General features: G+C 31.9%; 52 protein-coding genes and 2 pseudogenes (1 of these 54 running past the window's edge). 13 read left to right on the forward strand and 41 right to left on the reverse strand.

The window, feature by feature from the left end:
• Positions 1–29: 29 nt before the first annotated feature.
• Positions 30–1667, reverse strand: a complete 1638-nt coding sequence (locus KQI38_RS13070) for a DEAD/DEAH box helicase (RefSeq protein ID WP_216560078.1) — start codon at positions 1665–1667, stop codon at positions 30–32.
• Between the two features lie 229 nt (positions 1668–1896).
• On the opposite strand from KQI38_RS13070, the gene KQI38_RS13075 reads away from it, so the two are divergent.
• The 4 genes from KQI38_RS13075 (at position 1897) to KQI38_RS13090 (ending at position 7645) form a co-directional block, all read left to right on the forward strand.
• A complete protein-coding gene (locus tag KQI38_RS13075) occupies positions 1897–3660 on the forward strand; it encodes a diguanylate cyclase (protein ID WP_216560080.1) in 1764 nt (587 codons plus the stop codon).
• 49 nt (positions 3661–3709) lie between these two features.
• Positions 3710–4105, forward strand: coding sequence for a C-GCAxxG-C-C family (seleno)protein (locus tag KQI38_RS13080; RefSeq protein ID WP_216560082.1), 396 nt, complete (start codon positions 3710–3712; stop codon positions 4103–4105).
• A gap of 70 nt (positions 4106–4175) precedes the next feature.
• A complete protein-coding gene (locus KQI38_RS13085) occupies positions 4176–5732 on the forward strand; it encodes an ABC-F family ATP-binding cassette domain-containing protein (protein WP_216560084.1) in 1557 nt (518 codons plus the stop codon).
• 143 nt (positions 5733–5875) lie between these two features.
• Positions 5876–7645, forward strand: a complete 1770-nt coding sequence (locus KQI38_RS13090) for a M3 family oligoendopeptidase (RefSeq protein WP_216560085.1) — start codon at positions 5876–5878, stop codon at positions 7643–7645.
• 52 nt (positions 7646–7697) lie between these two features.
• Here KQI38_RS13090 and KQI38_RS13095 read toward each other — a convergent pair whose 3' ends face one another.
• From KQI38_RS13095 to KQI38_RS13125, 7 genes are all read right to left on the reverse strand, one after another.
• Positions 7698–8660 (reverse strand): LCP family protein, encoded by a 963-nt coding sequence (locus KQI38_RS13095; RefSeq protein ID WP_216560086.1) that lies wholly within the window; start codon positions 8658–8660, stop codon positions 7698–7700.
• Positions 8661–8749: 89 nt separating this feature from the next.
• Positions 8750–9898: a double-cubane-cluster-containing anaerobic reductase gene (locus KQI38_RS13100; RefSeq protein ID WP_216560088.1), complete on the reverse strand. Its 1149-nt coding sequence runs from the start codon at positions 9896–9898 to the stop codon at positions 8750–8752.
• A 192-nt stretch (positions 9899–10090) separates the two neighbouring features.
• Positions 10091–11491: a dihydropyrimidinase gene (gene hydA, locus KQI38_RS13105; RefSeq protein ID WP_216560089.1), complete on the reverse strand. Its 1401-nt coding sequence runs from the start codon at positions 11489–11491 to the stop codon at positions 10091–10093.
• Between the two features lie 86 nt (positions 11492–11577).
• A complete protein-coding gene (locus KQI38_RS13110; RefSeq protein WP_216560090.1) occupies positions 11578–12063 on the reverse strand; it encodes a DUF1097 domain-containing protein in 486 nt (161 codons plus the stop codon).
• 77 nt (positions 12064–12140) lie between these two features.
• Complete coding sequence (locus KQI38_RS13115) at positions 12141–13379, reverse strand: M20 family metallo-hydrolase (protein ID WP_216560091.1); 1239 nt, start codon at positions 13377–13379, stop codon at positions 12141–12143.
• 309 nt (positions 13380–13688) lie between these two features.
• Complete coding sequence (locus KQI38_RS13120; protein ID WP_216560092.1) at positions 13689–15767, reverse strand: methyl-accepting chemotaxis protein; 2079 nt, start codon at positions 15765–15767, stop codon at positions 13689–13691.
• Positions 15768–15959: 192 nt separating this feature from the next.
• Complete coding sequence (locus KQI38_RS13125; RefSeq protein ID WP_246565821.1) at positions 15960–17369, reverse strand: sigma-54 interaction domain-containing protein; 1410 nt, start codon at positions 17367–17369, stop codon at positions 15960–15962.
• A 260-nt stretch (positions 17370–17629) separates the two neighbouring features.
• On the opposite strand from KQI38_RS13125, the gene KQI38_RS13130 reads away from it, so the two are divergent.
• Both KQI38_RS13130 and KQI38_RS13135 read left to right on the forward strand, forming a co-directional pair.
• Entirely contained in the window at positions 17630–18703 is a 1074-nt protein-coding gene (locus tag KQI38_RS13130; protein WP_216560094.1) for a D-alanine--D-alanine ligase, read from the forward strand.
• The gene (locus KQI38_RS13135; protein ID WP_338114470.1) at positions 18700–20085 is read left to right on the forward strand and encodes a UDP-N-acetylmuramoyl-tripeptide--D-alanyl-D-alanine ligase; all 1386 of its coding nucleotides are present in this window, start codon (positions 18700–18702) and stop codon (positions 20083–20085) included. Before KQI38_RS13130 ends, KQI38_RS13135 begins: the two co-directional genes overlap by 4 nt.
• 90 nt (positions 20086–20175) lie before the next feature.
• On the opposite strand, the gene KQI38_RS13140 is transcribed toward KQI38_RS13135, so the two are convergent.
• The 5 genes and pseudogenes from KQI38_RS13140 to moaA (KQI38_RS13155) all read right to left on the reverse strand — a co-directional run bounded on the left by KQI38_RS13140 (position 20176) and on the right by moaA (KQI38_RS13155) (position 22981).
• Positions 20176–20562 (reverse strand): hypothetical protein, encoded by a 387-nt coding sequence (locus tag KQI38_RS13140; protein ID WP_216560096.1) that lies wholly within the window; start codon positions 20560–20562, stop codon positions 20176–20178.
• A 55-nt stretch (positions 20563–20617) separates the two neighbouring features.
• A complete protein-coding gene (locus KQI38_RS13145; protein ID WP_216560098.1) occupies positions 20618–20803 on the reverse strand; it encodes a hypothetical protein in 186 nt (61 codons plus the stop codon).
• Positions 20804–21119: 316 nt separating this feature from the next.
• Positions 21120–21566, reverse strand: coding sequence for an MOSC domain-containing protein (locus tag KQI38_RS21995; protein ID WP_246565839.1), 447 nt, complete (start codon positions 21564–21566; stop codon positions 21120–21122).
• Between the two features lie 6 nt (positions 21567–21572).
• Positions 21573–22022 (reverse strand): annotated as a pseudogene (gene moaC / locus KQI38_RS22000) (cyclic pyranopterin monophosphate synthase MoaC); the annotation flags it as partial.
• 2 nt (positions 22023–22024) lie between these two features.
• A complete protein-coding gene (moaA, locus tag KQI38_RS13155) occupies positions 22025–22981 on the reverse strand; it encodes a GTP 3',8-cyclase MoaA (protein WP_216560102.1) in 957 nt (318 codons plus the stop codon).
• Positions 22982–23334: 353 nt separating this feature from the next.
• Between moaA (KQI38_RS13155) and KQI38_RS13160 the strand changes: the two genes are divergently transcribed.
• Complete coding sequence (locus KQI38_RS13160; RefSeq protein WP_216560104.1) at positions 23335–24906, forward strand: hypothetical protein; 1572 nt, start codon at positions 23335–23337, stop codon at positions 24904–24906.
• 2 nt (positions 24907–24908) lie between these two features.
• Positions 24909–25745 (forward strand): beta/alpha barrel domain-containing protein, encoded by an 837-nt coding sequence (locus KQI38_RS13165; protein WP_216560106.1) that lies wholly within the window; start codon positions 24909–24911, stop codon positions 25743–25745.
• Positions 25746–25869: 124 nt separating this feature from the next.
• Here the strand turns inward: KQI38_RS13165 and KQI38_RS13170 are convergent, their stop codons facing one another.
• Positions 25870–26592 carry a GntR family transcriptional regulator gene (locus KQI38_RS13170; RefSeq protein ID WP_216560108.1) on the reverse strand — a complete coding sequence of 241 codons (723 nt, stop codon included), beginning with the start codon at positions 26590–26592 and terminating at the stop codon, positions 25870–25872.
• A 347-nt stretch (positions 26593–26939) separates the two neighbouring features.
• On the opposite strand from KQI38_RS13170, the gene mnmA reads away from it, so the two are divergent.
• Complete coding sequence (gene mnmA, locus KQI38_RS13175) at positions 26940–28067, forward strand: tRNA 2-thiouridine(34) synthase MnmA (protein WP_216560110.1); 1128 nt, start codon at positions 26940–26942, stop codon at positions 28065–28067.
• Positions 28068–28167: 100 nt separating this feature from the next.
• On the opposite strand, the gene KQI38_RS22005 is transcribed toward mnmA, so the two are convergent.
• The 22 genes and pseudogenes from KQI38_RS22005 to KQI38_RS22385 form a co-directional block, all read right to left on the reverse strand.
• A complete protein-coding gene (locus tag KQI38_RS22005) occupies positions 28168–28614 on the reverse strand; it encodes an MOSC domain-containing protein (RefSeq protein ID WP_246565840.1) in 447 nt (148 codons plus the stop codon).
• A gap of 6 nt (positions 28615–28620) precedes the next feature.
• A pseudogene (gene moaC, locus KQI38_RS22010) lies at positions 28621–28929 on the reverse strand (cyclic pyranopterin monophosphate synthase MoaC); the annotation flags it as partial.
• Positions 28930–28932: 3 nt separating this feature from the next.
• Positions 28933–29070, reverse strand: coding sequence for a hypothetical protein (locus tag KQI38_RS22650; RefSeq protein ID WP_338114471.1), 138 nt, complete (start codon positions 29068–29070; stop codon positions 28933–28935).
• A gap of 2 nt (positions 29071–29072) precedes the next feature.
• The gene (gene moaA / locus KQI38_RS13185) at positions 29073–30029 is read right to left on the reverse strand and encodes a GTP 3',8-cyclase MoaA (RefSeq protein ID WP_216560102.1); all 957 of its coding nucleotides are present in this window, start codon (positions 30027–30029) and stop codon (positions 29073–29075) included.
• Positions 30030–30197: 168 nt separating this feature from the next.
• Positions 30198–30920 carry a twin-arginine translocase subunit TatC gene (gene tatC / locus KQI38_RS13190; RefSeq protein ID WP_216560112.1) on the reverse strand — a complete coding sequence of 241 codons (723 nt, stop codon included), beginning with the start codon at positions 30918–30920 and terminating at the stop codon, positions 30198–30200.
• A 54-nt stretch (positions 30921–30974) separates the two neighbouring features.
• Positions 30975–31163: a twin-arginine translocase TatA/TatE family subunit gene (locus KQI38_RS13195; RefSeq protein ID WP_094902966.1), complete on the reverse strand. Its 189-nt coding sequence runs from the start codon at positions 31161–31163 to the stop codon at positions 30975–30977.
• Positions 31164–31187: 24 nt separating this feature from the next.
• Positions 31188–31679, reverse strand: coding sequence for a molybdopterin-guanine dinucleotide biosynthesis protein B (gene mobB, locus KQI38_RS13200; protein WP_216560113.1), 492 nt, complete (start codon positions 31677–31679; stop codon positions 31188–31190).
• Positions 31679–32911: a molybdopterin molybdotransferase MoeA gene (locus KQI38_RS13205; RefSeq protein ID WP_216560114.1), complete on the reverse strand. Its 1233-nt coding sequence runs from the start codon at positions 32909–32911 to the stop codon at positions 31679–31681. The genes mobB and KQI38_RS13205 overlap by 1 nt, the downstream gene beginning before the upstream one ends.
• Positions 32912–32922: 11 nt before the next feature.
• Positions 32923–33945, reverse strand: coding sequence for a molybdopterin-binding protein (locus KQI38_RS13210; protein WP_216560116.1), 1023 nt, complete (start codon positions 33943–33945; stop codon positions 32923–32925).
• Positions 33946–34200: 255 nt separating this feature from the next.
• Entirely contained in the window at positions 34201–34776 is a 576-nt protein-coding gene (locus tag KQI38_RS13215) for a 4Fe-4S dicluster domain-containing protein (protein WP_216560117.1), read from the reverse strand.
• Positions 34777–34794: 18 nt separating this feature from the next.
• Positions 34795–35529, reverse strand: a complete 735-nt coding sequence (locus tag KQI38_RS13220; protein WP_216560119.1) for a TorD/DmsD family molecular chaperone — start codon at positions 35527–35529, stop codon at positions 34795–34797.
• A 13-nt stretch (positions 35530–35542) separates the two neighbouring features.
• Positions 35543–37828 carry a molybdopterin dinucleotide binding domain-containing protein gene (locus KQI38_RS13225; protein ID WP_216560120.1) on the reverse strand — a complete coding sequence of 762 codons (2286 nt, stop codon included), beginning with the start codon at positions 37826–37828 and terminating at the stop codon, positions 35543–35545.
• Between the two features lie 12 nt (positions 37829–37840).
• Complete coding sequence (locus KQI38_RS13230; protein WP_216560122.1) at positions 37841–38617, reverse strand: molybdopterin-binding domain-containing protein; 777 nt, start codon at positions 38615–38617, stop codon at positions 37841–37843.
• A gap of 247 nt (positions 38618–38864) precedes the next feature.
• Complete coding sequence (locus tag KQI38_RS13235; RefSeq protein WP_216560124.1) at positions 38865–40193, reverse strand: sigma-54-dependent transcriptional regulator; 1329 nt, start codon at positions 40191–40193, stop codon at positions 38865–38867.
• Positions 40180–42048 carry a sensor histidine kinase gene (locus KQI38_RS13240; protein ID WP_216560126.1) on the reverse strand — a complete coding sequence of 623 codons (1869 nt, stop codon included), beginning with the start codon at positions 42046–42048 and terminating at the stop codon, positions 40180–40182. The genes KQI38_RS13235 and KQI38_RS13240 overlap by 14 nt, the downstream gene beginning before the upstream one ends.
• Before the next feature lie 6 nt (positions 42049–42054).
• The gene (locus KQI38_RS13245; protein WP_216560128.1) at positions 42055–43065 is read right to left on the reverse strand and encodes an ABC transporter substrate-binding protein; all 1011 of its coding nucleotides are present in this window, start codon (positions 43063–43065) and stop codon (positions 42055–42057) included.
• 2 nt (positions 43066–43067) lie between these two features.
• Entirely contained in the window at positions 43068–44210 is a 1143-nt protein-coding gene (locus tag KQI38_RS13250; RefSeq protein ID WP_216560129.1) for a 4Fe-4S binding protein, read from the reverse strand.
• 155 nt (positions 44211–44365) lie between these two features.
• Complete coding sequence (locus tag KQI38_RS13255; RefSeq protein ID WP_094902990.1) at positions 44366–44548, reverse strand: twin-arginine translocase TatA/TatE family subunit; 183 nt, start codon at positions 44546–44548, stop codon at positions 44366–44368.
• Between the two features lie 42 nt (positions 44549–44590).
• Positions 44591–45184: a 4Fe-4S dicluster domain-containing protein gene (locus KQI38_RS13260; RefSeq protein ID WP_216560181.1), complete on the reverse strand. Its 594-nt coding sequence runs from the start codon at positions 45182–45184 to the stop codon at positions 44591–44593.
• 20 nt (positions 45185–45204) lie between these two features.
• Complete coding sequence (locus KQI38_RS13265; protein WP_216560131.1) at positions 45205–45867, reverse strand: TorD/DmsD family molecular chaperone; 663 nt, start codon at positions 45865–45867, stop codon at positions 45205–45207.
• 14 nt (positions 45868–45881) lie between these two features.
• Positions 45882–48152: a molybdopterin-dependent oxidoreductase gene (locus KQI38_RS22655; protein WP_338114474.1), complete on the reverse strand. Its 2271-nt coding sequence runs from the start codon at positions 48150–48152 to the stop codon at positions 45882–45884.
• A gap of 30 nt (positions 48153–48182) precedes the next feature.
• On the reverse strand, positions 48183–48956 hold the full coding sequence (locus tag KQI38_RS22385; RefSeq protein ID WP_256313052.1) for a molybdopterin-binding domain-containing protein: 774 nt from the start codon (positions 48954–48956) through the stop codon (positions 48183–48185).
• Positions 48957–49314: 358 nt separating this feature from the next.
• Here KQI38_RS22385 and KQI38_RS13280 point away from each other — a divergent pair, with 358 nt between their 5' ends.
• The 4 genes from KQI38_RS13280 (at position 49315) to KQI38_RS13295 (ending at position 52482) form a co-directional block, all read left to right on the forward strand.
• Positions 49315–49665, forward strand: coding sequence for a winged helix-turn-helix domain-containing protein (locus tag KQI38_RS13280; RefSeq protein ID WP_216560134.1), 351 nt, complete (start codon positions 49315–49317; stop codon positions 49663–49665).
• A gap of 199 nt (positions 49666–49864) precedes the next feature.
• The gene (gene modA, locus KQI38_RS13285) at positions 49865–50722 is read left to right on the forward strand and encodes a molybdate ABC transporter substrate-binding protein (RefSeq protein WP_216560136.1); all 858 of its coding nucleotides are present in this window, start codon (positions 49865–49867) and stop codon (positions 50720–50722) included.
• Between the two features lie 18 nt (positions 50723–50740).
• On the forward strand, positions 50741–51415 hold the full coding sequence (gene modB, locus KQI38_RS13290; protein ID WP_216560137.1) for a molybdate ABC transporter permease subunit: 675 nt from the start codon (positions 50741–50743) through the stop codon (positions 51413–51415).
• A 17-nt stretch (positions 51416–51432) separates the two neighbouring features.
• Positions 51433–52482, forward strand: coding sequence for a sulfate/molybdate ABC transporter ATP-binding protein (locus tag KQI38_RS13295; RefSeq protein WP_256313065.1), 1050 nt, complete (start codon positions 51433–51435; stop codon positions 52480–52482).
• A 43-nt stretch (positions 52483–52525) separates the two neighbouring features.
• On the opposite strand, the gene mobA is transcribed toward KQI38_RS13295, so the two are convergent.
• The 5 genes from mobA to KQI38_RS13320 form a co-directional block, all read right to left on the reverse strand.
• Positions 52526–53119, reverse strand: a complete 594-nt coding sequence (gene mobA / locus KQI38_RS13300) for a molybdenum cofactor guanylyltransferase (RefSeq protein ID WP_216560139.1) — start codon at positions 53117–53119, stop codon at positions 52526–52528.
• 11 nt (positions 53120–53130) lie between these two features.
• Positions 53131–53619, reverse strand: a complete 489-nt coding sequence (locus KQI38_RS13305; RefSeq protein ID WP_094903008.1) for a MogA/MoaB family molybdenum cofactor biosynthesis protein — start codon at positions 53617–53619, stop codon at positions 53131–53133.
• A 21-nt stretch (positions 53620–53640) separates the two neighbouring features.
• Positions 53641–56322 carry a formate dehydrogenase subunit alpha gene (gene fdhF / locus KQI38_RS13310; protein WP_216560141.1) on the reverse strand — a complete coding sequence of 894 codons (2682 nt, stop codon included), beginning with the start codon at positions 56320–56322 and terminating at the stop codon, positions 53641–53643.
• Between the two features lie 97 nt (positions 56323–56419).
• Positions 56420–56875, reverse strand: coding sequence for a ferritin-like domain-containing protein (locus tag KQI38_RS13315; RefSeq protein ID WP_216560143.1), 456 nt, complete (start codon positions 56873–56875; stop codon positions 56420–56422).
• 74 nt (positions 56876–56949) lie between these two features.
• Positions 56950–57671 carry the 3' portion of an NADH-quinone oxidoreductase subunit G gene (locus KQI38_RS13320; protein ID WP_216560145.1) on the reverse strand. The gene runs 214 nt beyond the window's last position, so only the last 722 of its 936 coding nucleotides appear in the window; its start codon lies beyond the right edge, outside the window; the stop codon is at positions 56950–56952.

The following is a 57671-nucleotide window of genomic DNA, read 5'->3' on the forward strand; positions in this document are numbered from 1 at the left end:
TTTGTTCTATAATTTATTCTCTATTAATACTATTTTCTCTTAGGATTCGCTATTTCAGCTTTAACCTTTGTTCCTTTTATTCTTACTCCATTTAATATTTCTAAGACATCCTCCGTATAATCTCCTGGTATCTCTACAAATGTAAATTTATCATATACATCTATATTTCCTACTAAGTTTTTAGTTATACCTGTCTCCTGAACTATAGCCGCTAATATATGCCTTGGACTTATGCCTTTTTTCTTCCCTATATTTATGTGAATTCTTGTTGAAGAACCTGATGATTTAAATCCTGTAGGTTTACCTCCTGTAGGTTTGCCTCCTTTAAGCTTCCCTCCAAAATCCACCATATCTAACTCTTCGTGACCATCTAGTCTGTTTTCAGCCATGTAGAATTTCAATAGTGCAGCTGCTATATCAAAAGAGGTATAATCTTCTTCAAGTAAGGTCTCGATAATCTTTTCATATTTACTTAAATCTTCTTTGTCAATCTCTTCTTTTATTTTTCCAAGCATTATTGTAGTATAGTTTGCTTCTATATCCTTAAGAGTTGGTAAATCCATTCTTGTAATTTTTGTTTTAGTATATCTTTGTATATCTCTTAATTTATAGATATCTCTTCCTGCTACAAAGCTAAAGGCCTTTCCTTCTCTTCCTGCTCTGGCAGTTCTACCTATTCTATGGACATAATATTCCTCATCCTGCGGCATGTCATAGTTAATAACTAAGTCCACGTCATCTACATCTATTCCTCTTGCTGCTACATCTGTAGCTATTAAAATATCTATGGTGCCTTTTCTAAACTTACCCATTACAGTATCCCTTTGGTTTTGCTTCAAATCTCCATGAAGTCCATCTGCAAAATATCCTCTTCCTTGCAATTCTTCAGTTAATTCATCTACCTTTTTCTTTGTATTGCAAAATACTACAGTTAACTTTGGATTGTACATATCAACAAGTCTAGATAAAATCTCAGTTTTCATATGCTGTTTTAGCTCAAAATAAACTTGCTCTACCTTTGGTACTGTAAGTTCTTTATGAACCACCTTAATGATCTCAGGATTTGCCTGATAACTTGCAGCAAACTTCATAATTTCTGGGGGCATAGTTGCTGAGAAAAATATGGTTTGTCTTTCTTCCTTTAAATCATTCATTACAAGGGCAATATCATCTCTAAAACCCATATCAAACATCTCATCCGCTTCATCTAGTACCATCATGCTTACATTATCTATTTTTAGAGTTCTTCTTCTTATATGATCTAGAACTCTTCCCGGTGTACCAATTACAATATTAACACCCTTTTTTAAAGCTTTAATCTGCCTATCTATTGGTTGCCCACCATATATAGGAACTACAGATATACCTTTTTTATATTTTGCAAGTTTTCCGATCTCTTCAGCTACCTGTATTGAAAGTTCTCTAGTTGGACATAGAACTAATGCTTGAACATAATTTCCATTTGGATCACATTTTTCAATAATAGGGATACCAAATGCAGCTGTTTTACCTGTTCCTGTCTGCGCTTGCCCAATAATATCTCTGCCCTCTAATATTACTGGTATAGCTTGAGATTGAATAGGAGACATTTCCTCAAATCCCATATCACAAATTCCCTTTTGTACTTCTTTCGATAAATTCATATCCTCAAATCTTAATTTTTCCATGTATATAAAATCGTCCTCCTTAATCTATAACCTATTAAGTATACATATAATGTTAACTAATTGCAAGAAAAATATTAGTTTATATCTGATTAGTTAATATAATTGTTTCCTTTATAGTATACCCATAATTATGAAACTTCTCTTATTATCTTTATTAAGTTTCTACTAATATTTAATAGGGTATATATGGAAAAATTAGGTCTTATGACCCATTCTAGGAGATGATTTTATGTTTACCATAGAAGATTTTCAAATTATGCTTGATAGTACTCCTGTAGGATATGTATATCATGAGCTAATTTATGATGATAAGTATATACCTATAGATTTGAAAATATTAGATTTCAATCCCTCTTATCTAGAAATTATTGGAGTCAAAAATATAGAAATACAAGATAAATGTATATTGGAATTGTTCCCAAGCCTTAGAAATGAAATTCCACAGCTATTTGAATTAGTGACTGACGCTATTCTACACAATAAACATACTTTGAATTCTGTATATATACCTAGTTTTAACAAATGGCTAAAAATACATCTATTTTCTCCTAAGAAAAACTTCTTTATTGCTCAATTCATTGACCTAACTAAAGAAAAAAAACTTGAAGCTAGTCTAATACAAAAATCGAATGAACTGGAGGAATTAATAAATTCCATTTCTGATTTAGTCATAGCAATTAACTTTAATGGAAGTATTATCAAAGTAAATCAAGCTTGGGAAAGAGTCTTAGGCTATAATATTACTGAATTAATATCACATCAATTTATGTCCTTTCTTCATCCAGAAGATCTAGAGTTTATATATAAGTCATTTAATACTGGTATAATTTTTGATCCTAATTATATTTTGAGAACTAGAGTATTAAAGAAAAGTGGAGAATGGTTATATTTTGAATGGAAACTAAGTTTTTATGAGGATATTGCTTATGCTGTTGGAAGAAATGTTACAGAGATTATTGAAAAAGAGGAACAGATTATATATCTATCTTACCATGATAAATTAACTGGTCTTTACAATAGAGCTTTCTTTGAAGAAGAGTTAAAAAGGTTAGATAATAATCGTCACTTACCCCTGTCAATTATTATGGGTGATGTAAATGGTCTTAAAATAATTAATGATGTATTTGGGCATTTAGCTGGAGATGAAATGCTACAATCCATTGCTGAAATACTTAAAGTTTCCTGTAGAAAAGGAGATATTATAGCTAGATGGGGTGGAGATGAATTTATCATTTTACTCCCTAACACTTCCAGTTCAATAACTGAAGAAATAATTGATAGAATATACAGCAATTGCAAGGATAGAGAATTAGATATGCAATATGCCAATATTTCTTTAGGATATGCTGTTAAAGACCACAATGATATGGATATAATGAAGGTTTTAGTTGAAGCTGAAAATAATATGTACAAAAATAAGATAATAGATGGAAAAAAAGTCAGAGATATAATAATCTCATCTATGATACAATACCTTTTTGATGGGAATTATGAAATCAAATATCATATTGATAGAGTCAAAAATTATTCTCTTGCATTAGCTAATAGATTAAATCTATCAAATAGTGATAGAAATAAACTAATTCTTCTTGCAGAAGTCCATGATATTGGTAAGATTTCTATTTCTAAAGAAATATTAGAAAAGCCTAGAGAACTAGATGAATTAGAATGGAATGAAATAAGAAAGCATCCTGAAATAGGATATAGGATTGCTAAGTCAATACCAGAATTAGCCGATATTGCAGAACTAATCTTATATCATCATGAACGTTGGGATGGTAAGGGCTATCCCCATGAACTAAAAGAAGAAGAAATTCCATTACTATCTAGAATATTTTCTGTTGTAGATGTTTATGATGCTATAACTCAAAATAAGCCCCATAGAAAGGCAATGTGTTTAGATGAAGCTATAGATTTCCTATTAAAAAACAAAGGCATTCAATTTGATCCTTATATAGTAGATTCCTTTGTAAAGATTTTACTTCAATATTAAAATTTCTAATGTTATACTAATTTATAGTAAAAACTTATGGAGGTCTATGATGTTAAAGAATTTAATTGAAAGCGGTTTCGGAAAAAAAGAGGATTATAACTGTGCTGAAAAAATATTATATGGTGCAAATACTATATATAATTTAGGTTTAAATACTGAGACATTAAAGCTATCTGCTGGGTTTGGGGGAGGTATGGGAATTGAGTCCGTATGTGGCGCACTTACTGCTGGAGTTATGGTATTATCATATAAATATGTGAATAATGTTGCCCATGAAAGCGATAAAATTAAAGAAGTAAATCAAAAACTCTTTAGGGCATTTATGGAAGAAATGAATAGTATACAATGCGGATATCTCAAAAAAATATATAGAAAAGAGGATATAGGCTGTTCTAATATTATTATAAAAGCTGCTGAAATATTGGATAGATTAATGATAGAATAAAAAACTAGACTCTAGTCTAGTTTTTTTGTATAATCTTTAGAGATAATCTTATCAATGAGAGGAGATACTAATGAGTATTTTAACTGTAACAAATCTAAGTCATGGCTTTGGTGATAGAGAAATTTTAAAGAATGTATCCTTTAGGCTACTGAAGGGCGAGCACGTAGGTCTAATAGGCGCTAATGGAGAAGGTAAATCTTCTTTTATGAATATAATTACTGGAAAACTAGAACCTGATGAAGGTCAAATAGAATGGGCTAAAAGAGTTAGAGTTGGATATTTAGATCAGCACACATCACTAGAAAAGGGTCAAAGTATCCGTGATGTGCTAAAATCAGCATTTAAGTATCTATTCGATTTAGAGCAGGAAATGCAGGATATGTATTTAAAAATGGGTGATGTATCTGAAGATGAACTTACTGCTCTACTTGAAGAGGTAGGCACTATACAGGATATATTAGATCATAATGATTTTTATATAATAGATGCAAAGGTAGAAGACATTGCAAGGGGCCTTGGTCTTGACGATATTGGCCTTGATAAGGATGTAAATGATTTATCCGGAGGGCAGAGAACCAAGATACTTCTCGCTAAATTATTATTAGAAAAACCAGATATTCTATTACTTGATGAGCCTACTAACTATTTAGATGAACCACATATAATATGGCTAAAAAGATATCTTCAAGAATATGAAAATGCTTTTATCCTTATATCCCATGATATTCCTTTCCTAAATTCTGTCATAAACTTAATCTATCATATGGAAGATAAGGAATTGACCAGATATGTAGGAGATTATGATAATTTTATAAAAGTATATGAAGCTAAAAAGGCTCAATTAGAAGCAGCGTATAAAAAGCAACAACAAGAGATTGCAGAGCTGGAAGACTTCGTAGCTAGGAATAAGGCCAGAGTTGCAACTAGAAATATGGCAATGTCCAGACAGAAAAAACTAGATAAAATGGAAATAATAGAGTTGACTCGTGAAAAACCAAAGCCAGAATTCAATTTTAAGGAAGGCAGAACTGCCGGAAGACTTATATTTGAAACTAAGGATTTAGTCATAGGCTATGATGACCCTTTATCTAAGCCATTAAATCTAACAATGGAAAGAGGTCAGAAAATAGCATTAATCGGAGCTAATGGTCTAGGTAAAACTACTTTATTGAAAAGTATCCTTGGTGAGATTAAATCTGTATCTGGTGGAGTAGAGCTTGGTGATAATCTTCAAATAGGATATTTTGAGCAGGAAATCAAGGATAAAAATAATAATTCCTGTATTGATGAAATCTGGCAAGAGTTTCCAGGATATACTCAATACGAAGTTAGAGCGGCCTTAGCAAAATGTGGATTAACTACTAAGCATATTGAATCTAAAGTAATGGTTCTAAGCGGTGGAGAGCAGGCTAAAGTAAGGCTTTGTAAACTTATAAATAAGGAAACCAATGTACTCATACTAGATGAGCCTACTAACCATTTGGATATAGATGCTAAAGAAGAGTTAAAAAGAGCCTTAAAAGCTTATAAAGGAAGTATTCTTCTTATATCCCACGAACCTGACTTTTATAAGGATGTAGCTACTGACATTTGGAATTGTGAAAGTTGGACAACAAAGATATTTTAATGTAAAAAGGAATCTTCTTAGAAAAGGTTCCTTTTATATTTAAAGTCGAGAAACACTTTATTTAGAGCCTCAAAATAGTTCTTTTTCATTTGCCAATATATGCTATAATAGAATTAACTAAATATTTTGAAAGGCGGGATAATATGCGTTGGAGTTTAAATGAATTATATACTTCTTTCGATTCTAAGGAATACATCTCTGATCTAGAAAAACTTGACAGCTTAATAGCAGAATTTAGTAAATGGGCTAATGATAATTTGAATTCTACTGACAATGCCATAGTAAAAATGGAAGTATATGTACAATATTCTAGTACCATAAACACGTTATTTTCAAAACTTTTCTCCTTTGCGTCTCTTACAAATGCAGTAGAGGCCAAAAATGAGAAAGCTCTTCAATATCTTGATAAATTGAGGGTAAAAAGTTCAGATCTAACTAAACCTGATGTTCAGTTTCAAAGCTTTATGAAAAATATAGATAACTTAGATGAAATAGCAAATTCATCAGAAGTATTAAAGGAGCATAAATTCTATTTAGAGCAAATTAAAGAACGAACTAAATATATGCTTAGTGAGAAAGAAGAAGTACTTATATCAAAAATGTCAAATACTGGCTCTTCTGCATGGTCAAATCTTCAAAATATGGTATCATCTACCTTATTGGTAGATATAAATATAGATGGAGAAGATAAACAGCTTCCACTTCCAGCAGCTAGAAACCTTGCATATGATAAAGATCCAGTAAAGAGAAAATTAGGTTATGAAGCTGAACTAAAAGCATATAAGAAGATAGAGGAATCTTCAGCTGCTGCATTAAACGGCATCAAAGGTGAAGTAATCACTACTTCTGAGTTAAGAGGATATCATTCTCCCTTAGATGAAACCTTAGTAAAATCTAGAATGGATGAAAAAACTCTATATGCAATGATTATAGCTATGAGAGAGTTCTTACCAGTATTCCATAAATATTATAGAAAAAAAGCAGAATTATTAGGATATGAAAATGGACTTCCATTCTATGAAATGTTTGCGCCTATGGGAGAAGTAAATAGAACCTTTACTTATGATGAAGCAATGAAATATATAATAGATAATTTTAGGACCTTCTCTAATAGACTAGCTGATTTCGTACAAAATGCCTACGATAATAATTGGCTAGATGTAGAACCTAGAGAGGGTAAAAGAGGAGGAGCATTCTGCTCAAATTTGCATCCTATAAAGGAAAGTAGAATATTATCTAATTTCAATGGAAGTTTTTCAAATATGACTACATTAGCTCATGAATTAGGACATGCATATCATGGACTTAATTTAAGAAATGAATCTATATTAAATAGTAGATATCCTATGCCAATAGCAGAAACAGCTTCTATCTTCTGTGAAACAATAGTGGTTAATGCAGCTCTAAGAGAAGCCAGTGATGATGAAGCTCTAAGCATACTAGAAGCTTCCATATCTGATGCAGGTCAAGTTATAGTAGATATCTATAGCAGATTTTTATTTGAATCAGAGTTATTTGAGAGAAGAAAGACACATGCTCTTTCAGTAAATGAACTGAAAGAAATAATGATGGATGCTCAAAAACAAGCTTATGGAGATGGATTAGACCATAATGTCCTTCATCCATATATGTGGTTAAATAAACCGCATTATTACTCTGCAGGACTTAACTTCTATAACTTCCCATATGCCTTTGGATTATTATTCTCTAAGGGATTATATGCAGAATATCTAAAACGAGGAGAAGAGTTTGTAAAAGAGTATGATGAACTATTAAACGCTACAGGTAAAAACAATATAAGAGACGTGGCTCTAAGAATGGGCATAGATGTTCACGACCCAGAATTCTTCAGAAATTCATTAAGACTCATAGAAAAAGATATAGAGAAATTTATAGAATTAGCAAGTAAATAGTTTCTAAAAACAAATTCCCCTTTTGGGTTTCTATACCAAAAGGGGAATTTCATTATTCATTAAGTAAATAATCATTAAATATGTCTTTAATCAACTTTTCAGTTTCTATTTCATCATAAAGGTAGTAGGATGTTGAGCCAATATATTCTCCTTCTCCTGGAATTATATCTGTCTTAATATTTTCCATATCAATTTTTTTTGCATTTGTTGCAGCCTTTAATATAATATTAAGAGGAATATTAGTCTCTACATTCTTATAATATGTTTTTATTAAATTCTGTAGCTTAAATAAATTTTTAAACTTTAAAGTTTGCTTTATTAGCTCCTTCATAAACATCTGCTGAGCTTTAATTCTTCCAACATCTCCTTCGGGATATTCTACTTTACTGCCATCATTATTTTTTCTCCACCTTAAAAAATCATGGGCATTCTTTCCATCTAATGTTTGTAACCCCTTCTTTATATTTATATTAAGGGGAGTAATCTCGGGGTTAGTATCCTTATATTTCATATCAAAGGGTACATCTATTTCCACCCCACCTATAGCATCCACTACTTCCATTACAACGTTATAATCTACCTTCACATAGTAATCTACATCAATACCCAGAAAATCTCTTACAGTTCGCATCGTAAGCTCTGGTCCTCCATAGGAATGGGCATGATTAATTTTATCCTTCTTCCCTTTTACTAAAACCCTCGTATCCCTTGGGATGGATAATATATTTGTTTCCCCAGTATCAAAATTAACTTTAAATAGCATCATGGTGTCTGTACGGATACCTTTATAATTCTTAACTCCATTAGCATCTACACCCATCATTAAAAAGAGAATTTCATTTTTTATCTTTTGTTCTATTTTATTGTCCTCACCTAAATCAATCTCTGGTTTATCATTATCTTCTATAGTTGGTACATATCCATTATCTAAAAAAACATCTTTCCCAAAAACCATAAATACTAACCCAAAACATATAAATGATAAAATAAATGATAACAAAAATTTCTTTTTCATTTAAACACCCCAATTTTAGTTGGAATTTTGAAACAATATATTATATATTATCAATATATGATATTTCTGTCAATATTTTGGTGATGTAATTACAGTATCTCCAAGAAAGCATTTATCCTAGTATCTATTTGTCCCATATCCAGTTTTGAGTAATCTGTTTCAATATATAAATATGGCTTATTCTTTTTCTCTGTGATAAATCTCTTTACATTGTAAGATTCCACACTAAATGTATGACAAGCTTGAAGAACCACTTCTATTACTCCGTCTATTTCATATTCATCTATCATCTCATCTAATGCCTGAAATCTTCTTGGATTTGGCGTCATAACAGAACAGCTAACGTTTAAATATTTTTCTGTTAAGGCATCTATTGGATCTATTGTTTCATTTACTAATACCATCTTTTCCCTAACTCCACTACAATTTTCAAAAGCCACTATATCCGCTCCCGAATCCTCTATGGTCTTTAGTACCTTTTCTCTAACTCCTCCTACGGGACATCCAGTAATAAGTATTCTTGGTCTATTTGTCTTAGTCCCCTTTAATTCATTTTCATATTTTTCCTTTAGTTCTCTAGTTCTTTCTTCTATAAAATTACATTGAGATCTCCTATCGAATTGAAAGCCCAAAGCCTCCATTGTTTCATTTACTTCACGTCCTGATATTGGAGAAGGATTTAATTTACCTAACTCATAGAAGTCCAAAAGCACTTTTCTTTCATGATTTCTTTCCTTTATTTCTTCTCTCAAAATTTCTTCTGTAATTTCTATATTAAATTTTTCTTCTAATACTTCCTTTAGTCTAACTAGCTCTTCTCTCCAATATTTAAATGCATGGTCTTTATCTTGCCCCTGCGGTAAATGCATAACATGAGTTGGCCTTAATTCTCCCAATAATTCGTACATCTTTTTCTTACCATCGCAAGTAGTTTCTCCTACTATTAAGTCTGAAAAATAAAAATATGGGCATGTTTCTGATACTGCAAAACCATAACTAGATTTTATAAGAGGGCAAAGATTTTTAGGCAAATGTTTTTCAGCATGTGGTATTGGCACATCAGATGTGCCACATAAACTCACTGCTACTGCCCCTGCTGCATGTATAAGTTCAATAGGTGTATATGTACAAAAAATTCCTACAACTGGAGTTCCTCTCTCTTTTAAAGCTTTTACTTTTAGGAAGCCTTCTCGTCTAGCTTCTTCATAGCTCTCAAAATTCTCTGGTAATTTTAACATATATGTCACTCCTTTAACAATCATTCATACCATTATATAAAATTTAATAAAAGATAATCAAATAAGGATTTTCTATAGTTAAGTTTTCAATATAGATATAAATGATATTGTTAAAGCAAATGAAAATAACTCCAATTTTCGGTGGTGACACCAAAAATTGGAGTTATTTATTCTATATATAATTTGCTAAGTTTATTTCTTTATGCCATCATAGCAAAGACCATATGGTTTTCCTGGAACGAACTCTCCTTGTCCTTTTTCACCTATATATTTTCCTTCATCTACTACTAATTGACCTCTTAAGAATACCTTTTCCGGTCTTCCTATTTGTTCAAATCCTTCATAAGAGTTGTAGTCAACTCCTTGTAAGCTTGTTTCATTTGATATTATTGACTTAACGTTTGGATTATATATTACGATATCAGCATCATATCCTATACCAAGATGTCCTTTTCTATCTCCAAGACCATTGATCTTAGCTGGTTTAGTTGCAAACAAATCAACTAATTGTGATCTTGTTATTTTTCCTGTTTCAACTCCAGCAGTCCACAATACTCCTAATCTATTTTCAAGACCTGGTGCTCCATTTGGAATATTTCTAAAATCATCTTTACCCATATGTTTTTGTTCTGCCCAGTTAAATCCACAGTGGTCAGAACTTATTGCATTTAACCATCCATTTTTGATTGAAGTCCATAAGTAATCTATATCATCTTGCTCTCTAAGTGCAGGTGAACATACATATTTAGCACCTTGGAAATTAGGTTTTGCGAGATTTTCTTTATCAAGTGTTAAATAATGAGTACATGTTTCTCCGTAAACTGGAAGTCCTTCATCTTGAGCACGTTTTATCGCATCAACTGCACCTTTTGTAGATACATGAACTACATATAAAGGAGCATCCATAAGTCTAGCAATGTTAATTGCTCTTTCAGTTGCCTCAGTTTCTACCATTGGTGGTCTAGATACTGCATGATAGTAGGGTTCAACATTTCCTTGTTCAACGCATTCCTTTTGTAGAACATCTATTAAGTCAGCATTTTCTGCGTGTACCATTATAGTAACTCCTGCGTCCTTTGCTTTTTGCATTGATTTAGCGATAACATCATCATCACAATGGAAGAACATACCCTTGTATGCCATAAATAATTTTACTGTTGGATATCCTGCTTCAGGAAGTTTTGCAATTTCATCGTATACTCCAGTTGAAGGATCTGTTATTATACCATGGAAGGAATAATCTACCATAGCTATTCCTTCAGCGTTTTCTTTTCTATACTCATCTATTGTATCAATTAGACCTTTTCCTTTTATTTGATTAACGAACTCAATTACTGTAGTTGTTCCACCTACTGCTGCTGCATTTGAAGTTTCAAACCCTCTAACCTTTGAACCGTTAAATTCAAATGAAAAATGAACGTGTTGATCAACTCCTCCTGGCAATACATACATTCCTTTAGCATCTATTACTTCATCAGCCTTAGAATCTAAATTATTTCCAATTGCTATTATTTTTCCTTCATCTACTAGAATATCACCTTGATACTCATCCATTGCAGTAACTATAACACCATTCTTAATTAACAAACTCATTTTTAATTTCCTCCTTTAATTTTATGACTTCACTACAACACTTATTTTTAGTAACAGTTTAATAATACTGTTAAGTATAATAAATCCTAATTATTCTCTCTTAAGACCATCTTATCCTTTAATATGATGGAATCAAGAAGGACACCAAATTTTACTGATATTATACCAATGATTAAACCTATTGATGTAACTACTATTGAATGAAACAGGCTTCCTGATGCAAAATAAATATTACAGCTTACAAATGTGACTGAACATACTGCAAATAATGGAAAACTTTGAGCAATTGTCATAGTAAAACCAAGAGCTACTACTACTAAAGCTGAAGTTATTCCTGAAGTATTTAATGCTGTCTGAGTATAAACAGTTAAATATGCCAGAATAGGCCCTAATACTATACACGGAAAACTTTTTTTACAAGCTTCTAGATTACCTCCTGTAAAAAAGAATAAAGACCAACCAATAAATCCAGGCCATGCAGGCACTCCAAGCTTTTCAGCAATTAAAACCCAAATTCCAGATAGCAACCCAACTGATATAGAAATTCCTAAGTTTTTCTTAATTTTAGCCACCTCCCTTACTACATATTTTGATGCATGATATTATATTTTAAAATAATCCACCTTTCATACATTAAAAGGTTTTTTATTTACTCATTAGCTAGTTTAATTACTGTTTTTAATAATAAATCACAGCCTAACTTAATATCTTCAAATTTAGTAAGCTCTTGTGGACAGTGACTGAGGCCATTGATACTTGGTACAAATATCATACCTACATCTGTTATTCCTGGCAACATAGCTGAATCATGAACTGCCCCGCTATTCATTTTTATAAAGTTATATTTATTTTCTAATGCAGTATCTTCGATTATATTGATAATCTTTGATGAAAGTTTGACACATTCTGATTCACCAATTAAGTCAACCTTATATTCAAGTCCACGTTTTTCTGCTACTTCTTTTGTTTTACTTATTAGCTCTCTAGCTACTATTTCCATTCCTTCAGTTTCTACATCTCTAATATCTACATTAAATTCTATTTGCCCTGGAATAACATTTGATCCATTAGGCTGACAATGAATTTTTCCTACAGTTGCAACTGTATCCTTTAGAGCTTTTTCTTTTGCTGCCTTTTCCATATGAATAATGATTTCAGCAGCACCTACCATAGGATCTTTTCTTAAATACATTGGAGTAGAACCAGCATGATTAGAAACTCCTTTCAATTTTACCTTATAGGTTTTCATACCTACTATGGCCTGTACTATACCTATAGAAATTTGTTCTGAGTCAAGTATTCCTCCTTGTTCTACATGAAGTTCAACCATTGCTTTTACTTCTTCTTTCTTTAATACTTCATTTTCTACATTATCTACATCTAATCCAAAATCCTTCATGACTTGGTAAGCACTGATACCATCATCATTTTTAATTTTCTTTAAATCCTCCAATTTATATGCACCAGTTAAAATCTTACTACCAACCATAGTGCTTCCAAAGTTTGAGCCTTCTTCCTCTGCAAAGGCAATCAATTCTATTGGATTGTTAATCTTTACATTATTTTCTTTTATTACTCTTATGACTTCCAATGCTGTTACAACTCCAGTAAGTCCGTCAAACTTTCCACCATTGGCAACAGTATCAATATGAGACCCCATCATTATAGAAGGTTTGCCTTCATTATTATCTATATACTTAGCTCTAATGTTGCCAACACCATCTACTTTAATAGATAAGCCAAGGTCTTTCATTTCCTTAATTAAATATTCCCTAACTTCACTATCTTCTTTACTATAAGAAAATCTTGTGCATCCCATATTTGGAGTGGCTGTAATTCTTGTTACATTTTCTATATCATTTTTTATTCTTTCAATACAGGATTCCAACTTTGTCCCTCCTTCGTTTTTATGTTTGCTTATATTAATTGCAAGACCCATGCCAATTGTTAATAAATATTTAAATGTGGATTTTAGGGCTTTTTCTCATCAACACCTTAAATAAAAAAAGGACTTGATGAAAATAATCATCAAGCCTTTTGAAATATTTCATCATTATTGAAATATAACTTGATTTTACAAATCCCTTCCATTTCATTTTGGATGAAATAAATCAAAAGAGAGCTGAATCATAGGTATTTCTATGATTCAGCTCTCTTTTATTATAAATATGAGGTTCTGCTTCAATAGAAGCTTTTCTTATAATTTAAATCTTCCAACCAATCCATTTAGTTTTTCTATTACACCTGCTAATTTTTCTGTATTATTTAATATAGTCTCCATTGTTGCCGCCTGTTCCTCCATTGAAGCTGATAACTCTTCTGTAGATGCTGCTGTTTCTTCTGTTACAGAAGATATACTTTGAATAGTTAGTATTACATTTTCTTTCTCATTATCTATTATTTCCAGCCTTCCCTCTAGTTGTTTTATAGCTTCTATAGATATTAATATTGCTTTATATATTTCATCAAAACCTTTTTTAACTTGTTCCAAAGTATTATTTACATCATTTAAGGATTCTTCAGATTCATCCATACTCACCTTTGTAGTTTCAACTTCAAATTGGATAGCATTTAATATATCTTCTATGCTCTTTGTAGCATGTCCTGTTTGCTCTGATAATTTTCTTATTTCTTCCGCTACTACAGCAAAACCTTTTCCCGCCTCACCTGCTCTAGCTGCTTCTATTGCAGCATTTAGAGCTAACAAGTTTGTTTGTTCCGAAATACTAATTATAGTATTTAATATACTTCCAATGGATTGAGATTTTTCTGATAAAGAATTAATATTCTCTGCAACCATATGATTAGATCTATTTGCTATATTGAATTTTTCAACCATGTTATCCATTGCCTGTGAACCTTCTTCATTTATCCCTTGTGCTCTAGTAGAACTTTCTACTACTATTTGTCCATTTTCTACTGCTGCCTTTATTTCATTAGCTAATATATATAATTTCTCTGAACCAGTTTCTGCATCTTCTGCTTGCCCCATAGAGGCCTGTGCTAGTTCCTCCACAGTTTTTGATATATCATTTACAGACTGAGTGGTCTCATGAGTAGCTGTAGTTAAGCTATTGGTATTTTCAACTATATTTGTTGTTGTATCTTCTATTGCTTTTATAATACTTCTCATTTCCCCTTTTAAAACTCCAGTGGCCTTAAATATTGCTCCTACCTCATCTTTTCTATTAAGAAAAACTTTCATTTTCTTGGTTTCTTCTATGTCAGTTAAATCTAATTTAGATATCTTATTCAATATATCTGTTGCAAATACTATAGAATCAGATATCTTCTTTCCTAAAATAAAAGATAAGAATATTGAAATCATAGATGCTACTATAATTACCATGGCTATAAAATTAGTAGTAGTATATACCTTGGCTAGTATTTCTTTTTTAGGAATGGATAAGATTACGACTTTGCCGTCATATAGTTTTGAAAACGCTATAATTTGAGTTTGTCCATCAAACTCATCTTCAATTATTCCGTTTTCTTTATTCTTTATTTCTTCTACAATATAAGCATATTTTCCATTTTCTATAGTCTCTAAATTTGTATTCTTATCTAAATTAGGATGAACTAGAAAGTCATAATCTTTATTAAGCAAAAAAGCATAACCAGTGTCATATAACTTTACATCTTCAACTTCTCTTATTAAATCCTTTACGCGTAAATCCACCCCTATTACCCCTACGGTTTGCTTATCAACTATAATAGGTGCTGAATAGGTCATTACATTTAAGTTTGCATTATTAAAATAAGGGTCACTCCATGTTCCTTTACCTGCTCTTATGGCATTATAATAGAATGATACCGAAGGATCATCTGGACTCTTTCCAGCTATATCTGTAGGTAAAGATTGTGTTAATGTCCCATTGTCATCTATTCCCGCCCAAGATCCTTCAGTCCTGCCAGTATATTTAGGATCTATTGCTATGTAAATCCCTGCACATTTTCTAGTCTCTTGGGTTATTCCCCTAACCATAGGACTTAGAATAGCATCACTATAATTAACTAAATATCCTTCTTCATCTAGTCTTGACATATCTATGGTTCCTTTTAATACTTGGTATAAATCATTATGAGTGCCTTCATATAAGACTAAATCTTCATTAAAATAACCAGAATATATTTGTGCTGTACTGAGAAGATTTTCTTTAGCATTCTCTTCTATAACTTTTATGCTTCTAAATATACTTGTACCTCCCACCACTAAAGACATTGCTATGGCACAGCTTAGGACTGTTAGTATGATTCTTGTACTAATTTTTTTCAACTTTCTCCCCTCTTTCTTAATAATTATTAGTCAATTTCCCAAATATTACCAGTATTTATTTATATCAATTGCAATACCTATGCCAGTTATATATGTATGTTAAAATGCATATTTAGGAAGTTATTTCTATTAATAGTTTCAATTTAAAAAGGATTTGATGATAATTATCATCAAATCCTCCGAAATATTTCATCAGCAATATTTTATTTTTAATTTCTTTGCCTTTTTCACTACAGTAGATTGATCTATGTCTAAGGCTTCAGCAACCTTTCTAGTGGTTTTGTATTTTTCAAAAGCTGAGATTAATATTCTCCGTTCTAGCTCCTCTACAGACTGTTTGAGAGGAACTATTTCATCGCTATTATAATTCATTTCTTTAGTTGGTTCTATTATTTCTGCCACTTGTATATCTTCAACTATATCTCCAAGAGTAGTTATTACAAGTCTTTCAATTATATTTTCTAGCTCCCTAATATTCCCCGGATAATTATAATCTATTAATATATTATAACCTCCCTCTGATATGGTCTTATGAGTCCCATGTTCATTGTTATAGTTATCAAGGAACATCTTTACTAAGGCTGGTACATCTTCTTTTCGTTCTCTTAAGGGTGGTATATTTATAGGAACCACATTTAACCTATAATATAAATCTTCTCTAAATTTACCTTCTTGAATAAGCTTTTTTAAATCTTTATTAGTAGCAGCAATTAGCCTGCCCTCAACTTTTATAGGTTTTTCTCCTCCCAATCTTAATACCTTTTTATCATCTAAAACATGAAGTAGCTTTACTTGAAGATTCATAGGCATATCACCTATTTCATCTAAAAATATGGTACCCTTCCCTGCAATTTCAAATAATCCCTTTTTACCTCCTTTTGTAGCTCCAGTAAAAGCTCCGCTTTCATAACCAAATAATTCTGATTCCAAAAGATTTTCTGGTATTGCACCACAGTTTATAGGAACAAAAGGCTCATTTTTTCTAATGCTACTTTCATGTATAACCTTAGCAATATATCCTTTACCTACTCCTGTTTCTCCTAATAACAGCACTGTTGCATCTAAATCACATATATGAAGAATTAATTCCATTATTTTATTCATTGACACACTTTTATAATTTACCTTCGAATCATATATGGCTTGCCTTTTATTTAACTCCTTTTGAAACCATTGTAATTGACTTTGTATATCCTTAAGCTCCTGTCCCAGCATTTGATTTTCGGTTATATCTTTTGAAATATTTATTATCTTAATTATTTGTCCTTCTTCATCAAACATTGGTATTCCTGTTACCATTAATGTTCTATTGGCACCTGTTTTTTGTATTAGTGTTACTTTTTCACCTTTTCTTATAACTTCTGCTGTAACTGAAGTATCAAATACTCCGTTTTTCTCCAACTCAAAAGCATTGCACCCAATCAATCCATTTTCCGTAACTCCAAAATAAGGTTCACATGATTTACTGACTTTTGTAAATATACCATTTCCGTCTGCTATAGTTATCTGATCGAAACTCAAATCCAATATTAATTTTAATTCCTCATAAGCTTGCTTATAATAATCTAATATATCCTCACTATGCATTAATATCGCTCCCATCTAGAATGTCTAGCAAATATAAGTTATTTCTATAACAATCATTATACTATAAGTAAAAATAAATATCGAGTTACTACTTTATCCCAATATTAGAATATTATATACTCTCCTATGAATAATTTAGACTTATTTTCTATATATTTAAGTAATTATAGTACTAATATAATTGTAATTGAATTGTAAGATAAAATTAAATTATTTAAAAGGATATTATGATATAATCTATTTAGTAAACTAATGTCTCAAATAGGAGGTCTAGTATGAAAACAAATATTTATGTATTATGTGGTGGAAAATCAGTTGAACATGATATATCTTTAAGAAGCGCTTCAGCGATAATGAATGCAATAGATAGAGAAAAATATAATGTTTATCCAATTTATATTACTAACGAAGGTGTATGGTGCAATTTAGGTTTATTAGAAGAAAAAATTAATGCTCCCGATGAATTAAGGCGTACAACCTCTTCTACAGTATCTTTTTCAATAGGGGAATTTCTGACTAAAGTTCTTAATAACAGTGAAAAGAATTTAGTTATTCCCGCCCTTCATGGACCTAATGGGGAAGATGGAACTATTCAAGGCTTTTTAGAATTACTCGATATCCCTTATCTAGGAAATGAAGTTTTATCATCTGCTGTAGCAATGGATAAAGTAATGACTAAGGATTTATTTTCAAAATATAATATTCCGCAGGTTAAGTATCTTTCATTTAGGCTACATAGTTGGCAAGAAAACGAAGAAGATGCTTACAACCTAGTTGAAAATGAAATAGGTTATCCATGTTATGTAAAACCTTCTAACGGAGGTTCTAGTGTTGGTATCAGTAGAGCTGAAAACCGTGAAGAACTAAAGTCCTCTTTCAAGGAAGCCTTCCTTTATGATCGAAAAATAATTATTGAAAAAGAAATAGTGGCTAGAGAGATGCAAATTTCAGTAATTGGTAACAATCATCCAAAAGCTTCTGTTCCTGGAGAATTTATTATGGAAAGACCATTTTTTGACTATAATGCTAAATATATAGATGGTAAATTAATACCTGTAATACCGGCAAGATTAGAACCAGAGGTCAGTGACAAAGTACGTGAAACTGCTGTAAAGGCCTTTAAAATACTTAATTGCCATGGTCTGGCTAGAGTGGACATATTTGTTACAGATGAAAATGAGATATTTGTTAATGAAGTAAATACTATGCCTGGTTTTACAGCTGTAAGTATGACTCCCGTTTTATGGGGGGCCACCGATGGTACCACCTATGCTGAATTGATAGAAAGGTTAATTCAGTTAGCCTTAGAGAGATATAATGAAAAGAAAGTTATAGTAAATACGAGGTGAAAATTTTGATAACGAGAAATCTAAAAGAAGTTCAAAAAATGTGTGGCGGTTCAGGATTACAAGAACAATATGAAACTCTTATGATACAAGGTGTTTCTACAGATTCCAGAAACGTAAATGCTGGTCAATTGTTTATTCCACTAGTAGGAGAAAATTTTAATGGCCATGATTTTATTACCATGGCCATAGGTAAAGGGGCAGTTGCTAGTCTATGGAACCATGATGAGCCAAAGCCTGACCTTGATTTTCCCTTTATAATTGTAGAAGATACAGTATTAGCTCTGCAACAATTAGCTAGATCCTATCGGGAAGAGCTAAATACAAAGGTAATAGGTATTACAGGAAGCAATGGCAAAACTTCAACCAAAGATATATTGGCAAGTATTTTAAAAACTCAGTATAAAACTCATAAAACCTTAGGTAATTTTAATAATTATATTGGATTGCCTTTAACTATTCTTTCCATGGATGAAGATACAGAAATGGCCGTACTAGAAATGGGTATGGATAATTTTGGACAAATTGAGCTATTGACTTCTATTGCTAAACCAGACGCTGCTGTAATTACCAACATAGGCGAAGCTCACTTAGAAGGTTTAAAAACTAAAGAAAATATTGCAAAGGCAAAGCTAGAAATATTGAAGGGCTTAAAGCCTAATGATCTATTCCTTTATTATGGAGATGACTCCTTGCTGAAAAATGAAGTAGAACATATTTCAATGAATTATCAAGTTATGACTTATGGCACTAAGGATTATAATAATTATCAACCTGAAATAGTCTTTGTAAATGAAACTGGAGATTCTTTCTTCTTAAGGGAACCTTCTTCACCACAATTCTTTTTACCTATGTTAGGAGAACATCAGGTACTTAACGCTACCGCAGCCATTGCAGTAGCTAGATATTTTGGTGTATCTTATGAAAACATTGAGAAAGGTCTTCTTAATGTAGAAAAAACTGGAATGAGAAATGAATTAATTAAAGGAAACGGGTTTACTATTCTTAATGATTCTTATAAATCTAATCCTTCCTCTGTTTTAGCAGCATTGGATACTATGTATTCTATGTTGGGATATAGCCAAAAAATAGTTGTTCTTGGTGATATGCTAGGCATAGGAGATGATGAAATAAATATGCATAAAGATATAGGCCTGAAAATCAACTCTGATAAAATAGATTATGTATTTACCTTTGGTGACCTAGCAAAATATATTGCTGAGACTGCAAAGCTACGATTTGGTAAAGATCAAGTTTTATCTTTTGACAGCAAATCTGATTTGATTAAAAAAGTTAAAGAAATCGTAAAACCTGATGCCTTAGTTCTAGTAAAGGCTTCAAGACCTTTAGCAATGGAAGAAGTAGTAGAGGGTTTAATCAATTAAAAATAACGGGGCTATAGCAATTTTTCATCTTGCTATAACCCCATTTCATTCTTTATCACTAACCTAATCCCTTATATTGCAAATACAACATTAATACTTAGCAAATAAATCTTTCATCATCTTAGAGTCACCTTTATTAACTATCTCTCTTATGGTTTCTCCTGAACTTGTTTCTACATCTAGATTTGCCCCTAAGTCTAACAATATTTTTGCCATCTCATAGTTATTAAATGCAAGGGTTTTCTCAAGTGGATATATACCTTCACTATCCTTTGTATTAATATCCACTTCACCACTACCGAATATCTCCTTTACCTTACATTGATCATTAGATAATACCACTTCTGTTAGATTGTCTATTGTATATTTTTTATGATTTTTATTATTTACACCTAATGTTAAAGTACCAAAAAACATGAATAAAACTATTAAAATACAAATTAGCACAATTATTTTTGACCTCATTTTACTAAACATAATTATCCCCCCTATTAAACTATTATAATCTCAGGTTTTACTTCTTTCCTCTTTTTTAACTAATCTCACCTACTTCCTTACCAGTTTCTGTTCCTTTTATACAGAATTTTAAAATTAGTATCCTATTCTCATCATAGTCTATTAATATATCTGTTATACTTAAATTCACTGCTATTTGAGGATAATGATGGAATATTTTATTTCTATGTAAAATTTTCTCTATACTCTTTCTTTTATCCATTTAAGTTTTGGTAGTATTATTATATTCTTAATGAAATCTATTTCCACATTATTATTGATAAAATTAGTTTTAAGGAGTTTATAATTATTCTTTTCCGATTTGTATTTAGGATAGTCTTGATTCTTATTTTCTTTTTATTTCTGTAAAGAAATTTTGATAAGCTGTATCTGGATCATATAATGAAATAATCCATAGAACCTTTGGAAAGTGTATCTTTCCAGCTATCATTATATTGTTCGCTTGTTCTCTTTATTCTTTATATTGCTGAATACAAAGATAATACTTTTTACCTTCTTTAGAGATATATTGCATAAATCTATATAACCTCTATTATATCTCCCTCTTTTATGACTCCACCTTTTAGAACCTTAGTAAATATTCCTTCCTTTGGCATTACACATTTGCCAACCTTCTGAGATATTGCACACCCTGTATGACATTCTTTACCTATTTGGGTTACTTCTTGAATCGTCTCTCCTATAATTAGTTTTGTACCTATAGGAAGCTCATAAAGTATTATTCCCTCAGTAGTTATATTTTCTGCAAATACTCCTGGTACTAATCCTTCTATACCTTGATTTTCCATTTTATCAAAACTTTCTATACCTAATAAACTTACTTGTCTATGCCAATTCCCTGAATGTGCATCTTTTTCTAATCCAAAGTTTTCTATAAATAAACCTTCTTTTATCGGTTCTTTTATTACTCCTTTTTTATCTGATATATTTATAGATAATACTTTTCCTCTTATATCTTTATACATATAATCACCCGTCTTTCCACCAGTCTTTTTTATAAGTCTTATATCTTCAATTACCATGTCCTTATCAACTGCTTTACACATATCATATATGGTTAAACACGCAATAGATACTGCTGTTAGTGCTTCCATTTCTACTCCTGTTTTTCCTATGGTTTTTACTTCTGATTCTACCTCTATTGCATTGTCTGTTATATTAAATCTAATGTCTGCTCCTGTTAGAAATATATTATGACACATTGGAATTATATCACTTGTTTTTTTGGCTCCCATTATTCCACCTATTTGAGCTACAGATAGAACATCACCTTTTTTTATTAATCCTTCTCTAATTTTTTCTATGGTTTCTCTATTCATTCTGATTTTTCCTCTTGCTATGGCTTTTCTTCTGGTGTCTTCCTTTTCACCAACTTCTACCATATGAGCTCTGCCATGTTCATTAAAGTGTGTAAATTCCATCTTTATCCCCCTATTTGATTCATATTTCTCTTTATATATTCACCATCTTCTAAATGATGTGATTCTTCTTTTTTATATATAGAATTAAGTATTAGTTTTTTTATATCTTGTCCACTTCTTAAAGCTTCTTTTATATCTATTTCATTATTTGAGTGAAGACATAATTTCAACTGTCCCCTAGATGTTAATCTAACTCTATTACAGTTGGCACAAAACTTACAGGATATTGGATTTATTATACCTACTTTGCCTTTTCCATTAGGTAGTCTATAATATACTGCTGGAGACGATATATCTTCTCTTGGTGTAGGTGTAAGTTCTCTAACCTTCTCTAATATAATATCGTTTGAAATAAATTTTTCTTTAGCCCAATTAGCTGCTTCACCTATTGGCATCAATTCAATAAACCTTAAATCTATTTCATCTTTTTCCGTTAACTTCACTAATGATTCTATTTCATCATCATTAAAACCACCTATAAGGACAGTATTTATCTTTATTGGTGTTAATCCTACGCTCTTTGCTTCTTCTATTCCTTCAAGTACACATTTTAGTTTACCGCCTCTAGTAATTAGATTATATTTATCTTCATCTAATGTATCTAGACTTATATTCACTCTATTTAGTCCTGCTTTCTTTAACTCTTTGGCATATTCTTTTAAAAGTATACCATTTGTAGTCATTGCCAAATCTTTGACTCCTTCTAGCTTTGATACCTTAGATATTAGATCAACTATACCTTTTCTTGTAAGGGGTTCTCCCCCTGTAAATCTTATTTTATTAATACCTAAATCTACAAAAGCCTTTGTTATTTCATATATTTCTTCTAATGTTAGCATTTCTTCATGAGAAAACTTAGAAATTCCCCTCTCTGGCATACAGTATCTACATCTTAGATTACATCTATCTGTTAGGGAAATTCTAAGATAATTTATTTCTCTTCCAAAAGAATCTTTCATAATAATCACCTTTTCTTTAGTTTAGCGTTAATTCCCACATATTAATAAACTTATATCATTCCAAGACTTCTGCCATATACCAAAGCTCTTTAAATTCTAATATTATTATAAATAGTTTTTATTTTTAGTTAATATACAATTACATTATACACTTTTTTTATATAAAAAGGCAAAATATAGACATAATATGACTATATGCAGAAGTCACTTTAATTTCAAAATCCATTAAAATTTACCAATACAATAATATTATGGCAATCAACACTTTATATTAATATTGTTAAAAACTATTGAATTGTACGTACATTTGTATTATTATAGATGTACGTACAACCATAGGAGGAGGGAATATTATGAAAAAAATTGCCATTCTAGGCAGTAGTGGAGGAAATCTTTATAACCTAGGAGGAAAAGAACCTCTCAAACTACTTGGCGAAATTGAAACACAATGTAAATCAGCAGGTATTGAAGTAGAAGAGATTCAATTTATTGGAGCTAAGGCTTCAATGGATAATGTAAGCAAAGATACCCCCACTAAGCTATACACTTGGGATTCTATCCAAAATAAAATAGCTTTCTCTGAGGAAAAATCTCTTTCAGAAATTAACACTATATCTGAAGAAAAAGATATAACTATAGCTGAAAAGATTAATGACGGGAAAATAGATGGTTTAATTTTAATGAGTTCTGATCCAAAGAGTACAAATAAACATTCTATTAAAGCGGCAATAGATAAAAAACTCCCTATAGTAGGCACTGGTGGCACATCTATGGCTACTATACAATCCTTGGGGGGCAATGTAATTGCAACTTCTGGTACTACTGGTACAACTAATAGAACTAGAGCTGTCGCTTCTGTACAAGCATTGAGTAAATATTGGGGGATTAAGTATAAGCCAACTATAGGAGGCTCATCAGGCAGTGATAGTTCTACAGATGATAATATACTCCAAAGGATTAGCTTTAGGGGAATAATGATGTCCGCACTACCTGGATTTATTGCAATGGCATTAGTCCTTGCGTTAAGTAAGGTTCCAGCATTTAGCAGCCTAGAAGATGTATTTAACATTTTAATTCAAGGATTACCTGTCATAGTAGCTGCTATTGCAGCAAAACAGGTATCTGGACTTGATGAAGTTGGAATAGTTGCTGGGGTAGTTGCTGGTATGCTTTCCTCAAAGGGTGGATTAATTGGAGGTTTGATAGGTGGTATCTTAGCTGGTATTCTTGCTATTTATTTAATTAGACTTGCTCTAAGTTGGAATTTCCCTGGAACAACAGCTAATATAGTTTCTGGAGGATTATCTGGTCTAATTGCTGGATTAATAGTTTATTTCTTAATATCACCAATTACTTTAATGTTAGGTGATGGAATAAGATCAGTAATTGAAACTGCAGTAAACTTTAGCCCAATTTTAGCTGGTGGATTAGCTGGGTTATTAATTTGGCCTGCAATAATAGGAGGAGTATATCATGCAGCAATATTACCAATAGTTTTATTAGAAATGGAAACAACTGGGGCAAGCTTTTTAGGAGCTGTGGATATGACAGGTTTAGTAATGGTTTCAGCAGGTATTACTTTAGCAAATATTTTATTTCCGAAACAAAAATCCGAAGCAGCTATTGCAGCACCTGGTTTTTTTATCAATGTGGCATTTGGTACATTTGTTGAAGCCGCATATCCTTTTATGTTTTCAGATAAACTAGTATTTGTAGGTGCGATGATATCGGCAGCATTATCAGGTATATTTGTAGGTATATTTAATGTTCATGGTACAGCTTATGTACCCTCAATTACTGCACCTGCATTATCAGATAATCCATTTGGATTCTTAGTTAGTATGTTAGTAGGATTAGTTTCAGCTTTTATAATAACAGTAATAGCTAATAAGGTTAATAAGTCAAAAATCAATAGGGAGGCATAATAATGTTTACATCAGATATGGAAAGTAAAAGAAGGAGAGCTCTAAATAAGGTATTAGATGCAATAAAATTGCATGGAGGAACTACAATATTAAGCACAGGAATAACTGGAGATGATGCAAGACTTGCAAAAGCAGTAGTCGATGCAGGAGTAAAATTAATAGAACCGAATCATCCGGCAGTAGCTTTGGCAAGAGGCTTTAAAGGTGTTACAAACATGCATGATGCAGAACAAATCCGTCATGAGTTACCAATTATTGAAATGATAAAAGTTACTGAGGGTATAAGAAATGTAGTAGGTCAAGATATATTCATAACTGTGGGGATACCAGGTGGATTCCATGAATTAGTACCAGTAGAAATATCAGACGAGATTTTCATGAACTTATCTAAAGTAGGAGCAGACGGACTTCATATTCATAAGTCTAGTTTGAAAGATCTGGAAGATGTGGTAAATAAAGCTCATAAATATGGTCTGCTTGTAGATGCTTATATTGCACATCCTGATGATCTTCATACTTTCGGATTACCTGCAAGAACCCCTGAAGATGTTGCTAAAGTTGCTAAGGATATGGAAAATATAGGAGTTGACTTCATAGGTCTTATGACTGGTATGAGTTATGAAGGTGCAGATGCAGGTGAAATTCATCCAGTTGTCAAAGAGAGGCTTCATGCTTTAGTAGAATCAGTGAAGGTTCCTACACTTGCAGAGGGTGGGATAAATCTAAATAATTTCAAAGCATTTTCAGATACAGGAGTTAATATTCTAGTAGTAGGTACTGCAATTGACGATGCAGCAAGAAGAGCAACCCAAGACGTAGTTAAAAAATTTATTAAATAATAAGTAATCAAAAAGATAGTATAAATTTATACTATCTTTTTTGATTCCCCATTTTTTAATGAGAACTTGACCTTAAATAAACTTCATAAAAGACTATTCTATGACGCTTTGGTAAAATCCCCTTTTATATTCTTGGCATACTTGCAAAAAACATATATCTTGTCCCTATATAATAACTCTCAACAAAATATAAAGGTTTCTTATTATCAGTATATACAACACATTTCATTTTCAATATTGGAGAACCTTTATTTATCTTTAAATGGTGACTATATTCTTTTGGACATCCTTCAGCTTCCAAGTACATATTTCCATAATCCAATTTCAAATTATAATGTTCTTCATATATTTTGTATAAAGATGTATCACTATTAACTAATTTATCTAAATCTGGACATAATCTCTCAGATACATAAGCTATCTCGTAACACATTGGCTCATTATTAGCTAATCTTAATCTCTCTACTCTATAAACCTTTTCATCATCTAATGTTTCAAGGTAGTCCTTAACTCTATTATTAGGTATCTCAAGACTAAGATTTAATATCTCACTAGATGGAATTAAACCCATATATCTCATCTGTTCTGAAAAGCTCTCCAGAGAAGTAAGTTTATATCTGGATTTATGGCTATTTACGAAGGTTCCTTTTCCTGCTTGCCTATAAACATAGCCTTCTTGGGCTAATCTTTGCAATGATTTTCTAATAGTATCTCTACTTACCTTGTAATCTTCCATAAGCTGATATTCTGGTGGTAACTGCATACCTTCTTCCCATATATTATTATCAATGTTTTCCTTAAATTTATTATATAGCTGTATGTATAGGAAATCTTTTTTCGTTGTCAATATTCACACCCACCTTATCCATTAATAAAATAATCCACTCAGTATTTTAAACATACCAGCGGACTATATAATATCATTATAGCACAGTTTGTCAATAATTGTACTCATCTGTCAACTTTATAGTACACCTTTCCTCCTTATCAAATTAAGGATTTGAATAATATCACACATTATACACTCTCAAAGAGTATCTCCTTATATACTTATTTTTTACTTTAAAGTTAAATATTACAATACAACATGGAAATATCACATTTTTAAAATTATAAATATAAGAAAAACAGAAAATACTATGATATAATACTTATATGAAAGTGTAATAAGATTTGTTTAAAAAGGAGAAAGCTATGGGAAAAAAAGTAATATTAGGTATGAGCGGAGGAGTTGATTCATCTGTTTCTGCATTACTCTTAAAAGAAGCAGGATATGATGTAATTGGACTTTTTATGAAAAATTGGAATGAAAAAGACGAATATGGTGTATGTACAGCAACTGCAGATGCCGATGATGCTAGAGCAGTAGCTGATCAATTAGATATTCCCTTCTATACTATAAACTTTGAAAAAGAGTATTGGGATAGGGTATTTACTTATTTCCTAGATGAATATAAAAAAGGAAGAACACCCAACCCAGATGTTATGTGTAACCAAGAGATAAAATTTAATGCCTTTTTAGATTATGCTTTGAACTTAGAAGGAGATTATATAGCTATGGGACATTATGCCCAAGTAGAAGAAAGAGATGATGGCTATTGCCTTATCAGAGGAAAAGATAATAATAAAGATCAATCTTATTTTTTATCAAGAATAGGGCAAAAGGCCCTTTCTAAGACATTATTCCCTATAGGTCATTTGGAGAAAAAAGAAGTTAGGGAACTAGCAGAAAAACATAATTTATATACTGCTAAAAAGAAAGATTCTACTGGAATTTGTTTTATAGGCGAAAGAGATTTTGATGAATTTCTAGATAAATATCTTCTAGCAAAGGAAGGAGATATTATAGATATAGAAGGAAATAAAGTTGGCAGACACAGTGGACTTATTCATTATACATTAGGGCAACGAAAGGGAATAGGAATTGGGGGAGTAGGTACAGGAGAACCTTGGTTTGTAGCTGGAAAAAATATAAAAGAAAATATACTATATGTAGCTCAAGGAGAAAATAATCCAGCACTTTATTCCACTTCATTAATTGGAGAATTACCTTCTTGGATACTAGAGAAGTCTCCAAGTATGCCATTAAGATGTACAGCTAAGTTTAGATACAGACAATCTGATATACCTGTAACCGTAAATGTACTAGAAAATGGAAAACTCCATATAAAATATGATAATCCTGTAAAAGCAGTAACACCAGGTCAAGCAGCAGTATTATATCAGGATGAAGTATGTCTTGGATCTTGTATCATAGAATCTATCGAACCATTGGATGAAAAATACTTGTATTTAAATAAAACTGTTGAAGAGGACTTATAGTTCCTCTAAATTTAACTATATAATAGTGTCCATATTTTTTATGCTCTTCAGCTAAAAACATGGACACTATTTTTCTCTAGAATTCTTCTAAAAAAACATTTTATAAAACCTCTATTATATCTCCCTCTTTTATGACTCCACCTTTTAGAACCTTAGTAAATATTCCTTCCTTTGGCATTACACATTTGCCAACCTTCTGAGATATTGCACATCCTGTATGACATTCTTTACCTATTTGGGTTACTTCTTGAATCGTCTCTCCTATAATTAGTTTTGTACCTATAGGAAGCTCATAAAGTATTATTCCCTCAGTAGTTATATTTTCTGCAAATACTCCTGGTACTAATCCTTCTATACCTTGATTTTCCATTTTATCAAAACTTTCTATACCTAATAAACTTACTTGTCTATGCCAATTCCCTGAATGTGCATCTTTTTCTAATCCAAAGTTTTCTATAAATAAACCTTCTTTTATCGGTTCTTTTATTACTCCTTTTTTATCTGATATATTTATAGATAATACTTTTCCTCTTATATCTTTATACATATAATCACCTGTCTTTCCACCAGTCTTTTTTATAAGTCTTATATCTTCAATTACCATGTCCTTATCAACTGCTTTACACATATCATATATGGTTAAACACGCAATAGATACTGCTGTTAGTGCTTCCATTTCTACTCCTGTTTTTCCTATGGTTTTTACTTCTGATTCTACCTCTATTGCATTGTCTGTTATATTAAATCTAATGTCTGCTCCTGTTAGAAATATATTATGACACATTGGAATTATATCACTTGTTTTTTTGGCTCCCATTAGTCCACCTATTTGAGCTACAGATAGAACATCACCTTTTTTTATTACTCATTCTCTAATTTTTTCTATGGTTTCTCTATTCATTCTGAATTTTCCTCTTTCTATGGCTTTTCTTCTGGTGTCTTCCTTTTCACCAACTTCTACCATATGAGCTCTGCCATGTTCATTAAAGTGTGTAAATTCCATCTTTATCCCCCTATTTGATTCATATTTCTCTTTATATATTCACCATCTTCTAAATGATGTGATTCTTCTTTTTTATATATAGAATTAAGTATTAGTTTTTTTATATCTTGTCCACTTCTTAAAGCTTCTTTTATATCTATTTCATTATTTGAGTGAAGACATAATTTCAACTGTCCCCTAGATGTTAATCTAACTCTATTACAGTTGGCACAAAACTTACAGGATATTGGATTTATTATACCTACTTTGCCTTTTCCATTAGGTAGTCTATAATATACTGCTGGAGACGATATATCTTCTCTTGGTGTAGGTGTAAGTTCTCTAACCTTCTCTAATATAATATCGTTTGAAATAAATTTTTCTTTAGCCCAATTAGCTGCTTCACCTATTGGCATCAATTCAATAAACCTTAAATCTATTTCATCTTTTTCCGTTAACTTCACTAATGATTCTATTTCATCATCATTAAAACCACCTATAAGGACAGTATTTATCTTTATTGGTGTTAATCCTACGCTCTTTGCTTCTTCTATTCCTTCAAGTACACATTTTAGTTTACCGCCTCTAGTAATTAGATTATATTTATCTTCATCTAATGTATCTAGACTTATATTCACTCTATTTAGTCCTGCTTTCTTTAACTCTTTGGCATATTCTTTTAAAAGTATACCATTTGTAGTCATTGCCAAATCTTTGACTCCTTCTAGCTTTGATACCTTAGATATTAGATCAACTATACCTTTTCTTGTAAGGGGTTCTCCCCCTGTAAATCTTATTTTATTAATACCTAAATCTACAAAAGCCTTTGTTATTTCATATATTTCTTCTAATGTTAGCATTTCTTCATGAGAAAACTTAGAAATTCCCCTCTCTGGCATACAGTATCTACATCTTAGATTACATCTATCTGTTAAGGAAATTCTAAGATAATTTATTTCTCTTCCAAAAGAATCTTTCATAATAATCACCATTTTCTTTAGACTAATATCATTTCAATACAATTATCTATAATAATGTATGTATGAGTAAACTATGTATAAAAAATTTATATAAATGTAAAGGATAGAGATTATTCTATCCTTTATATACTTAATAGTTTATTTAATGATTTCTATAAAAAAATACCTTTAACCATTATTTCTTTGCTTCTTTCTTCTCCCAATCCAAGCTGAAATCCATATACTTAGTTCGTATAAAAAGACCATAGGCAATGCTAACAATACTTGTGATACTACATCTGGTGGTGTCAGTATAGCGGCTATAATAAATATTATTAAAATTACTATCTTTCTATATTTCTTTAATGTATTTGCCGTAACAAGATTTAACTGTGTCAATAATATAATCAATAATGGAAGTTCGAATATAAGACCAAATGAAAACAATAGAGAGGAAATAAAACTCAAATAACTATCAAAGGAAAATAGTGGAGCTATCTGTTCTACTGAAACCTGAGTAAAAAACTCTATAGTTATTGGAATTATTGTAAAATAAGCAAATACAGATCCTACTAAGAAAAATACTATTCCCAAATATAGAGCTAATAATAAGTATCTACGTTCATTTTTTTTAAGTCCTGGTTTTACAAATAGCCATATTTGCATCAAACTGATTGGTGAGGAAATTATTATTCCAACTACTATGGCTATCTTAATATAGGCTATAAATAGTTCAGGAGGACTTAGATAAATGAATTCCAGTTTTTGTGCTGGTTTTACCATGTATTCAATGATGATATCGATGTATTTATAACTTGCGACAGCTCCTAATATTATTGCTATGAAAATTATAATAATTCTTTTTCTTAACTCACTCAAATGCTCTACTAGAGTAAGCTGTTTATCTTCCATAGAGTACCCTCCTAAAGCTGAGTATTTAAAGCACTATGCCTTAAATATACTTTTTTATTCCTTGTCCTTTTTATCTTCTAAGTCTATTTTTACGTCTTCAGATATTTGGTTAGCATGGTTTTTAAATTCTCCTATGGCCTTACCGAAAGCTTTTCCTATTTCCGGAAGTTTGCCCGGTCCGAAAACTACCAATGCAATTCCAAGGATTAATATTAACTCTGTTGCACCTATCTTCCCAAACATATATATTGCCTCCTTTATTCTAAATTATTTCTTCAAGAATTTCTCTTCAATAAGATTAACTATTTCTCTTACTTGTTCAAAGTTAAACTGTGGTATCTGATTTTCCAATGGAAAATCTGTAACTATACCAAATAACTCACTTTCTTTAGAAATAAGATTTGGTGAAATTTTCTTTCTTATTACTTCTAATTTTGGCTTACTCTCTTTCTTATATCCTTCAGTTATGATAATATCAACATTTTGAATTTTACTGATAATGTCATCTAATCTATATTCTTCCTGTACCTTCTCAATCTTTGCTATTTTAACTGGGGAAGATATAACAACTATATCAGATCCTGCTTGTGAATGCTTCCAAGTATCTTTTTCTGGATGGTCTATCTCAAAATCACCTATATGATGTTTTATAGTCGCTACTCTATATCCTCTATTTTTTAATTCTTTTATTATCTTACAAAGAATCGTGGTTTTTCCTGTATTAGATTTACTTCCAATAATTGAAAACACAGGTATCATTATTCTACCTCCGGATAATCTAATATTTCAACCTCTATCTTATCTCCATTTTCAAATGGACCATTACCAGCTCTAATATAGAATAATGAATTGGTACCTGATAAAGATGTTAAAATCCCAGAACTATGCTTATTAGGTAATTTCGTAAAGAATTGCCCATCTTTATAATAAGTTACTGCTCTAACATATCTATTCTGATTGCTTACCTTAGTAAACTCATTTTCTAATGTTGACTCTACCTTTACTAGATTAAGCTTACTCTTTCCCATTAATCTAAGTATAGTTGGTCTCACAAATTTCTCAAAAGTTATACTGGCCGCTGCTGGATTACCCGATAAACCAAATATTAATTTATTTCCATACTTTGCTACTGCAATCGGTGTCCCAGGTTTCATATTCACCTTCCAGAATAGAATCTCTCCTCCTATTTCTTGAAAAGCCTCTTTAACTAAATCTGCATCTCCTACGGAAACTCCTCCTGTGGTTATAACCATATCCGCCCATTCTAAGCTATCTTTTAACTTGTTTTTTATATCTTCTATTTTATCTCTACATATTCCTAATATTACAGGTTGTCCACCTATTCTCTTTATCTGAGCCGCTATTGTATAAGAATTACTATTTCTTATCTTCCCTTCTCTAGGAATCTCATCAATATCGATTAATTCGTCTCCTGTAGCTAAAATAGCTACTTTAGGTTTAGAATATACTTTTACTATACCTCTCCCCAATGTGGCAAATATGCCAATATCGGCTGGCCCAATAAGATGACCTTTTTTAAGAACAATATCTCCTTCTTCTATGTCTTCTCCCATTTTTACAATGTTTGAATTTGGCTTAAGATAATTAAATATTTTAACATCCTTATCAGTAAATTCAGTATCCTCATATTTAATTATAATATCTGCTCCTTCAGGTATTTTAGCCCCTGTCATAATTCTTATAGCCTGCCCATTCTCTATCTTCCTAGAGCTTACATATCCTGCTGGAACATAGTCTATTACTTCTAATACTATAGGATTTTCTTTACTAGCATCTTTTATATTATCTGATTTTAAAGCATATCCATCTAGAGGTGATCTATCAAAAGGAGGCATATTAATATCCGAGATGATGTCCTCTCCTAAAACATATCCCAAACTTTCTACTATAGGTATATCTATCGTATTTATTTTAATATCCTGATTTAGAAGTATTTCCTTTGCTTCTTCTATAGATATATTTACTAACATGTTTTTCCTCCTTAATGTTTTCCAAAGTTACAATCTGGAAAAGTACAAACATTACAGCTTAGACATTGTCCTCCATAACCCATCCTTGTAATATCCTTGCGAATAATTTTTTCACCTGCACAAATTCTAGGCAGCAACAAATCAAATGCTGTGGTATGCGCAAACATTACACATCCTGGAAGCCCCATTACTGGAATATCCTCTAAATAAGCAAGAAGTAACATTGCACCAGGCAAAACTGGAGTTCCATAGGATACTATATTAGCTCCAGTTGCTTTAATTGCTCCAGGTGTTTTATCATCAGGGTCTACTGACATTCCACCTGTAACTATTATAAGTTCTGCTCCCATATTTTTTGATTTAAGGATTTCATCTTTAATTACTTCTAACCCATCTGGAACTATGACTTTATAAAAAATCTCTGAATCAAATGCTTTAACTTTTCTTTCTATAACTGGACCAAATTTATCCTCAATCCTACCTTTATATACCTCAGAACCAGTAATAATTAAAGCAGTCTTTAGTTTCTTAAATGGTTTAACCTCAAATATTGGTCCTTTTTCTCTAAGTATTTTTTCTGCAATATTTATTTTCTCTTTTTCAATAGTTAAAGGGATTACCCTAAATCCTCCTATTAAATGTCCTTCATCAATAAATCTATCTCCATGTATAGTAGCTAATATCATATCTCCTAAATCATTAATTTCATCCAATATTTCTCTATTTATCTTTAATAATCCTCTATACTTAGGCATAATATTAATTTTTCCCTCTTTCGGGTCGGTAAAATAAATACCTTCACCACAGATCAGATTTCCTATTGCTACGGCAGCATCATCTTCATGTAATGTATTTTCATTTATTTCAAAGATATAAATATGCTCTTTTCCTATTCTAAGAAGTCTTTCTATATCAGCTTCCTGTATAATATGTCCTTTTTTAAATGCCACTCCTTTAAACTCTCCCGGCACTATTTCTGTTATATCATGTCCTAATACCATTCCTACTGCCTCTTCTACTCTCACTACTTTCATAATAATCACCTCTAGGATAACTTTATATTGGTATTGCTCTTATTCTTAATCATATATAATTTTAATTTAATAATATTTTTATTATATCATAGTAGGATATTAATTGTCTTTATTTTAAAATCCATTCATTAAATTGCTATCCTAAGATTTTAATATTAATTTCTTCAAATGTTAACGTTGAAAAGGGACTACTTTTGTAGTTCCCCTTCAACCAAATTAATTCTATCTCTTTTATTATTATTGCTATTATTTACATTACTTCCCAAAGTTCTTATATTCTTCTATACCGATATAATATACATTTGGCTCTAATTCTTTTTCAGGAAGTAATACTTCATATTTATTTTCTTTTAATAACTTACTTACTAAGCTATTTGGATCATTTAAATCTCCAAAATATCTGGCTTGTGTAGTACATGTACTAATACATACAGGCAACAATCCATTCTCTAGACGATGAGCACAAAAATCGCATTTATCTACCTTTTTAGCTTCTTGGTCCTTTATACGAGCCCCATATGGACATGCTTCTACACAGGCATAACATCCAATACATTTTTCTTTATCTACAAAAACGATTCCTTCTCCATTTTTACCTGTGGCCGCTACGGGACATGCCTCTATGCAAGGTGTTTTTTCACAATGATTGCATAATTGGGCTACCTTTAGAACATGGACATTAGGATAGGCTCCGACTTCTGTTTCTATAACCCATGAACGATTTTGATCAGTACTAAGTTTATTTTCTATACGGCAAGAAGCAGTGCATGCATGACAAGCAATACATTTACTTACATCTATTACCATTCCCCACTTTATATTTTCACTCAATGTAGTCACCTCCAAAAGTTATCTATTTTTTAAGTCCCAGTCAATATAATTATTCAGTAATTCTGATAGACTTCTGTAAAATGGCTTTGCTTTTTCTATAGAAATCTTATAGTAAGTATTTATAAAGCTTAAAAGATGTTCTTTTAGAAATTGAGTTTGTAAATTATACCATTTAACAGAGTTTTTAATATTGCTTTCACTATCTGACTCTTGCTCCTCATTAAACAACTCTTGTGATTCCATATTGCACAAGAATGCCATGAAAGCTAGTTCGAATCCTAAATGATCCATTTTATTTTGATGCTTTAATTCTTTTATAATGTTCATGTTTTGAGGCTGAAATCCTACTGAATCATAAGCAAGATTCACGTTATAATCAAGTAACACTGTTGAACGATTATATTTCCATCCACCTTTATTTTTTCTTCCTTCACCAGGTGCTAACTTAATAGCACCCCTTATAAAGGATTCATATGGAGGAATATAAGCATTGGCAATTGGTACTAGAAAATGATCATAGTATTCTTGCTCAAGCTCTTCTATATAATCTGGTTCCTTAGTAAGTTTTTCTTTCCTTTGTTTTACTTCGACAATTAACTTTGAAAAATCTATGTCATGAAATATATCTTTTGCATTTGTTAATGCATTCGATACTTGCTCTACATTTTCAATTGTTGGTAACTGCAAATATAAGGAAGCTATTAATTCGTATAGTCCACCTCTATCCATTGCAGATACATTATTATTTGGCATTCAGGTTCCTCCTTTATACTGGTTTAACCTTTACTCTAATACTATTTCTATTAGGGCTACCAGTAGTCGCTTCAGATAATCCGTAAATACCATCTACTGTTGGATCTAATAAACCTAATTGGTTAGTAGCAGTACCTTCTCCTCTTATTGGATCTCCTGCTACAGTTTCTCCATCTATTATGATATCCTTACTCCCATATTCCCATTTACCATATCCAAAACAAACTCCTATTGTTCCTTTTGCTACCCCTTCTCTAACCTTTAGAACTCCTTTTGTTTGATTAGCAACACTTTCAACAATTACTTCTTGTCCATCAGTTAATCCATGTTCTTTAGCGTCTAAACTATTCATCTCAATAAAATTAGTTCTTCCGATATTTTGAAGTGTTGGAGCATTACTCATCATAGATAATCCTCTAAGCTTTGGCTTATAAGAACAGATTCTAAAAGGATATTCTGATTCAGGGAACATCTCATCTATTAAATCTCCATTAGCAAACATTTCAGGTAGCCACATAGGTGAACCTTCATGATATTTTCCAGTAATACTATTTCTAGTTGTAGCTGTATTTTCTGAATAGAAGCATATACAAGCTGTAGATTTATATTTCATAAAGTCTCCATCATAATAGCTATTATCTGGCTCAAACTTACCACCCTTAGCCATGATATTCTTTACTAATGGAAGCTCTTCAGCAGTAACAGCTTCCTTCCAATGCTTTGGTATATTATCTAGTCCTGTTAATTTTGCATCTTTATCTGTAATTGGTAAAGTAGTTTCCTCATCATATGCCATATTGGCAATAGCCTTCATCCAATAATCTTCACGAGTGTGAATCGGCCATACTTTACCATTAGAATCCGTAACAGCATTATCTCCAAATCCTGGCATACCGATTCGTTTAGCCACTTCTATCATGTATGTTTCCATACTTATATGTTGTTCGTATTCTCCTACTTTTGGAGTTGGAGGTTCTACAACTGGCCATCTTACTCCAGTAATTCTTGTTGTGTGGTTCCCTCTTGCTCCTAATATTGCCCAATGCTCATTAAAATTTGTATCTGGTATAATATAATCTGCAAATGCACTTGTTTCACCTACTACTGTATCTATTGCAATAAATAATGGGATATTAGAAGTTTTCTTTATCTCTGTTAATACTTTTTCATTAAAGGTAGATGGACCACCATAAATTGGATTTGCTGCACAATTTACTAAAATCTTACATTGGTAAGGATATTTGTTTATAGCTGAGAATATAGCATGTCCATCTAAATTGAATCCATTTGGATGCCAAGGTAATTTAGAAGGATATGGATTTTTTCCTTGAGCTACTTTATTTTTATACTCAGTTGTATTTTCATATAGGAATTGCTCTCTACTTATTCTAGGTCCCTTAAGTCCTGATGAACCTTCTACAGTATTTAAATTATATCTTGGTCCATCTGAATGAGCTTTATATGTAGCCCCGCCTAAAGTCATTCCGCCTTTCATATTAAATGCCCCTAACATAGCTGGAAGCATTAATAATCCAACGGCGAAAGGTAATCCATTTATAGCTACAGTTCCACCTAATGTATCTACCCCTACCTTATATCCATGGTTAGTAAATTCTTTAGCTACATCAATTATTTGTGATGATGGTACTCCACATATTTCTGCATATTCTTCTATACTATATTTATTAGCTCCTTTTTTTAACATAGCAAGAGCAGTAGCTACTTTGAGTCCTTCTACTTCTCCTTCAAAGAATATATCTGCTGTATCTACTTTATTGAAGATTTCATGTTTATTAGTAGCTTTATCTATTACTATAAATGATTCTTCTCCTTCTATAGGTTCAAATTCTAATTTAATATCTTCCGGCCTTAAGAATTTTCTATAATTAGGATGTTTTTCATCCACTATTACAAGATAGGCAGCATTGGTGAAACTCTTATATCCAATTTTTTCAGCCGCCTCTAATGTTGGGCAAGCTAAAAAATCTCCATTATATTTTTCATTTTCAAACATCCAATTCATTATTGCTAATACAAATGCAGCATCTGTAGCTGGTTTTATTGGGATCCATTTTGTTCCACCTGGAATATCTGTACCACCCTGCATCACTGGATCTACGAGTGCAAGTTTTAAGCCATTGCTTTTTACAGCCTTTACTGTCTTACGAGCTAATCCTTGATATCCCATACCACTATGTCCAGGATAAACCCCTTGATATAATGCAAATTCTGCATCATTTATATCAGGTCTATGTGTAAATTGACCTTTTTTATCATATAAGGCCTGCCACGCAGGCACCCATGCGCCACCTCAAGTACCAGAGTGTACATAAACATTTGGAGATCCAAAGCTTCCGTTTACGAATCTTATTGTAAACTCTCTTCTACCATAGGAACCACCATATAACCATACTAATCCATTACTCTTTGGTCCCATTTCTGGTGCATCAGGATTGATTAGATTTTCATGGTCAAACACTTGTCTAAATCCTTCTATTTTAGTGTCATCTCCCAATTCTTTAAATATCTGACCGCCTTCTACTGTTTCTTCCATTAGCTGTTCCCAACTAATTGGTCTCCACTTGCCACTTCCTCTTTCACCAGCTCTTTTTAAAGGTACTGTAATTCTTAATGGATCCTCAATTATCTCAAAGCCTGAGTTCCCAACAGCACATACTGTAGCTCTATTAGTAAGTCCTTGTTCATTATGTAAACTGAAGGCTTTATATGATTCTTCTACAGTATTATTATAGTCTAGTGCTGGCTCAGCACATACTGGATGAAAAGGGTTTCCAGTAACACCAATAACCTTATTAGTAGTTTTATCAATTTTAACTCTATTACCACAGTTATTGTAACATGACATACATACGCTATGGCGTATCATGACATTTTCATTAGGAGTTACTTCTCCTGTTTTTTTATCCACAGTTGCTTCTACTAAATTATTAGGATTCCCCTTATACACTGGAAATTCGTCTACTGGCTCTGTCTTACTAGTAGACTTACTACATCCTGATACGCCTAAACCTAAGGCAGCAGCACTAGCCGTAAAAGCAGAAAGCTTCAAAAACGTTCTTCGCTTCAAAATTATCACCTCGGCATAATTATTTTTAATATATAAATTTAATACAAAATTATATATTAGCAATTTCTATGCCATAGTTAAGTTTCACCTATATATTATCTAAAAAATTGTGAAAATGTTAATTTTTGAACATATTCTGACCGCCATTTACAAATCTTATTTAAAAAACTCATAATATAAACTTCATTTATGACAAAAATATAGTTATATTTTTGTCATTTTGACATAAATATATCGTTCTTAGCTTTTACTGCTCGATTTTATATTTTTCTATCTTTCTATATAACGTTCTTAGACCAATCTTTAACATCTTTGCAGCCTCTGGCTTATCCCAATTAGTTAGTCTTAATATATCAATGATATGCTCTTTTTCTACATCATCTAACGAAATATATTTTTTGTATTGATTTTCATTATTATTTAAACTTGGAATTAAGTCCCAAGGATAAATTTTATTTCCTTTAGACAATAGTACTGCTCTATCAATGAAGTTTGCTAATTCTCTTACATTCCCTGGGAAATCATGTTCTATTAAAAACATTTTTGTTTCTTCTGCTAGTTCTTTTTTATTGCTTGGATTTTTATTAAGAAAATAATTGGCAAGAAGCAATACATCATCTCCACGCTCCCTTAGTGGGGGTACTGGAATTGTAACTACGCTTAATCTATAAAATAAGTCTTCTCTAAAACTGCCATTATAGATTGCCTTTTCCAAATTTTTATTTGTTGCTGTTATAACTCTTACTGTAGTCTTTTTAGTCATAGTGCTACCTACAGGTCTAAACTCTCCAGTATCTAAAAATCTTAATAATTTTACCTGCAAAGCTGGATCCATATCACCAATTTCATCTAGAAACAAAGTTCCTTGATTTGCAATTTCAACTAATCCCTTTTTATTAGTATGAGCTCCCGTAAAAGCTCCCTTTACATGACCAAATAATTCACTTTCTAATAATTCTCCAGGTATAGCACCTGCATTTATAGGAATAAAAGGGTTGTCTCCTCTACAACTCTTATAATGTAATGCATTAGCTACTAAATCTTTTCCTGTACCACTCTCTCCAAGTATTAGTACAGGTAAATGACTATCAGCAACCTTATCAATCATATATTTTAGGTTCAACATTACTTGAGACTCCCCAACAATCTCTTTTTTATCATTTATGAGCTTAATATTTTCCACGAGATTATCGTTATAACCCTTAAGCCTTTTCTTCTCCGCAGCTCTCTTTAAAACTAGTTCTAATTCAATAGGATTTACAGGTTTTGATAAATAGTCATATGCACCACTTCTCATGGCTTCTATGGCTGACTCTATAGTCCCGTATCCAGTAAGCATAATAACTTCCATGTCTGGTTGTATCTTTTTTGCTTTCTCCAAAAGTTCTAGACCATCTATTTTGTCCATCATTACGTCGAATAAAGCTACATCAAACTCTAATTCTTCAACCAATTTAATTGCTTCTATTCCTGATGTAACAGCTTTCACATGAAGACCTTTTCTTGTTAACCTATCTTTAAGTACTTCTATAAATTTTTCTTCGTCATCTACAATTAATAATCTAAAGCTTTCCATTTTCCTCCACTCCTCTAGATATTGGAAGTTTTATCTCTACTTCTGTACCTATATTTTCTTCACTATATATTTCAATATATCCTCTCATTCTCTCAATTATGGCCTGGCTAATGGATAGTCCTAGGCCAGTTCCCTTTCCAATAGGCTTTGTTGTATAAAAGGGATCAAATACCCTTGCTTTATCTTTCTCTTTAATACCATATCCAGTATCTATTATCTTAAGTATTAAAAAACCATTATTATCTATTTCACTAATATTTATTGTCAAAATCCCTTTATTTTCCATAGAATCTACAGCATTAGTTATTATATTTAATAACATTTGCTGCATTTGTGATTCATCCGCTAATATTATTGGCTCTGCAATGCCTACATCAATTACAATATCTATATTTTGCTTTTTCAACCTATGTTCCATTAATTTTAATATGTCTTCAATAATCTTAAAAACATTAACCAGTGTAATATCAACCTTCGATTCCCTTGAAAATCTTAATAAATTTTGTGTAATGGCAGAACATCTGTCAATCTGTCCTTTTATTATTTCTAAATAGTTTTGAATAACATTATTATCATATAAATCATTTATGTCTTCTGTCTCCAATCGTTCTAATAAATCCGTAGCATAAAAGCCTAAATTATTCATAGGGTTGTTAATTTCATGAGCTACTCCTGCTGCTAAAGTACCAATGGCTGCTCTTTTCTCTGCTAACATTATTAAACTTTCATTCTCTCTCCTTTTTTTTATCTCCTCTGTCATACTATTAAATGCCTCTATTACCATTCCAATTTCATCATTGTTTTGCTTCGGTATTTTATAATCAAAATTCCCACTCTTTACAGAGTTTACTCCATTTGCTAACTCATTCATTGGCTTCATGAAAAGATATATTAGAAAAGAACCTACTACTCCGATTGTTAATATGGTTAATAAAAAAGTAATTATAATTCTAGTTATCATTAGTCTAATAGTTTCATATGCATTATCTAATGGTTGTTCAACTACTACACCCCAATCTACTATTGGAATTAAACCGTATACGCCTAAGACATCCTCTCCTAAATATGATTCATAAATCATAGTTTCAAATTTTTCATATTTAAATACATTCTTTTCTTCTGTTTTTATCTTAAGTAAGCTTGTTACTCCCTTACTTTTAGTCACGTCTTGTCTCCTCGTTACCTGACTATAATCAGAATGACCAATTAAAGAGCCTCTATCATCTATTAAAATAATATAGCTTCCCTCTTTTGTTTTTGTAGCATTTATCTTTTTCATTACCTGTCGCAAGCTTATTTTTGCAATAATAGCTCCAGTCAGATATTCTTTATCTCCACCAACTGGAATCCCCAGTTCAAAAACAATTTGATTATCTAAATCTATTTCTGGTTTTCCAATATATAAGTCTCCACGTTTCAGAGTTTTGAATTTTTCGTCTGTTGAAATATTTTCCAGTTCTTTCGGAGAAATAGCATATCTTTTTGATATTTTTACTAGCTCCATGCCCTTAGAAGAAATCATGGATATTTCTTCTAAATGGTGGTACTTTTTCAACATTCTATATATTATATCTTCTCTATTGAACTTGTTGCTCCAATCAAATAATTCTGGATTTGTTATGGCTATGGTCTCTAAGGATTCTTGTGTTGTCTTTACCATTTCAACAACTGTTTGAGATATTTTTGACGCCGTTAGCTCATGTTCTTTATGTATAGATTTTTGAACTTCGGTTTTTAATGTTCTAATACTAATCAAAACTAAAAACACTAATGGGATAACAGCTACACCTATCATCATAAGAATTAATTTAGACTTTATGCTAACCAAAAATTGTTTTTTGTTATGTATTTCCATGTAATTCTACCTTTCAGTTTTTTTTACGAACTTATCTACAAAAGTCATTTTAGAATAGTCTATTTCTATACCTAGAGCATTAGCAGTATCTACGTTTATATGAAGTTCTAAATTCTCTGGTGACTCTATTGGAATGATTTTTGGATCTTGTCCCTCAAGGACATTGGCTACTAGTCTAGCTGATTGAAGTCCTTCATTGTAGTTAGTGCTCCCATAAAAAGCTAACATACCTTTTTCAACCTGAATATCATTGACGCCCATAACAGGAATCTTATACTCTAGTGATGCATCTACTATATCTTGAATAGTTGATTCAAACAACAAACTACACATTAACATTATTCCATCAAATTTATCATGATTTTTCGATATAGTCTCAATAATTTCATCTCTATTGGTAACTGGTATTAATTCTAATTCTATTTGAAGCTTATCAGCTGCCTCATATAGAAATTTTGAACTTGGACCAAATGGAGTTGTAAGTGGATTATATAATATTAATACATCTTCAGTGTCTGGAACTATTCTTTTTAAAAATTCTAGTCTTTTTCCTGATAATTGAACGTAATGACTATCCACTCCTGTTATATTACATCCTGGAGAAATATTATCTTGAATAAATCCCAATTCAACAGTACAACCTACACCTATAAATACTATAGGAATACTTTCTTTATCTGCATACTTTTTTGCGGCAGACGTTTCAAAAGTTCCAGTAGTTATAATAATATCCACTTTTTCTTTCACCAGTTCTTGTACTAAAGGCTCTATCTTATCCTTATCACCGTCAGCATTCTTTATAATGACTTCTAAATCTTCTTTTTCATATCCATAATTATATAATCCATCTATCATTGCATTAACCTTACCTAGCCTACTATCTGTAGCAGAAATAACACCAATTTTGTATTTGGTGTTTGTATTTTTATTAACATATCTAGCAAAATTTTTTTCTATATGAAATATAAATACTACTAGTAATATTATTGATAAAAAAACAGCTATCCTTTTTCTCATATTTACCTCCTATAAGTCCTACCTAATTTTAAGCATGAAGAGCAAACCTCTACAGTATTACTAGCTGTAATTATCTGTTTGCATATACTACATCTTTGCTTAGTTCCAGTAGCAAGAATACTCGGTTCGACAAATGAAAAATCTTTAATTCTTTTAGATTTTAGCTCTAATGCACCGTAGTAACAAACTTCAACACATAAACCACAACCACTACAAGCATCTCTCAGAAGAAATAAGCTTAGCTTGTCCCCTTCTTCTATATACTTTAATGCCCCCATTGGACAAAGCATTGTACAGGCTCTACAAAAAGTACATGTCCCTACTATTGAGGGCTTTGAATAATCTATAATCTCAGAATTAATTAGTTCTTCATCTTTTATCTTACTAAAAACTTTCCCTAGTATTGGATATTTTTTAACTGTTGCATTTGCAACAATTGCATTTGACTTTTCATCCTCATCATTAACCCCTAATACATATTTAATTGCGGTGTTGGGAAGCTTTTTAACAGATTTAAAAATAGAAAATAAGAACTCTCTTCTCTCATTATCAATTTCTTCAGTAGACGTTTTTCTAGCCTTTACCTTCGGAACTTTTTCAGTATTTTTTATAGCTCCTCCTAATAGGTTTAAATCTTCTTCTATTCTTTTGATCTTTTTAATATTATTTAAGTATAAGTCAATACCACTCTTTACAATACATTCCTTACATTTTGCTTCGGAGAAAATAACATTAATTTCAAATGGCAAAGTATCTATTCCCAATAAGAATTCTAAAGTCAGGCCTCCTAGACAAGGTACTTTGAAAACACTTTTTGAGATATCATCATTATGCTTGCAAGTTAAAATTACTGTATTATCTAGTTTTCCTTCTTCTTCTATGTAATTATACAGATTTAATTCAGTGGGTTCCTGAATAGATATAGCTCCTGTAGGACAAACTGATGCACATAGTCCACATTGGATACAATTATCATTCAGTTCAATTATTGAATTTTTAATGATTATCCCTTCTACAGGACAGCACTCTATGCATTTACTACACTTACCTAGATGAGAACGTACCCTTGAGCATCGTTGATGATTCAAAGCTATTGGTTCCATTCTAGAAGTAGCAGTTTCTATTATTTTTTCAAATTTTAGCATTTTTATCTCCCCATATTAAACATAAAATGATTGTGTAATAATTTGATATATTATCTTTATCTATGATAGTATGGCATGTTATTAACTTTGTCAATAAACTAATTAACGGTTTATAAGAGCAAGGTACTATAATATAGTACCTTGCTCTTATGTTATTATTCTTTTTTATCGTTTAGGTCCACTTCTACATCTTTAGATATTTTATTTGCATGGTTTTTAAATTCTCCTATGGCTTTACCGAATGCTTTTCCTATTTCAGGAAGTTTTCCCGGCCCAAATACAACCAATGCGATACCTAGTATTAAAATTAATTCTGGAGCACCTATTTTACCAAACATCTATATCTCTCCCTTCTCTATGGCATATATACAGAATCTAATCTATTTTCCACCTCTATATCGTTCCTCTGGCTCTCCATCTTTTAAAGCCTTATCCAATCCAATATAAGTAACGCTAAGATCTAATTTCAACTCATCTTTTAATCCCTTAATCTTGTTATCTGCAACCATCTTGCTAACTTCAGATTCTGGATCATTTAAATCTCCAAAAAATCTAGCATGAGATATACAAGTGCTTACACAAGCAGGTAACAATCCAACCTCTGCTCTCTGAATGCAGAAAGTACACTTCCCAACCTTCTTAGTGTCATTATTCATATATCTAGCATCATAAGGACATGCTGCTACACAAGCTCCGCAGCCTATACATTTTTCTTCATCTACTACAACTATACCTCCTTCAACTGCAAAGGTTGCATTCACAGGACAGGCTTTAACACAAGGTGCATCTACACAATGATTACATAATTTTGGAAGTTTTACTCTTGCTACTTTGGGATATTCTCCTGCATCCCACTCTTCAACCCAAGTGTTAAAGCATCCTTCAGGAAGGTTGTTTTCCATTTTACAACTAATAGTACAGGCATGGCATCCAACACAACGCTCTAAATCTATGACCATTCCATATCTTTTCATTCTAAATCACCTCTTTAAATTTATTGATTTTCTCCCATCAGATATTCCAAATCTAACGCTATCCATTTGGCGGAAATATTAGTTAAGTAAGAGTACAACCCTTCTCCTCTTTCCTTACTTAGAATAGCATAATCTTCAATCCATTTAGATAGATGTTCAACAAGAAAATCTTTTTGTAATTTCCTCCATTTATTAGCTTTTTCACTCATTCCATTTTCCAAGGCTAAAAGTTCAGAATTAGCTAAATAAACCAAAAAAGCTAATTCAAATGCAATATGATCTGGATAATGATTATCCTTGAGTGGCTTAAAAGCATTAAGTTGGTCTATTTTGAAATCTACTATCTCATAGCATGCTTTTACATGAAAAGTTTCCTGACTATCTAATTTACCATAGGATATTTTGCCATTCTTTATATCTTTGTTCCTAATTGCCGATTCATGAGGCGGGACAAATAATTTTGAAGTAGGTACAAAAAATCTATCATAATATTCTTGTATAAAATAATCTAAGTCCTTTTCCTCAATAGAGTCTATTTTATCTTCAGTTAATTCTTCAAATTGCGAAGAATTATCTTTTATTAAGTTTAATAATTCTTCTGAAGGAGTATTTAAAAAGGAAAAAGATAAAAATTCATATAGCTCCAATCGTTTTTTTGCTATAAAAATACTTTCTTTTATCATCTTTTCACTCCTATCTATGCCTTCTCTACCTTGTAAGCTCCACCATTTCTACCTGGCCCTCCAGTTGAAGACTCAGAAATACCAAATAGTCCATTCACCTTTGGATCTATTAAATTCATTAAATGTACTCCTGTACCTATGAATTCATTGCTCTCTTGGACTTTTCCTTCAATGTTATATCCTTTTGTGCCATATTCCCAATGCCCATATCCAAATGCTATACCTATGGTTCCCTTTGCTATACCAGATCTTACTAGAGCATGTCCTATAAATTCGCCGCCTGTAGCAGGAATTACTTTTACTTTATCCATAGTTGATATTCCTAATGCTTTAGCATCTTCAGTATTTAACTCAATATAATTATGTTTGCTTAAGTCTCTAAGACTGGAACTGTTAGCAAGCATACTTATACTTCTAAATTTAGGTTTGTAATTTGCCGCCTTAAATGGCCATTCTGTTTCTGGGAATACATCATTTACTAAACTGCCATCAGAGAATGATTCAGGACTCCATGCAGCTACACCATTATAATATTCACCAGTTAATGAGTTTCTGCTAGTTGCAAACTTCTCAATATATAAATCAACAGATCCTTTATAAGCATATTTATGATTGTCACCTTCAAATCCTGCTCCATGGTCTTCAAAACGACCGCCTCTCGCCATTATGTTTAATACCTTAGGCCATTCTTCCTTTGTTAATATATCAGCCCAATCCTTAACCGCATTTTCTAAATCTTGCATTTCTATTTCTTCTTGTGAAATGTCTGCCACAGGTTCTTCATCATATGCCATATTTGCAATACCACGAATGAAATAATCTTCTCTGCTGTTTAATGGTAGCAAGTTATCATCCATATCTAATATTGCCTTATCTCCGAATCCCGGTAACCCAATCTTTTTAGCAACATCAATCACGTATGTTTCAAAGGATATATGTCTTCCATCTTCTAACTTTGGGGTTGCTGGTTCTACTATCGGCCATCTCACAGTAACTCCTTTTCCTGAGAAGTTTCCTTCAATATTAGCTAAGCCCCAACTTTCATAAGGAGTAGTATCCGGTATAATATAATCTGCTAATGCAGTCATTTCTCCCATGTATGCATCACAAGAAATAAATAGAGGGACATTATCAACACTCTTCAGTGCTTCAATCACTTCTTTTCTAGCACCAGCCGGTACTGCTAATAGAGGATTAGCCATCCAATTCAATACTATTTTTGCTTGATAAGGATATTTATTTATAATAGAGAATAATCCTTGGTTATCAGAGGCACTTCCTATTGGGTGCCACGGCATCTTTGATGGATATGGATTTTTTCCTTTAGCAACCTTTTCTTTATATTCAGTCGTATCTTCATATCTAACTCCAGTACGGCTAATTCTCATACCTGATGCTTTTGGTCCATCTGGTATGACGTTTAATTGATATCTTGGTCCAGCTGAAGTAGATTTATATGAATTTCTTCTAGTAATTGCTCCACCCTTTTTATTTATACTACCTACCATGGCCATTAAAATATAATGAATCATAGTTATATCTGACCCATTTGCAGTAGCTGTACTCCCCATTCCATCTGCTGCTACTTTAGTCCCATGAGAAGTAAATTCATTTGCTATTTCTTCTATTTTGTCCTCTGGAATACCACATGCCTTTGAGTACTCACCTATTTCATATCTGAAGGCACTTTCTTTTAAAATAGTAAAGGATGTTCTTACTTGTATTTCTTTTCCATTAGGACCTTTTACTTTCCCTTCATACAATAAATCTGCTGTGATTGCCTTATCAAATCTAGCGTACTCCTTCGTAGCATCATCAATTACAATAAATATGTCTTTTTCTTCTTCTCCAACTTCCAATCCTAAGTCTTCTGCTCTTAACATTTTTCTATAATTTGGATGTTTTTGGTCTTCTATTACTAAATGAGTAGCATTTGTCCAGCTATTAAATCCTTTAGAAACACTAGCCTCATAATTAGGTGAACTTAGGAGATCATTGCTATACTTATGATTTTCAATAATCCATCTAATCAGTGCCATACCAAATGCATTATCTGTTGTTGGTTTTATTGGAACCCATTCACTATTTTCATATAAAGGTGTAACAGCCCCTCCAGCAAGAATAGGGTCCACTACTGAATACCTAAGATTTCCTTCCTTTACTCCAAACTTTATTTGACGAGCTATGGTTTGCATAGGTTTCCCACTATGTCCTGGGAATGCACCAGCATATAATATATATTCTGCATTATTAATATCCGGCCTTAGATTTTGCCCACTTGCTATTACCTGCGCCGCAGGTGTTTTAGAACCGCCTCAGGAATAACCATGTCCAAAGTTATTTACAGTTCCAAATGAATTTGTAAACCTTCCTGCAAATGATGTTCTTCCATCTCCACGTCCTCCAAAAAAGACTAATTGATTTGCTTTTGGACCAAATTCTGGGGCTTTTGAATCTATAGGTGTTTCTAAATCTCTTGTTTTTCTAAATCCGTCTATAACAATATCTTCACCTATATCCTTAAATAATTCTCCACCTTCTACAGTTTCTTCTACTGCCTCATCCCAAGTGATGGGCTTCCACTTTCCTTCTCCTCTAGCTCCTGTTCTTTTTAGCGGAACCAATATCCTCATAGGGTCATAATGGCTTTCTAAAGTGGCATTTCCTCTAGCGCATAATGCACCTCTATGCATGCTGCCTTTATCTTTATAACTACTAAAAGCTAAATATGATTCTGTTAAAGGCTCTTTAAATGAAAGATGCGGCTCTGCATTATTAGGATTATATGGATTTCCATATACTCTCAATATTTTACCAGTATTTTTATCAATCTTTACACGATTTCCGCATGAGCTATAGCAACCTAAACATGCACTATGTCTCATCAATATTGACGGCTCTACTTCAACGGCACCTGTCTCTAGATTAATCATAGCCTCTGGCTTTTGCCCTGGTAATTGAGAAAGCTTTGGGAATTCATTTGGAGCATCCGTATTTACAGCGTCCTTTTTATTACATCCTATGGTTAGACCAGTTAGACTTAATGCTCCTATACCTCCTAACATTTTTAAAAATGTACGTCTTTTCAATTTTGTTCACCTCGCAAATTATTTTTTTATCAAATTAATATCATTTGCAATATTTATGCCATTATGCTTACTAATAGCAAATGTCCTTTTACACTCCTATAGTTTACACATTTTAAAAAAATATTTTTTATTAAAAATTTATATATCCTATTTTGTCCTATATGATTTTATAATTATCTTGTCATATTGACAGAACCATTTGTCATATTGACAAAATTTTATCGTTAAATATACTGCTTACTATTACTTCTCTACTTACTAAAAAATATTTTATCAAATTTAATTGCAATTATAATATTCTTATATTATAATGCTTTGTATCAAAGCTAATTTATAAAGAAGGTTGGGAGCGATTACCATGACCTTAGATTCTAGAGGGAATTCACATTTTAATGCTAGAATAAAGATAGTCTATAATGATTCTACATTTGGCCCAGGGATTGCGAGAATTATGGAATTAGTTAAAGAAACAGGAAGTTTATCTAAAGCCTATAGAATTATGGAATTATCACCTAGCAAAGGATGGAAAATAATTAAAAATGCTGAGAAAGAGCTAGGTTTTCCTTTGTTTATTAGTGTTATAGGCGGCAAAGGTGGAGGTAAATCTGAGCTTTCAAAAGAAGGTGAAGATTTGTTAAGTAGGTATCAATCCTTTGTTTCCGAATTAAATATGGAAGCAGAAAAGCTTTATAAAAAATATTTTGGCTAAGAGAATATCGTTAATTATCTTTCATCTATAAAATAATGTTAAAAAATAATTAAACTATGTTAAAATTTATCGCTCAAATGGGCGATAAAAAAACATTTTCGTTCCTCTTATAAAAGAGGTTCGCATTGCGATACTAATAGTTAAGTTTTTTCTGGGACAAGCTTTTACCCCAGATAATATAAAAAGGGAGGATATAAAAATGAAGTTAAAAAAATTATTTATCATTCTATTATCATTAGTTTTAGTTTCCACCTTCATGGTTGGATGCAGTAAAGGTATAACTAATAATCCTAATGAGGATACTGAAGTAAAAGCAGAAGATAAAAGTGAAGCAGATAAAGAGGAAAAGGTCGAACCAAAGGAGCCTGTAGAATTACTTATTTCAGCTGCAGCAAGTTTAACAGATGTATTAGGTGAATTAGCAGAAGTATATAAGACTGTAGAACCCGAAACTACTCTTACATTTACTTTTGGAGGTTCTGGAGCATTGCAGACTCAAATAGAAGAAGGGGCACCAGTTGATGTATTTATGTCAGCAGCTCAAAAACAAATGAATGCTTTAGAAGAAGGAGGCCATATATTAGATGGCACAATTAAGACTTTATTAGTGAATAAAGTAGTACTTATTACTCCAAAGGATGGAAAGATTGATATAAAATCTTTTGAAGACTTAGCTAAAGATGAAATAAAGAAAATTGCAATAGGGGACCCAGGAAATGTTCCCGTAGGTCAATATAGTGAAGAAATATTTAATAACTTAAATATAGCTGATAAGATTAATTCAAAACTTGTATTAGCAAATGACGTTAGAACAGTACTTACTTGGGTAGAAAGCGGAGAGGTTGACTGCGGCATTGTTTATGCTACTGATGCATTTACATCAGATAGTATTAATATAATCACTGAAGCTCCTGAAGGAAGCCACAAAGAAGTTAGTTATCCAGTGGCAGTAATTAAAGATAGTCAAAATTCTGGTAGATCACAAGCATTCTTAGATTTCCTATCTACAGATGAGGCTATTAAATTATTTGAAAAATATGGTTTCTCAATGAAATAGAAATGAACGGAGGATAATATGAGTTATTCCCCTTTATTAATATCTTTAAAAGCTGCAGTTATTGCAACTATAATAACTTTCATCTGTGGAATTTATGCAGCATATTTAACTACAAAATTAAAAAGATTTAAAGGATTAGTGGATGGGTTTTTAACCCTTCCTCTAGTATTACCTCCTACTGTTGTAGGCTTTTTTCTGTTGGTTTTCTTAGGAAAGAATAGCTTTATTGGTAAGTTCTTAGCATTATATGATGTTTCTATTGTATTCTCTAGTACTGCTACTATTATAGCTTCTGCAGTTGTTTCTTTTCCATTAATGTATAGAACTGCAAGAGGTGCTTTTGAACAGTTGGATAGAAATATGATTTATGTAGCAAGAACTTTAGGTTTATCTGAACATGAAATTTTTTTAAAAATAATGCTACCTAATAGTTTCTCTAGTATTATTGCTGGGACTATTTTAGCCTTTGCAAGAGCATTAGGCGAATTTGGTGCTACGATTATGTTAGCGGGTAATATTCCAGGTAAGACTCAGACCATGGCAGTTGCAGTTTATAGTGCTGTTCAAGGAGGTAATAGAGCTCTGGCTTATAAATGGGTTGCTATTATGGTTGCAATATCATTTATAGCAATATTGATAATGAACAAGTTAGAAAGTGTGAAAATCAACAAAGTAGGGAAAGGAGGTAATTAGATATTCTTTATGCTAATATAAAAAAAACATTTGGAGATTTCTTCCTAGATGTAGAATTTGAAACAAATAAGGAAACATTAGCTCTCTTAGGTGCTTCTGGTTGCGGAAAAAGTATGACACTTAAATGTATCGCTGGAATCGAGACGCCAGATGAGGGCCAGATTATATTAAATGAAGTAGTGCTTTTTGATAGTAAAGAAAAGATAAATATATTACCTCAAAATAGAAAAGTAGGATTATTGTTTCAAAATTATGCTCTTTTCCCTAACATGACATTAGAAAAAAACATAGCTATTGGAGTTCCAAAAAATCGCCAAAATAAATCTGGGATTATAAAAGAAATAATTAAATCTTTCTCTCTAGAAGGATTAGAAAATAATTATCCTCACCAATTGTCTGGTGGGCAGCAACAAAGAGTAGCACTGGCTAGAATGTTAGTAAACGATCCTAAAATATTAATGCTAGATGAACCTTTCTCGGCTTTAGATGAGCATTTGAGATGGCAAATGGAGCAGGAGCTTATTGATATATTAAAAAAACATAATGGCAGTGCATTATATGTATCTCACAACAAGGATGAAGTCTATCGAATATGTGACAGAATCGCAGTATTAAATAATGGAAAAATAGAAGAAACTAATTATAAGGAAAATCTATTCAACAATCCTGAAACTCTTAATGCTGCAATGCTAATTGGTTGTAGAAATATTTCTAGAATAAAAAAAGTTTCTGAAAATAAAATTTACGCCATAGACTGGGATTTAGAATTAATATGCAATACTATAGTGAAGGATAATATCCGATATGTTGGTATCCATACTCAAAATATTAATCTTTGCTCTGATTATGAATCTACAATAAATACTTTTAAATTAAATATAATGGATATAATACAAAATTTACACTCTTATACCTTAGTATTGGGAAATCAAATGGAGAATGATGGAATTTCTCAGTCTCCTATCTATATGAAAACTTTTGAAGAAGAAGTTAATAAAAAGGAATTATATAAGGGGAAATCAATTTATATTAATCTAAATGGGGATAAGCTCTTATTATTACATTAATTTTAGATTAAAATACAATAAAAATGTTGGATATCCAACATTTTTATTGTGTCAAAAGAAATTCATCCAAATCTTCTATTGTATTTAAGTTTTTAAATATATCTTTATTTAAACTAAATTTTACAACCTCATCTTCTTCTATATAATGAGTTTTTGATTTAGTAATTAAAGAGTTTATAGCCCTCATATTAGATAGTAAATGTTTTTCAATATTTTCTATTATCCTCTTAGAATAAAAGCCATGCAATGGCTCTATTCTATCTCTAATACGTGTCACACAAATATCTATATCTTTGTTCTCAATAGCTTTTTTCATATATCTTATATAATCTATATCAATATTAGGCATATCACAGGCAATTACAAAAGCATATTCAGATGAAGCTTCATTTAAACCTGAATGGATCCCACTTAAAGGTCCCATTCCTTTAATTATATCTGTTCTTATTTTTTGGTTAAACTCATTGTATTCTTCAGGCTTATTTGTTACAATAATGATTTCGTCAAACTCTTCTTCAAGTTTATTAATTACTAAACCCATAAGTCTTTTTTCATCAATCTTTAAAAATTGTTTATCAAAACCCATTCTTGAACTTTTACCGCCTGCTAATATTATTGCTGCTCCAAACTTTTTCACTGATTCACCTTCTATCGAGCACACTCTGAATCTTTTCCTGTTAGGATTTCCAAGCCATGATGAACGCTGTCTAAGATATAATCCAAGGCTTCTTTGACTGCCTTTGGACTACCAGGCAAATTGATTATCAAAGTTTTATTTCTTATCCCCGACACTCCCCTAGACAGCATAGCTCTAGGAGTAATGCTGAGACTATAATATCTTATAGCCTCAGCTATTCCATTTGCCATTCTATCACAAGCCTTTATCGTAGCTTCAGGAGTAACATCTCTTTCACTAAAACCTGTTCCTCCAGTAGTCAAAACTAAATCTACTTGTAAATTATCCACCATATTAATTATCTCATTATATATAGTCTCTTTTTCGTCAGGAACTATAATTTTACTTGATACAATATAACCTCTATTTTCTATTATTTCGGTTATTATTTCTCCAGATTTATCTTCTCTTGCTCCAACAGAACCTTTGTCACTTGCTGTTATTATTCCAACCTTAAACATATTAACCACTCCAAGTATAGTCTATATATTTTCAACTTTTTCTACTCTTACTGCAGAAATCTTATATTCAGCAGTCTTAGTAACTGGGTCATATGCTGAATTAGTTAATTCATTTACAGGAGATTCTTTATAATGGAATGTCATAAACATCATTCCTGGTTTAACTTTATCTGTTACTGTTACCCTACTCAATATAGACCCTCTTCTTGATGTTACCCTTACAAAATCTTCTTCTTCTACCTCTAACCTCTCAGCATCTACTGGATTCATTTCTGCAAGCTCATAAGGTCTTATATCATCTAAGTTTCTAGAATGTCTAGTCATTATGTTATAATGATATAACATCCTTCCAGTGGAAAGAAGTATTGGGTACTCTTCACATGTAAGCTCTGCCGGTGCCTCATATTCAACTGGAATCATCAATCCTTTTCCTCTTGGGAAAGTCCCCTTATGAAGATATGGAGTACCAGGATGCTCTTCCGTTGGACATGGCCATTGTAAACCTACTTTATCTATTCTCTCATAAGTTATTCCTCTATAACTAGGTGTTGTTTCTCTTATTTCATTAAATATATCCTCAGAGTTTCTATAATCGAATCCCTTTGCTCCTAATTTTGTGGCTATTTCACTTAATATCATCCAATCTAGCCTGCATTCACCAGGTGCTTCAACAGCTTTTCTAACTCTCTGAACTCTTCTCTCAGTATTTGTAAATGTACCGTCTTTTTCAGCATAACATGTTGCTGGAAGTACAACATCAGCAAATTTAGCAGTCTCTGTTAGGAATAAATCTTGTACTACTAAGAAGTCTAAATTCTTTAAGGACTTCTTAACATGGTTCGCATCTGGATCTGTAAGCACAGGATCTTCTCCCATAACATACATTGCTTTAACGTTTCCTATTAGTGCTTCATCTAACATTTCTGGAATTCTAAGCCCATTATTAGGATTTAATTCTACATTCCAAAATTCTTCAAAGAATTTTATATTTTTTTCCTCTGATAAGTTTTGATATCCAGGGAATGTATTAGGAAGTGCTGCCATATCGCAAGCTCCTTGAACATTATTCTGTCCACGCATTGGATTTATCCCTGAATTCTCTAAACCTAAATGTCCTGTAAGCATAGCTAGGTTTGCAAGATTCATAACATTTGCTGTTCCTGTAGTATGTTCTGTTATTCCTAGAGTGTAGAATATACCTGCCTTCTTAGTACTTGTATAGAGTTTAGCAGTTTCATATAGCATATCTTCAGATATTCCAGTAATCCTAGCCACTACTTCTGGAGAATAGTTTTCTATTGTCTCTAATACATTTTCAAATCCTGTGCAACGTGTTTCTATAAATTCTTTGTCATGCCATCCTTCTTTTACTATGATATGCATCAATCCGTTTATTAGGGCGGCATCTGTACCTGAATTTAAAGGTAACCATATAGTAGCCATTTCTGCCAGCTCTGTACGACGTGGATCTATTACTATAAGCTTAGATCCATTTTTAGCTGCTTTTTTCATTTTGTTTCCAATTATTGGATGAGCCTCTGTAGCATTAGAACCAATAATGAATAATACTTCATTTCCCTCTACTTCTCCAATAGCATTAGTCATAGCTCCACTTCCTAATGTAGTTGCAAGACCTGCAACTGTAGGAGCATGTCAGGTTCGGGCACAATGGTCTACATTGTTGGTGCCTAAAGCGACTCTCATCATCTTTTGAAATACGAAATTATCCTCATTAGTGCAACGTGCAGAACTTAATCCTGCTATAGCATCTCCGCCATGTTGTTCTTTTACATCCTTGAGGTTTTTAACTACTAATTTTATAGCTTCATCCCAGCTAGATTCAACAAATTCTCCATCTTTTTTGATCAATGGTTTAGTGATTCTATCAGGATTGTTTATAAAGTCTGTGTGATATCTTCCCTTTACACAGAGGGATTTTCCGTTTACTGGTGAGTCTGGATTAGGAGTTACTCCAACTACCTTTCCATCCTTTACGTTTAGATCGAAATTACATCCTGTTCCGCAAAATGGACAAGTAGTACGAACCTTCTTAACCTCCCATGGCCTAATACCTTTCAACTGCTTGTTTATAAGAGCACCAGTAGGACATGCTGTTATACATTGACCACACATTCTACAGTTCTTATAATTAATAGGCTCATCAAAACCAGTAGTAACCTTAGAATTAAAACCTCTATTTGTAAAATCAATTGCAGATGTCACTTGAATTTCACTACATACTCTTACACATTTGCCACATAAGATGCATTTACTTTGATCTCTTTCCATAACAGGATTTAGACTATCTATTGCATACTGTTTTACTTCTCCCTTAAAAGAACCTTCTTTTATTCCGTATTTATAACATAAATCTTGAAGTCCACACTCTCCAGACTTTTCGCAAGTCAAGCAATCCTTTGGGTGATTTGAATATAATAAATCTAAAATATCTCTACGAACCTTAACTACCCTTTCAGACTCTGTATATACTACCATCCCTTCTCTTGCCTTAGCCGAACAAGATGCAACAAGGTTTTTAGAGCCCTCTACTTCTACCACACATAACCTACATCCACCAAAGGATGAAAGCTCTTTGTCATAGCATAAAGTAGGAATATCTACTCCATTTTCTCGAGCAGCTTCTAATATAGAAGTTCCCTCTTTTACTTTAACCTCTTTTCCATTCATAATAAATGTAATCATATTTTCGCCTCCACACGGTACTAAAACATTAAAAAATCATTGGCTATTTTATGCTTTTATATTGATATGCAAAATCTTCTTTTAATGAATTCTTTTGTTACCATACTTCATTATAAGCAACATTAACATAAATATCTTCTAATCTAGTCTTATGCATTTGCTCCATCTTCACAAGTCCAAGAAAAAGCTTTTTCTGCTCCTCATCTAAACAAATATTAGATAAATGTTTATACATATTCATAGCTTCTTCTTCATTCTTTATTGCTAAGCCAATAGCATCTGCGAACTTCATTTCCACAGTTAACTTTGGTTTATCTATGGTTTCAGCTAATTTATAATCGCTAACTTCACTTACTTTTATTTCATCCGCTCCACTATCCAAAAAGTCTTCTAAGAACTTCTTATGTTTTAATTCTTCTTCAGCTAATTCTTCAAAGGTCTCTTTAAGATGTTGATCTTCTACCTTTAAAGCAGCATCCCTATAGAATTCATATGCCTCGACTTCATTATTTACAGCAAACTCTATAATTGATTTAAATTCATGGATTGTCATTATATATCCCCTTCTTATAAATCATATTATTATAAATTAATAGATTTAATATTTTGCTACTAAAATCTTGAGAATTATTTTTCCTCTATCTTCTCTATTTTTTCTATAATATCTGATAATCCAAGAGTCTTCGTCCAGCTAGACTCAACAAATTTTTTACCTATCTTCCTATAAGGCTTATCCGGATTATGGAGATACATTAATTCTGTAGTAAGTCTCCCCTTCAAGCATAAAGGTCTGCCATTAGAAGGTGATTTGGCTCTTACTGCAATGTTTTTATTTTTCTTAGATAATACTTCAAATTCACATCCATATGCACATACCTTACAGCTTACAGTTTTAACCTCTGCCTCCCAAACTCTGGTCTTACCCAGTAGTCTCTTATCTACTAAGGCTCCCACAGGACATACGGTCACACATCTATTACAGGATACACATTTTGAGGTTTCAAAGCTTTGATCATCATCTAAAACTATTTGGGTATTATAACCTCTCTTAGCAAAGGCTAAAACTTCTCTTTCTCCCTTTATCTGAGAACAAGTTCTAACACATTTACCGCATAAGATACATTTACTGTTATCTTTCAATATATATGGACTTGAAGTATCTATAAGTTTAGGTCTCATAGCACCATCATGTTCTCTAAACCTAACATTATATCTATAGGAATATTTCTGTAATAAACACTCTCCCGCTTTTTGGCAAGTCAAACAATCATTTGGATGACTATCTAATAAAAGTTGTAATATATCTTTCCTAGCATTTACTACTCTTTCAGTCTCCGTATTTACAACCA

This window comes from Tissierella carlieri (assembly GCF_018917285.1).
GTDB classification, from domain to species: Bacteria; Bacillota; Clostridia; order Tissierellales; family Tissierellaceae; genus Tissierella; species Tissierella carlieri.

Coding starts and splice junctions, on each gene's coding strand:
- KQI38_RS22005 (WP_246565840.1), bottom strand. CDS start 28,614: ATGTATAAAGATATAAGAGGAAAAGTATTATCTATAAATATATCAGAT.
- KQI38_RS21995 (WP_246565839.1), bottom strand. CDS start 21,566: ATGTATAAAGATATAAGAGGAAAAGTATTATCTATAAATATATCAGAT.
- mnmA (WP_216560110.1), top strand. CDS start 26,940: ATGGGAAAAAAAGTAATATTAGGTATGAGCGGAGGAGTTGATTCATCT.
- mobB (WP_216560113.1), bottom strand. CDS start 31,679: ATGATACCTGTGTTTTCAATTATTGGAAGTAAATCTAATACAGGAAAA.
- KQI38_RS13255 (WP_094902990.1), bottom strand. CDS start 44,548: ATGTTTGGTAAAATAGGTGCTCCAGAATTAATTTTAATACTAGGTATC.
- KQI38_RS13100 (WP_216560088.1), bottom strand. CDS start 9,898: ATGTTAAAATTACCAGAGAATTTTGAGAGCTATGAAGAAGCTAGACGA.
- KQI38_RS13075 (WP_216560080.1), top strand. CDS start 1,897: ATGTTTACCATAGAAGATTTTCAAATTATGCTTGATAGTACTCCTGTA.
- KQI38_RS13240 (WP_216560126.1), bottom strand. CDS start 42,048: ATGGAAATACATAACAAAAAACAATTTTTGGTTAGCATAAAGTCTAAA.
- modB (WP_216560137.1), top strand. CDS start 50,741: ATGAGTTATTCCCCTTTATTAATATCTTTAAAAGCTGCAGTTATTGCA.
- KQI38_RS13250 (WP_216560129.1), bottom strand. CDS start 44,210: ATGCTAAAATTTGAAAAAATAATAGAAACTGCTACTTCTAGAATGGAA.
- tatC (WP_216560112.1), bottom strand. CDS start 30,920: ATGGAAGATAAACAGCTTACTCTAGTAGAGCATTTGAGTGAGTTAAGA.
- KQI38_RS13095 (WP_216560086.1), bottom strand. CDS start 8,660: ATGAAAAAGAAATTTTTGTTATCATTTATTTTATCATTTATATGTTTT.
- moaA (WP_216560102.1), bottom strand. CDS start 30,029: ATGAAAGATTCTTTTGGAAGAGAAATAAATTATCTTAGAATTTCCTTA.
- KQI38_RS13210 (WP_216560116.1), bottom strand. CDS start 33,945: ATGAAAGTAGTGAGAGTAGAAGAGGCAGTAGGAATGGTATTAGGACAT.
- KQI38_RS13305 (WP_094903008.1), bottom strand. CDS start 53,619: ATGTTTAAGGTTGGAATAATAACAGCAAGTGACAAAGGTTCTGTTGGA.
- KQI38_RS13195 (WP_094902966.1), bottom strand. CDS start 31,163: ATGTTTGGGAAGATAGGTGCAACAGAGTTAATATTAATCCTTGGAATT.
- KQI38_RS13085 (WP_216560084.1), top strand. CDS start 4,176: ATGAGTATTTTAACTGTAACAAATCTAAGTCATGGCTTTGGTGATAGA.
- KQI38_RS13205 (WP_216560114.1), bottom strand. CDS start 32,911: ATGTTAGTAAATATATCTATAGAAGAAGCAAAGGAAATACTTCTAAAT.
- modA (WP_216560136.1), top strand. CDS start 49,865: ATGAAGTTAAAAAAATTATTTATCATTCTATTATCATTAGTTTTAGTT.
- KQI38_RS13080 (WP_216560082.1), top strand. CDS start 3,710: ATGTTAAAGAATTTAATTGAAAGCGGTTTCGGAAAAAAAGAGGATTAT.
- KQI38_RS13220 (WP_216560119.1), bottom strand. CDS start 35,529: ATGCCAAATAATAATGTATCTGCAATGGATAGAGGTGGACTATACGAA.
- KQI38_RS13140 (WP_216560096.1), bottom strand. CDS start 20,562: ATGTTTAGTAAAATGAGGTCAAAAATAATTGTGCTAATTTGTATTTTA.
- KQI38_RS13245 (WP_216560128.1), bottom strand. CDS start 43,065: ATGAGAAAAAGGATAGCTGTTTTTTTATCAATAATATTACTAGTAGTA.
- KQI38_RS13125 (WP_246565821.1), bottom strand. CDS start 17,369: ATGGGAGCGATATTAATGCATAGTGAGGATATATTAGATTATTATAAG.
- KQI38_RS13145 (WP_216560098.1), bottom strand. CDS start 20,803: ATGGATAAAAGAAAGAGTATAGAGAAAATTTTACATAGAAATAAAATA.
- KQI38_RS13265 (WP_216560131.1), bottom strand. CDS start 45,867: ATGATAAAAGAAAGTATTTTTATAGCAAAAAAACGATTGGAGCTATAT.
- KQI38_RS13160 (WP_216560104.1), top strand. CDS start 23,335: ATGAAAAAAATTGCCATTCTAGGCAGTAGTGGAGGAAATCTTTATAAC.
- KQI38_RS13315 (WP_216560143.1), bottom strand. CDS start 56,875: ATGACAATCCATGAATTTAAATCAATTATAGAGTTTGCTGTAAATAAT.
- hydA (WP_216560089.1), bottom strand. CDS start 11,491: ATGAGTTTGTTAATTAAGAATGGTGTTATAGTTACTGCAATGGATGAG.
- KQI38_RS13260 (WP_216560181.1), bottom strand. CDS start 45,184: ATGAAAAGATATGGAATGGTCATAGATTTAGAGCGTTGTGTTGGATGC.
- KQI38_RS13280 (WP_216560134.1), top strand. CDS start 49,315: ATGACCTTAGATTCTAGAGGGAATTCACATTTTAATGCTAGAATAAAG.
- KQI38_RS13070 (WP_216560078.1), bottom strand. CDS start 1,667: ATGGAAAAATTAAGATTTGAGGATATGAATTTATCGAAAGAAGTACAA.
- KQI38_RS13090 (WP_216560085.1), top strand. CDS start 5,876: ATGCGTTGGAGTTTAAATGAATTATATACTTCTTTCGATTCTAAGGAA.
- KQI38_RS13235 (WP_216560124.1), bottom strand. CDS start 40,193: ATGGAAAGCTTTAGATTATTAATTGTAGATGACGAAGAAAAATTTATA.
- KQI38_RS13130 (WP_216560094.1), top strand. CDS start 17,630: ATGAAAACAAATATTTATGTATTATGTGGTGGAAAATCAGTTGAACAT.
- KQI38_RS22650 (WP_338114471.1), bottom strand. CDS start 29,070: ATGGAATTTACACACTTTAATGAACATGGCAGAGCTCATATGGTAGAA.
- KQI38_RS13165 (WP_216560106.1), top strand. CDS start 24,909: ATGTTTACATCAGATATGGAAAGTAAAAGAAGGAGAGCTCTAAATAAG.
- moaA (WP_216560102.1), bottom strand. CDS start 22,981: ATGAAAGATTCTTTTGGAAGAGAAATAAATTATCTTAGAATTTCCCTA.